Source organism: Streptomyces sp. NPDC001020 (genome assembly GCF_053599115.1).
Genome location: NZ_JBSFLQ010000001.1, coordinates 225,895 through 283,565, shown reverse-complemented (window position 1 = coordinate 283,565; position 57,671 = coordinate 225,895). Strand labels below are relative to the sequence as shown.

General features: G+C 69.7%; 45 protein-coding genes and 2 tRNA genes (2 of these 47 only partly in view). 28 read left to right on the top strand and 19 right to left on the bottom strand.

Annotated elements, in window-relative coordinates:
- From ACWDEX_RS01255 to ACWDEX_RS01240, 4 genes are all read right to left on the bottom strand, one after another.
- Positions 1-348 carry the 5' portion of a 6-phospho-beta-glucosidase gene (locus ACWDEX_RS01255; RefSeq protein WP_450461025.1) on the bottom strand. It extends 918 nt beyond the left edge of the window, so the window shows 348 of its 1,266 coding nt (coding positions 1-348); the start codon lies at positions 346-348; the stop codon falls past the left edge of the window.
- A 91-nt stretch (positions 349-439) separates the two neighbouring features.
- The gene (locus tag ACWDEX_RS01250; RefSeq protein ID WP_450461024.1) at positions 440-1,660 is read right to left on the bottom strand and encodes an ROK family transcriptional regulator; all 1,221 of its coding nucleotides are present in this window, start codon (positions 1,658-1,660) and stop codon (positions 440-442) included.
- Between the two features lie 104 nt (positions 1,661-1,764).
- Positions 1,765-2,385: a Uma2 family endonuclease gene (locus ACWDEX_RS01245; protein WP_450461023.1), complete on the bottom strand. Its 621-nt coding sequence runs from the start codon at positions 2,383-2,385 to the stop codon at positions 1,765-1,767.
- Positions 2,386-2,588: 203 nt separating this feature from the next.
- Positions 2,589-3,704, bottom strand: a complete 1,116-nt coding sequence (locus tag ACWDEX_RS01240; RefSeq protein ID WP_450461022.1) for a mechanosensitive ion channel family protein — start codon at positions 3,702-3,704, stop codon at positions 2,589-2,591.
- Between the two features lie 282 nt (positions 3,705-3,986).
- On the opposite strand from ACWDEX_RS01240, the gene ACWDEX_RS01235 reads away from it, so the two are divergent.
- On the top strand, positions 3,987-4,523 hold the full coding sequence (locus ACWDEX_RS01235) for an HNH endonuclease (RefSeq protein ID WP_450461021.1): 537 nt from the start codon (positions 3,987-3,989) through the stop codon (positions 4,521-4,523).
- Positions 4,524-4,610: 87 nt separating this feature from the next.
- Here ACWDEX_RS01235 and ACWDEX_RS01230 read toward each other — a convergent pair whose 3' ends face one another.
- The 3 genes from ACWDEX_RS01230 to ACWDEX_RS01220 are packed head-to-tail and all read right to left on the bottom strand — an operon-like array spanning position 4,611 to position 7,173.
- Entirely contained in the window at positions 4,611-5,960 is a 1,350-nt protein-coding gene (locus ACWDEX_RS01230) for an ABC transporter permease (protein ID WP_450461020.1), read from the bottom strand.
- Entirely contained in the window at positions 5,957-6,643 is a 687-nt protein-coding gene (locus tag ACWDEX_RS01225) for an ABC transporter ATP-binding protein (protein WP_450461019.1), read from the bottom strand. The genes ACWDEX_RS01230 and ACWDEX_RS01225 overlap by 4 nt, the downstream gene beginning before the upstream one ends.
- On the bottom strand, positions 6,640-7,173 hold the full coding sequence (locus tag ACWDEX_RS01220; protein ID WP_450461018.1) for a PadR family transcriptional regulator: 534 nt from the start codon (positions 7,171-7,173) through the stop codon (positions 6,640-6,642). The genes ACWDEX_RS01225 and ACWDEX_RS01220 overlap by 4 nt, the downstream gene beginning before the upstream one ends.
- Positions 7,174-7,382: 209 nt before the next feature.
- Here ACWDEX_RS01220 and ACWDEX_RS01215 point away from each other — a divergent pair, with 209 nt between their 5' ends.
- From ACWDEX_RS01215 to ACWDEX_RS01205, 3 genes are all read left to right on the top strand, one after another.
- Entirely contained in the window at positions 7,383-7,574 is a 192-nt protein-coding gene (locus ACWDEX_RS01215; RefSeq protein WP_450461017.1) for a hypothetical protein, read from the top strand.
- On the top strand, positions 7,575-9,734 hold the full coding sequence (gene malQ, locus ACWDEX_RS01210) for a 4-alpha-glucanotransferase (RefSeq protein ID WP_450461016.1): 2,160 nt from the start codon (positions 7,575-7,577) through the stop codon (positions 9,732-9,734). It abuts the gene before it with no gap.
- 81 nt (positions 9,735-9,815) lie between these two features.
- Positions 9,816-10,055 carry a hypothetical protein gene (locus ACWDEX_RS01205; protein WP_450461015.1) on the top strand — a complete coding sequence of 80 codons (240 nt, stop codon included), beginning with the start codon at positions 9,816-9,818 and terminating at the stop codon, positions 10,053-10,055.
- Positions 10,056-10,235: 180 nt separating this feature from the next.
- Here ACWDEX_RS01205 and ACWDEX_RS01200 read toward each other — a convergent pair whose 3' ends face one another.
- Positions 10,236-10,805, bottom strand: coding sequence for a TetR/AcrR family transcriptional regulator (locus ACWDEX_RS01200; RefSeq protein ID WP_450461014.1), 570 nt, complete (start codon positions 10,803-10,805; stop codon positions 10,236-10,238).
- Positions 10,806-10,933: 128 nt separating this feature from the next.
- On the opposite strand from ACWDEX_RS01200, the gene ACWDEX_RS01195 reads away from it, so the two are divergent.
- The gene (locus tag ACWDEX_RS01195; RefSeq protein WP_450461013.1) at positions 10,934-12,409 is read left to right on the top strand and encodes an FAD-dependent monooxygenase; all 1,476 of its coding nucleotides are present in this window, start codon (positions 10,934-10,936) and stop codon (positions 12,407-12,409) included.
- A 107-nt stretch (positions 12,410-12,516) separates the two neighbouring features.
- Here ACWDEX_RS01195 and pepN (ACWDEX_RS01190) read toward each other — a convergent pair whose 3' ends face one another.
- Complete coding sequence (gene pepN, locus ACWDEX_RS01190) at positions 12,517-15,093, bottom strand: aminopeptidase N (protein ID WP_450461012.1); 2,577 nt, start codon at positions 15,091-15,093, stop codon at positions 12,517-12,519.
- A gap of 191 nt (positions 15,094-15,284) precedes the next feature.
- Between pepN (ACWDEX_RS01190) and ACWDEX_RS01185 the strand changes: the two genes are divergently transcribed.
- Positions 15,285-15,767, top strand: coding sequence for a DUF1203 domain-containing protein (locus tag ACWDEX_RS01185; RefSeq protein ID WP_450461011.1), 483 nt, complete (start codon positions 15,285-15,287; stop codon positions 15,765-15,767).
- Between the two features lie 67 nt (positions 15,768-15,834).
- Here ACWDEX_RS01185 and ACWDEX_RS01180 read toward each other — a convergent pair whose 3' ends face one another.
- The 4 genes from ACWDEX_RS01180 to pepN (ACWDEX_RS01165) form a co-directional block, all read right to left on the bottom strand.
- Positions 15,835-16,851 (bottom strand): aspartate-semialdehyde dehydrogenase, encoded by a 1,017-nt coding sequence (locus tag ACWDEX_RS01180; protein ID WP_450461009.1) that lies wholly within the window; start codon positions 16,849-16,851, stop codon positions 15,835-15,837.
- Between the two features lie 412 nt (positions 16,852-17,263).
- Complete coding sequence (locus ACWDEX_RS01175) at positions 17,264-20,584, bottom strand: S8 family serine peptidase (RefSeq protein WP_450461008.1); 3,321 nt, start codon at positions 20,582-20,584, stop codon at positions 17,264-17,266.
- Between the two features lie 337 nt (positions 20,585-20,921).
- Positions 20,922-21,986 carry a hypothetical protein gene (locus ACWDEX_RS01170; protein ID WP_450461007.1) on the bottom strand — a complete coding sequence of 355 codons (1,065 nt, stop codon included), beginning with the start codon at positions 21,984-21,986 and terminating at the stop codon, positions 20,922-20,924.
- Between the two features lie 212 nt (positions 21,987-22,198).
- Positions 22,199-24,775, bottom strand: coding sequence for an aminopeptidase N (gene pepN, locus ACWDEX_RS01165; protein WP_450461006.1), 2,577 nt, complete (start codon positions 24,773-24,775; stop codon positions 22,199-22,201).
- Positions 24,776-24,934: 159 nt separating this feature from the next.
- Here pepN (ACWDEX_RS01165) and ACWDEX_RS01160 point away from each other — a divergent pair, with 159 nt between their 5' ends.
- Positions 24,935-25,594 carry a mycothiol-dependent nitroreductase Rv2466c family protein gene (locus tag ACWDEX_RS01160; protein ID WP_450461005.1) on the top strand — a complete coding sequence of 220 codons (660 nt, stop codon included), beginning with the start codon at positions 24,935-24,937 and terminating at the stop codon, positions 25,592-25,594.
- A 52-nt stretch (positions 25,595-25,646) separates the two neighbouring features.
- On the opposite strand, the gene ACWDEX_RS01155 is transcribed toward ACWDEX_RS01160, so the two are convergent.
- A complete protein-coding gene (locus ACWDEX_RS01155; RefSeq protein WP_450461004.1) occupies positions 25,647-27,026 on the bottom strand; it encodes an amino acid permease in 1,380 nt (459 codons plus the stop codon).
- Positions 27,027-27,408: 382 nt separating this feature from the next.
- Between ACWDEX_RS01155 and ACWDEX_RS01150 the strand changes: the two genes are divergently transcribed.
- Positions 27,409-27,987 carry a biotin transporter BioY gene (locus ACWDEX_RS01150; protein ID WP_450461003.1) on the top strand — a complete coding sequence of 193 codons (579 nt, stop codon included), beginning with the start codon at positions 27,409-27,411 and terminating at the stop codon, positions 27,985-27,987.
- Positions 27,988-28,059: 72 nt separating this feature from the next.
- Here ACWDEX_RS01150 and ACWDEX_RS01145 read toward each other — a convergent pair whose 3' ends face one another.
- Complete coding sequence (locus tag ACWDEX_RS01145; protein WP_450461001.1) at positions 28,060-29,550, bottom strand: amino acid permease; 1,491 nt, start codon at positions 29,548-29,550, stop codon at positions 28,060-28,062.
- Between the two features lie 308 nt (positions 29,551-29,858).
- Between ACWDEX_RS01145 and ACWDEX_RS01140 the strand changes: the two genes are divergently transcribed.
- Together ACWDEX_RS01140 and ACWDEX_RS01135 are read left to right on the top strand one after the other, a co-directional pair.
- Entirely contained in the window at positions 29,859-30,344 is a 486-nt protein-coding gene (locus ACWDEX_RS01140) for a ribose-5-phosphate isomerase (RefSeq protein ID WP_450461000.1), read from the top strand.
- A 73-nt stretch (positions 30,345-30,417) separates the two neighbouring features.
- Positions 30,418-31,227, top strand: a complete 810-nt coding sequence (locus ACWDEX_RS01135; RefSeq protein WP_450460999.1) for an Fpg/Nei family DNA glycosylase — start codon at positions 30,418-30,420, stop codon at positions 31,225-31,227.
- Between the two features lie 41 nt (positions 31,228-31,268).
- On the opposite strand, the gene ACWDEX_RS01130 is transcribed toward ACWDEX_RS01135, so the two are convergent.
- Positions 31,269-32,504 (bottom strand): GNAT family N-acetyltransferase, encoded by a 1,236-nt coding sequence (locus tag ACWDEX_RS01130; RefSeq protein ID WP_450460998.1) that lies wholly within the window; start codon positions 32,502-32,504, stop codon positions 31,269-31,271.
- A gap of 149 nt (positions 32,505-32,653) precedes the next feature.
- Here ACWDEX_RS01130 and ACWDEX_RS01125 point away from each other — a divergent pair, with 149 nt between their 5' ends.
- Positions 32,654-33,832 carry a PP2C family protein-serine/threonine phosphatase gene (locus ACWDEX_RS01125; RefSeq protein WP_450460997.1) on the top strand — a complete coding sequence of 393 codons (1,179 nt, stop codon included), beginning with the start codon at positions 32,654-32,656 and terminating at the stop codon, positions 33,830-33,832.
- Between the two features lie 140 nt (positions 33,833-33,972).
- On the opposite strand, the gene ACWDEX_RS01120 is transcribed toward ACWDEX_RS01125, so the two are convergent.
- On the bottom strand, positions 33,973-35,142 hold the full coding sequence (locus ACWDEX_RS01120) for an acyltransferase family protein (RefSeq protein WP_450460996.1): 1,170 nt from the start codon (positions 35,140-35,142) through the stop codon (positions 33,973-33,975).
- A 509-nt stretch (positions 35,143-35,651) separates the two neighbouring features.
- Here ACWDEX_RS01120 and ACWDEX_RS01115 point away from each other — a divergent pair.
- Complete coding sequence (locus ACWDEX_RS01115) at positions 35,652-35,846, top strand: hypothetical protein (RefSeq protein WP_450460995.1); 195 nt, start codon at positions 35,652-35,654, stop codon at positions 35,844-35,846.
- Positions 35,847-36,174: 328 nt separating this feature from the next.
- On the opposite strand, the gene ACWDEX_RS01110 is transcribed toward ACWDEX_RS01115, so the two are convergent.
- Positions 36,175-36,248: transfer RNA gene (locus ACWDEX_RS01110), tRNA-Gly, on the bottom strand.
- Between the two features lie 153 nt (positions 36,249-36,401).
- Between ACWDEX_RS01110 and ACWDEX_RS01105 the strand changes: the two genes are divergently transcribed.
- From ACWDEX_RS01105 to clpX, 5 genes are all read left to right on the top strand, one after another.
- Positions 36,402-36,478, top strand: a tRNA-Pro gene (locus ACWDEX_RS01105).
- Between the two features lie 201 nt (positions 36,479-36,679).
- A complete protein-coding gene (tig, locus tag ACWDEX_RS01100) occupies positions 36,680-38,059 on the top strand; it encodes a trigger factor (RefSeq protein WP_450460994.1) in 1,380 nt (459 codons plus the stop codon).
- 438 nt (positions 38,060-38,497) lie between these two features.
- Entirely contained in the window at positions 38,498-39,109 is a 612-nt protein-coding gene (locus ACWDEX_RS01095; RefSeq protein ID WP_450461113.1) for an ATP-dependent Clp protease proteolytic subunit, read from the top strand.
- Between the two features lie 110 nt (positions 39,110-39,219).
- Positions 39,220-39,900: an ATP-dependent Clp protease proteolytic subunit gene (locus ACWDEX_RS01090; RefSeq protein WP_450460993.1), complete on the top strand. Its 681-nt coding sequence runs from the start codon at positions 39,220-39,222 to the stop codon at positions 39,898-39,900.
- Positions 39,901-40,094: 194 nt separating this feature from the next.
- Positions 40,095-41,381 carry an ATP-dependent Clp protease ATP-binding subunit ClpX gene (gene clpX, locus ACWDEX_RS01085; protein WP_450460992.1) on the top strand — a complete coding sequence of 429 codons (1,287 nt, stop codon included), beginning with the start codon at positions 40,095-40,097 and terminating at the stop codon, positions 41,379-41,381.
- Between the two features lie 69 nt (positions 41,382-41,450).
- Here clpX and ACWDEX_RS01080 read toward each other — a convergent pair whose 3' ends face one another.
- Entirely contained in the window at positions 41,451-42,434 is a 984-nt protein-coding gene (locus tag ACWDEX_RS01080; RefSeq protein WP_450460991.1) for a hypothetical protein, read from the bottom strand.
- Between the two features lie 136 nt (positions 42,435-42,570).
- On the opposite strand from ACWDEX_RS01080, the gene ACWDEX_RS01075 reads away from it, so the two are divergent.
- From ACWDEX_RS01075 to ACWDEX_RS01025, 11 genes are all read left to right on the top strand, one after another.
- Positions 42,571-45,195: a valine--tRNA ligase gene (locus ACWDEX_RS01075; protein WP_450460990.1), complete on the top strand. Its 2,625-nt coding sequence runs from the start codon at positions 42,571-42,573 to the stop codon at positions 45,193-45,195.
- A gap of 73 nt (positions 45,196-45,268) precedes the next feature.
- Entirely contained in the window at positions 45,269-46,816 is a 1,548-nt protein-coding gene (gene folC / locus ACWDEX_RS01070) for a bifunctional tetrahydrofolate synthase/dihydrofolate synthase (RefSeq protein ID WP_450460989.1), read from the top strand.
- Positions 46,817-46,822: 6 nt separating this feature from the next.
- The gene (locus ACWDEX_RS01065; protein WP_450460988.1) at positions 46,823-47,173 is read left to right on the top strand and encodes a DUF4233 domain-containing protein; all 351 of its coding nucleotides are present in this window, start codon (positions 46,823-46,825) and stop codon (positions 47,171-47,173) included.
- A gap of 90 nt (positions 47,174-47,263) precedes the next feature.
- A complete protein-coding gene (gene ndk / locus ACWDEX_RS01060; RefSeq protein ID WP_450460987.1) occupies positions 47,264-47,677 on the top strand; it encodes a nucleoside-diphosphate kinase in 414 nt (137 codons plus the stop codon).
- Between the two features lie 341 nt (positions 47,678-48,018).
- A complete protein-coding gene (locus ACWDEX_RS01055) occupies positions 48,019-49,038 on the top strand; it encodes a rod shape-determining protein (protein ID WP_265568118.1) in 1,020 nt (339 codons plus the stop codon).
- 204 nt (positions 49,039-49,242) lie between these two features.
- The gene (gene mreC / locus ACWDEX_RS01050; protein ID WP_450460986.1) at positions 49,243-50,181 is read left to right on the top strand and encodes a rod shape-determining protein MreC; all 939 of its coding nucleotides are present in this window, start codon (positions 49,243-49,245) and stop codon (positions 50,179-50,181) included.
- Between the two features lie 11 nt (positions 50,182-50,192).
- Positions 50,193-50,861: a rod shape-determining protein MreD gene (gene mreD, locus ACWDEX_RS01045; RefSeq protein WP_450460985.1), complete on the top strand. Its 669-nt coding sequence runs from the start codon at positions 50,193-50,195 to the stop codon at positions 50,859-50,861.
- A 79-nt stretch (positions 50,862-50,940) separates the two neighbouring features.
- Entirely contained in the window at positions 50,941-53,190 is a 2,250-nt protein-coding gene (gene mrdA / locus ACWDEX_RS01040; protein WP_450460984.1) for a penicillin-binding protein 2, read from the top strand.
- Complete coding sequence (gene rodA / locus ACWDEX_RS01035; RefSeq protein WP_450460983.1) at positions 53,187-54,386, top strand: rod shape-determining protein RodA; 1,200 nt, start codon at positions 53,187-53,189, stop codon at positions 54,384-54,386. The genes mrdA and rodA overlap by 4 nt, the downstream gene beginning before the upstream one ends.
- Positions 54,387-54,543: 157 nt before the next feature.
- The gene (locus ACWDEX_RS01030; protein WP_450460982.1) at positions 54,544-56,064 is read left to right on the top strand and encodes a CYTH and CHAD domain-containing protein; all 1,521 of its coding nucleotides are present in this window, start codon (positions 54,544-54,546) and stop codon (positions 56,062-56,064) included.
- A 130-nt stretch (positions 56,065-56,194) separates the two neighbouring features.
- On the top strand, positions 56,195-57,671 hold the 5' portion of the coding sequence (locus ACWDEX_RS01025) for a TIGR03960 family B12-binding radical SAM protein (RefSeq protein ID WP_450460981.1). Its footprint extends 449 nt past the window's final position; the window shows 1,477 of its 1,926 coding nt (coding positions 1-1,477); the start codon lies at positions 56,195-56,197; its stop codon lies beyond the right edge, outside the window.

Sequence of the window (57,671 nt, the reverse complement as noted above, 5' to 3'; positions counted from 1 at the left end):
CGCCTTGGCGAGGCCGCCCGCACCGGTCGTCTCCTGGCCGACACAGCCGCACTCCAGCGGCCAGGTCTCGTCCTGCTCGCGCGCGGCCTGGCCGCCGACGCGAAGCTGGAGCAGTACGGCGTCGGCGCCCTCCACGCCCGCGTCCAGATCGGAGGTGGTGACGATCCGGCCGCCGTGCCCCTGCTTGGCGAAGATGCGCCGGGCCAGCCCGCCCACCAGTTCCAGGCGTTCGGCGGCCGGGTCGACGAGGACGAGTTCCTCGACGGGCAGGGTGTCCCTCAGCCGCGCGAATCCGTCGACGAGCTCGGGTGTGTAGGTCGACCCTCCGCCGACTACGGTGAGTTTCATCTGGTCTCCTTCGAGGAAACCCCGTCCTTCAGGGCGGGGTGGGGGTCGACCGGGGCGGATGTCGGGGACGGCATGGAGCCGGGGTGGGGCCTCACGGGACTCGACGTGAGGTGTCGAAGACCTCGTCGCGAGTGGTCGCGAGCGCGCTCTCCAACGCGCCGCGCACTACGGGGCGTTCGCGTACCTCGCCGACGACGAGGCGCGGCCGGGGCGCGGCCAACTCCTCCAGTTCGGCCTGGAGCAGGGCCCGCAGCGGCTCGCCCCCGGCTGTGAGGCAGGCGCCGCTGAGGACGACGAGTTCGGGGTCGAGCACGGAGACGAGTGCGGCGAGACCGGTGGCGAGCCGTGTCGCGTACGTCTGAAGGAGGCGCCGGTGGGGGCCCGTTGCGCTGTCGGCGCCCTGGGCGACGAGGGCGGCGGCGACCTCTGTGTAGGGGCCGCAGGGCACGTCCTCGATGCCGAGTTCGCGGGCCAGGAGGGGGATGGCCTGGGAGCCGGCCAGTTCCTGGTAGCCGCCGCTGCCCGCCCGGGCCACCTGGCGTACCAGGGGGGCGCCGGGCACCGGTAGGAAGCCGACTTCGCCGGCGCCGCCGGTCCAGCCGCGGTGCAGCCGGCCGCCGAGGACGAGGGCGGCGCCCAGGCCTGCCTCGTTCCACATCAGGACGAAGTCCCGATGGCCCTTGGCCGCGCCGAGCCGCTGCTCGGCCAGGGCGACGAGGTTGACGTCGTTCTCGTACTCCACGGGCATCGGGAGGGCGGCGGCGAGTTCGTCCAGGAGCGCGGGGGAGTGCCAGCCGGACAGGTGGGGGGCGTAGCGCAGACGGCCGGTGTGGGGGTCGAAGGCGCCCGGGGTGCCGATGACGACGCGGTGCACGTCGGAGAGGTCGAGGCCGGCGGCTTTCACGGCGCCGGTCAGGGCGTCGGTGACCTGGCGTACGACGGGCTGCGCCGACCGGCGGCCCGGGGAGGGCAGCTCGTACTCACCCACCGTCCTGCCGGTGATGTCGGCGACGGCGGCGAGGATGCGTCCGGGGGCGACATCGAGGCCGGCGACGTGCGCGACGGCCGGGTCGATCGCGTACAACTGGGCGCCCGGGCCGGGACGGCCCTCGCTCGTGCCCGTCACCAGGACGAGGCCCGCGGCTTCGAGCCGGGTGAGGAGCTGGGAGGCGGTGGGCTTCGACAGGCCGGTGAGCTTGCCGATGCGGGTGCGGCTGAGCGGGCCGTGTGCCAGGAGCAGATCGAGGGCGGCGCGGTCGTTCATGGCGCGCAGCACGCTTGGGGTGCCGGGGGTACCGGCGGATCCTGCCATGGGTGAAGCTCGCCCCCGCTGTTAGGAAAGTTTCCTATTGCTGAGGGGAACGTAGCGAGGGTGACGAGAGGCGTCAATACCGTCCGTCGAAAGGGGAGATGGACTCACCCGGCCATGAACGGGGCCGTGTCCAGGGTGGGGTAGGGGGCGGGGAGGGAGAGAGGCTCGCCCAGGTGGACCTTGGACTCGTTGCCGTAGTACGCCTTGGTGGGGTCGTCGCCGGGGAGGGCCGGGTCGGTGTGGCAGTGGGCCGTGCCGGTGTTGCGGTTGATCAGGACGTAGGCCGGGATGCCCGCGGCGGCGTATGTGGCCAGTTTGGCGCCGGTGTCGATGGAGTGGTTGGTGGATGTGACCTCACCGACCAGCGCGATCATGTTGATGGGGTACCAGCCTTTGTGCGTCCTGAGGTAGGAGGCGTCAAGGTCGGTCGGCTCGCGGCGCAGGACGTAGAAATCGGGAACGACCAGGGCCATGGTGCTGCCGTCCTGGTGGGCGGCACGGAACCCCATGCCCATACCCGCCAATTCGAACCCGGCGATGTGCAACTGGACGGTGAGCTTGTGGGCGCCCTTGCTGTGGTTGTAGTCCGGTTGCGGCGGCACGATGACCGTCCCCTCGAGGTACTCCGACCGAATCGGCATCGGAGACGCCTCTTCGAACGCGATCAACAGGTCGATGGGGTCCACCTGTGGCATGGCCGGCTCCAAGATAGGTTCGGCGCTCATCGCTCGTTCTCCTCGTCGCACTGGTGCCAGGCTACGCCCGTGCTGGGCGCCCCGGTGGGAGCATGTGCGCTGCCGTTGGGGCACTGAGCTGCAAAAACGTTCTACTTCACCCGAACGAGTGTGCTGAACCGTTCCGCCCCTCCGACACACGAAGAGGCGGCACCCGGAACACCCGGATGCCGCATCTGGCCAGGTACGGTCCGCTACTTCCTCGCCGGCCGCGCCGGCGGTATCGGGGAGGCGGCCTTCGTCTGCGGGGATTCCACGTTCGAGTACACCGACGGCGCCGCGACCGCTGCCGTCGGGTCGTCCTCGGGCTCCTCCTCCGGTTCGGCCGCCGGGCCGCCCATGAAGTGGATGTCCGCCTCGTCGAAGGCCCGCTTGATCCGCCAGCGCAGTTCCCGCTCCACCGACGTCGCCTTGCCCGGCATCGTCCTCGCCGAGACGTGGACCACCATCGAGTCCAGCACCACGCTGTCCAGGCCGAGCACCTCGATCGGGCCCCACAGGAGCTCGTTCCAGGGCTCTTCCTTGCTCATCTGCTCCGCCACCGCGTCGAGTGTCTCCCTCACCCGGTCCAGGTTCTCGGTCAACGGGACGGTCACGTCCACCCCGGCCGTCGCCCAGCCCTGCGACAGGTTGCCGATGCGCTTGACCTCGCCGTTGCGGACGTACCAGATCTCGCCGCCGTCGCCGCGGAGCTTCGTCACACGCAGGCCGACCTCTATCACCTCGCCGGAAGCCACCCCCGCGTCGATCTTGTCGCCGACGCCGTACTGGTCCTCGAGGATCATGAACACGCCGGAGAGGAAGTCCGTCACCAGGTTGCGCGCACCGAAACCGATCGCCACACCCGCGACACCGGCGGACGCGAGCAGCGGCGCCAGATTGATCTGGAAGGCCCCCAGCACCATCAGTGCGGCCGTACCGAGGATCACGAAGGACGCCACCGAGCGCAGCACCGACCCGATCGCCTGCGAGCGCTGCCGACGGCGCTCCGCGTTCACCAGCAGGCCGCCGAGCGTCGTGCCGTCCACGGCCTCGGCCGTACGGCTCATGCGGTCGACGAGCTTGGTGAGGGCCCGCAGCACTATCACTCTCAGCACTGTCGCGATCACCAGGATCAGTACGACTCTGAGGCCGATCGCCAGCCACGTCGACCAGTTCTCCTGGATCCAGCTCGCGGCGTTCGTCGCGCTGTCCTGGGCGTCCTGGAGCGTGGGAACCACCGGGGTGGGCGTCTGCGACGGTGAGGGGGACGGTGGGGTGCCGGCGGCCGAGAACGCGGGCAGTGACACGGAAGGTACCTCCAGGTGCATGTCTGCATCCGGTGCGGGCGGTACTGGTCACGGAAAGGTCACCGGACGGGCAGGGTTACCACACTAACGGTGCATCGCGGTGGGGGTGTCGCGATGCCCGAAGGTGAAGCCCTGCTCACCCGGGGAAGCAAGGCGGGTGTGACGGGAGATGCGGTCGGTGTGATCCAAAACACTCCCGGCCCGTTACCGGCACATGGTGGCGCTTCCACCAGGCATGAGGGGAAACTGGCTGCAGATCGTCCCGGCGCGAGCCACGCGCCGCCGGCGTACAAGGAGGCATCCGTGCCGCACGTCCTGGTCCTCAACGCGTCGTACGAGCCACTCGGCGTCGTACCGCTCCGCCGCGCGCTCGTCCTCGTCCTCGAGAACAAGGCCGTATGCCTCGAGGAGTCCGGCGCCTACATGCACAGCGCAACCGTCTCTGTCCCCGCACCCAGCGTGGTCCGGCTCAAGCGATTCGTACGAGTTCCCTACCGGGGGCCCGTTCCACTCACCCGGCGCGCGCTCTTCGCCCGCGACGGAGGCCGGTGCATGTACTGCGGTGGCGTCGCAACCAGCGTCGACCACGTCATTCCGCGCAGCCGCGGTGGTCAGCACGTCTGGGACAACGTGGTGGCGTCCTGCCGCCGCTGCAACCACGTCAAGGCCGACCGGCATCTCGTCGAGATCGGCTGGCGACTCCGTCACGCACCCGCCCCGCCCACCGGTCTGGCCTGGCGCATCATCGGCACCGGGCACAGGGATCCACGCTGGTTGCCATACCTGCGGCCGTACGGCGCGGATGACGCCTTGGCCCGGATCGACGGCATATCCGCCTGACGATCCGGGCTTTTGCGTTCCTGGGGGCGTCGGCCGCCCGATGACGGGGTCCGGCCCCGGGAGTCCCCGTGCTCCCGGGGCCGGCCGTCACGCGTAGCGCAGTTCGGCGGGGCGGACCGATCGGCGCAGGAGGGGCAGCGAGGTCGCGGCGGCCAGGACGCAGGCCGCGTAGACAGCCACCGGCACCAGGAGCGGGACCAGCGGCAGCGTGGACGTCCCTTCGGTGTCGGCAAGCTGCGCGTACCAGGTGCTGATGCCCATGCCCCCGAGACCCGCCAGCGCCACCGCGGGCGCCAGCGGCAGCGCGGTCTCCAGGAGCAGCGCGCGGGCCAGTACGGCGATCGGCACCCCGGCGGCGGCCTGCGCGGCCAGCCCCCGGCGGCGGGTGGCCAGCGACTCGGCGGTGCCCACGGCGAGGCCGAAGAGCGTGATCGCGAGGGCGAGCAGCAGAGCGATCCCGGTCAGGTCGATGCCAGTGGTGTAGAAGGAGATGTCCGCGGCGAGCGTGTCCGGATCGCGCAGGTCCAGGGTGTCCAGCAGCACCTGCCGCACGCCCATGAACCCGGTCCCGACGACGGTCACCAGCAGCACGGCCGCGTGGGTGCGGGCGGCGGCCCACGGGTCGTCGCGCAGCCGTTCCGCCGCGATCAGCACCGCCGGGTCGTCGGTCCGCTCCGCGAGGCGCCGGCCGATGCTCCGGGAGGTGATGCCGGTCAGCCGGACGGCGCTCGCCCCGGTGACGATCACCACCGCGAGCACCAGTGCCGGGGTCGAGTCGAACCCGCCGAACGAGCGCGGCGCCACGAACATCCCGATCACCAGGGCCCCGGATGCCACCAGCGGGAACAGCAGGCCGCGGCCCCGTCCGCCGTGCGGGCGCACCCGGCGTACCCACCCAAGCGGCTCGGCGACCACCCGCCGCAGCGCCAGCAGGCTCACCAGCGCGCCCACTACCGGCACGGCCAGGGTGACCAGCGCGCCTGCCACCCACACCATGGCCGGCGGCGCCTGCCACAGATGTAGCAGCAGCGGTACGAAGCAGACCGACGCGGCCACCGAGCCCGCCAGGCAGGCGAGCCCCGCCTCCAGCGTGGCGATCCGCCGCACCTGGCCCGGCGTGGCCCCGGCCAGCCGCAGCCCGGCCAGCCGCCGGTCGCGGTGGACGGCGCCGATGCGGGCGCACTGACCGAGGAAGCCCAGGACGGGGATGAGCAGGAGCAGCAGCGCGAGCACGATGCCCGAGCGCTCGCCCGGGTCGTTCAGCAGTCCGTTCGCGAGCGCGATGTTGTAGTGGCCTCGGAGGGCGGCGACGGCGACCGCGCCCAGCACGAATCCGGTGGCCAGCCCGGCGCCCAGCGCGGTGAGCAGCACCCGCCACCACTCCCGGCGGTCGGAGCCACGGGTCAGCAGCCAGGCCAGACGGAGTTCCGCGTTCATCGCGCCACCTCGGCGGTCTGCGCCGCCAGGACTCCGTCCCGCAGCGTCACCTCCCGGTCCGCATACGCCGCCACCTGCGCATCATGCGTGATCAGGAGCACGGCCGTACCGGTCTCGCGGGCCGTGTGCGTGAGCGCGGTCATCACCTGCTCCCCGGACAGGGAGTCCAGCGCGCCGGTCGGTTCGTCCGCGAAGACCACCTTCGGTCCGGTCACGAGCGCCCGCGCCAGCGACACCCGCTGAGCCTGACCGCCGCTCATCTCGCCGGGCCGCAGTGCCTCCTGCCCGCGTACTCCGAACCGCTCCAGCCACGCGACGGCCCGCTCCCGCGCAGCCGGGCGCGGGGTGCCCGCGAGCAGCAGCGGCAGAGCCACGTTGTCGACGGCGGTCAGCTCGGGGATGAGCTGCCCGAACTGGAACACCACCCCGAACTCCGTTCGCCGCAGTTCACCCAGGCGCGCCTGAGACGCCTCGTCGAGGCGCTCGCCGGCGTACTCCACCGTGCCCTCGTCGGGCCGGACGATCCCCGCCAGGCAGTGCAGCAGCGTGGACTTGCCGCTGCCGCTGGCCCCGGTGACGGCGAGGATCTCGCCCGGGTGCAGCTCTACGGAGGCGCCGCGCAGCGCCGGCGTGGAGCCGTGCGCCTTGACCAGGCGCTGTGCCGTCAGAAGGGGGGTGCTCATGCTGAGTCGACCTCCGCGGTCAAAGTCGTGAGCCGGGCCGCCGTGGTAGTCATCCAACGGAGGTCGGCGTCCAGGTGGTTGAGGGCGTAGTCGGCCGAGAGCATCGTCGCGAGATCAGTGCCGGGCGCGGCCTTCACCGCTGTCAGCTCCCGCATCCGCGCCATGTGCGCGGCACGCTGGGCCGTGAGGTAGGCGGCCGGGTCCCCGGACGAGAGGATCGACACGACGACCTTGGCGAAGATCTCGTTCGTCACGAACGGCGCGGGCGGCGCGACCTCCCCCGCCCAGCGCGACAGTTCGTGCGCGCCGGCCTCCGTCGAGTGGTACAGCGTGCGCTCCGGGCCGCCGTCGGAATCCGTCCCGTCGACCTCGGCGAGACCATCGCGGACCAGGCGCTGCAACGTCGTGTAGACCTGCCCGTACGCCAGGGGGCGAGCCTGTGGGAATCGCTCGTCGTGCCGCCGCTTGAGGTCGTAGCCATGGCTCGGCCCAGCGGCGAGCAGCCCGAGGAGGATGTGACGGGTGCTCATAAAGCTCATTATGCACTCGATATATGTATCGAGTGAATAGTCCCCTGGTTCTTCTCCGGAGTCTTCTCCCGAGTCGAGCGTCCCCCGGTCGCGGGGCGCACTCGGGTACGGTGCGAACGCACGTTGTCCGTCCTCGTGCGTCTGCGGTCCCGCACGCTGGGTAGGCCTGCTCTTACCCGCATCCGTCGTACGACGACAAGGAGGCCCCCGTGGCCGCACTGGCACACCTCCCGCTTCCGGCGCAGTCCCAAAGCGGTGCGGAGCCGACCGCCGCCCCGCACATCCTCAGCGCGGAGAGCGCCCGCACCGAGGCGCCGCTGACCAGCGAGCCGCCGCTGCCCGACGCCGAGCCCCTGACCAGCGAACCCTCCGTCGTCCGCCCGGACCCCACGGGGCACTAGATGACGCCGGCCGACCCCGCGCGCGACGGGACGCCACTGGCCCGGCTCGCCGCGCTGCACGGCGTCGCCACCTCCTACCGCCCCGCCCCGGACCGTACGGTCACGGCGTCGGACACCGCGGTCACCGCCGCCCTGGCCGCGCTCGACGTCGACGCGAGCACCCCGGACGCCGTTGGCCACGCCCTCGCCGCACGCGAGCGGGAACTGCGCGACCGTCTGCTGCCACCGACCGTGGTGAGCTGGGGCGGACGGCCGCCCGCCGCACTCGCCTCACTCCCCGACGGCATCCGTCTGCGAATCGAGACCGAACAGGGTGAGGTGCACACCGCTGTCGGCCAACTCCCGCCCGGTGTCCACACGTTGCAGGCCAGCGCCCCCGACGGTCGCACCGCCGACGCCCATCTCGTCGCAGCGCCCGCCCGGCTGCCCGCGCCGCCCGGACGCTCGTACGGACTTCTCGTCCAGCTCTACTCCCTGCTCTCCCGCCGCTCCTGGGGCATGGGCGACCTCGGCGACCTCGGCGAGCTGACCGCGTGGGCCGGGCGTGCGCTCGGCGCCGGGTTCGTACAGGTCAACCCGTTGCACACGGCCGTACCCGGCACCCCCACCGACCCTTCCCCCTACCGTCCCTCCTCCCGTCGCTACCCGGACCCCGTGCACCTGCGCGTCGAGGACGTCCCCGAGTTCGCGTACGTCGAGGACCAGGGCCGCGTCCGTACGCTGCTGGAGCGCGCCGCACGACTGCGGGACTCCGTGCTCGACAAGGGGGAGCTGATCGACCGCGACGCCGTGTGGAACCTCAAGCGCGAGGCACTCGAACTCGTCCACGCCGTGCCCCTCGGGCCCGGGCGGCGCGCCGTGTACGCCGACTTCCTCGCCGAGGAGGGCGAGGCGCTGGAGGACCACGCGACCTGGTGCGCGCTGGCGGAGGTGTACGGCTCCGACTGGCAGGGCTGGCCCGCCCGGCTGCGCGATCCGCGCTCGGTCGGAACCGCCCGCGCTCGTGCCGAGTTGATGGACCGCGTCGACTTCCACACCCGGCTCGCCTGGCTGACCGGCGCCCAACTCGCCGCCGCCCAGCGCACCGCGCGCGACGCCGGGATGGCGGTCGGACTGATCCACGACCTCGCGGTCGGTGTGCATCCCGACGGTGCCGACGCCTGGGCGCAGCAGGAGTACCTGGCGGCCGGCATGTCGGTGGGCGCGCCGCCGGACGCGTTCAACGCTCACGGCCAGGACTGGGGCCTGCCCCCCTGGCGCCCTGACCGGCTCGCCGCCGCCGGCTACGCCCCCTACCGCAACCTCCTGCGCGCCCTGGTCCGGCACGCGGGCGCCCTGCGTATCGACCACGTCATGGGCCTGTTCCGGCTGTGGTGGGTGCCGCGGGGACAGCCGCCCACGGAGGGCACCTACGTCCGGTACGACGCCGAGGCCATGCTCGCCGTCCTGGTTCTGGAGGCCTCGCGCGCCGGGGCACTGGTCATCGGTGAGGACCTCGGGACGGTGGAGCCCGGGGTGCGCGAGGCGTTGCACGAGCGCGGGGTGCTCGGCACGTCCGTGCTGTGGTTCGAACGCGACTGGGAGGGAACGGGGCGGCCGCTGCCGCCCGAGCGCTGGCGGGCGGACTGCCTGGCCACGGCCACCACCCACGACCTGCCGCCGACCGCTGCCCGGCTCACCGGCACACACGTCGAACTCCGCGAGCAGCTGGGCCTGTTGAGCCGCCCCCTGGACCGGGAACGGGCCGCGGCCGCCGCTGACACCCGCGAGTGGCTCGCCCTCCTGTCCCGGCTCGGACTGCTGAAGGGGACGAGCGGCGGAGGCCCCACGGCCATGGAGGAGATCGAGATCCAGGCGGTACACCGTTTCCTGCTGTGCACCCCCGCCCGGCTGATCGGGGTCTGGCTCCCCGACGCGGTGGGCGACCGCCGCCCGCAGAACCTGCCGGGCACCTGGGACCAGTATCCGAACTGGCGCCTGCCGGTCGCGGACGCGGAGGGGCATCCGGTGACCCTGGAGGAACTGGCGGCGTCACCGCGACTGCATGCGCTGGTGGACGTGCTGCGTACAAGGGCCGGGACGACGGCCGGCGACGGCGGTCCACGGGAGCGCGACCGGGCATCGGGGGGTGCCGGGCCGGCGGCCGGGGCCGAAGGGTGAACGGCGGGGTGTGCGGGGCGGAGGCCTCGTATTCGGGACCCCGGGCGCGCGGCTCGTTCGGACGTTCGCTACTTTTGCACCGTGGACAAGAAGAACGCCCTGCGCGCCGGCGCCCTGGCCGCCGGTACGACGCTGATGATGCTGCTCATGTCGTCCCCCGCGCTCGCGCTGACCCGCGACGACGGCGACGACCCCGGTGCCGGCTTTAGCGTGGCCGAGACGCTGGGGTGGTTCGTGGCGGCTCCGATCGTGCTGTTCCTGGTCATCGCGGGCCTCGTCATGGTCCTCGACAAGTCGCGCAAGCAGACCAAGCAGGGCTGACGCCGCTCCCGGCCACCGGGTCGCCGCCCCGGGCCTCCTGGGCGGCCTCGGCCTCGGGTCGACCATCACTTCCGTCGAGGGAGTCCACGCATCCGTACGGTGCGTGGGCTCCCTCGACGTCGTTCACGGGGCCCGGTTCACCCGGGTGGCCCAGCGACACGAGCCGCGACGGCGCACGCGTTACGGGTGCGGAGCCGTGAGGTAGCGCCGCACCGTCGGAGCCAGCCAGGCCACGACCTCCTCGCGGGCCAGGTCGACGGCCGGCGGGAACTTCAGCACATACCGTGTGAGCGCCATCCCCAGTACCTGCGACGCGATGAGCCCGGCCCGGGCGGGTGCCTGTTCGGGGTCCGGGCAGACATGCCGTGCGACCGGCAGCAACTGGTCCCGGAAGATCCCCTGGAGGCGCTCGGCCCCCACCGGGTTGGTGACGCCCACGCGCAGCATTGCCGTGAGCGCGTCGTTGTTCTCCTCCCAGAGGGTGAGGAAGTGGCCCACCAGCGCCTCGCCCACATCGTGCTGCCCCAGTTCCCGAGGGTTCGGGAGATGGAGATCGACGTCCAGGACGGCGTCGAACAGGCCTTCCTTGGAGCCGTAGTAGCGCATCACCATGGACGGATCGATCCGGGCGTCCTTGGCGATCGCGCGGATGGTGGCGCGCTCGTATCCGTCGGAGGCGAAGCGCTCGCGCGCGGCGGCGAGGATCGCCATTCGGGTGGCGTCGGAGCGGCGAGGTGGTCTGTCGGGCATGTCAACGAGCGTAGGCCAACACGCGTTGACAGTCCAGGCCGGCCGTCCTATGGTGACAACAAGCGTTGGACAACGGTTGTTGGCCAACAAGTGTGGTCAACGATTATTGTTGGCATGGGGAGGCCGCCATGAAGGGCACGACTCGCACCACCACTTCCGGCACCGACACCACCCCCGACGTGATCGTCGTCGGCTCCGGCCCCACCGGACTCCTGCTCGCCGGTGATCTCGCGACCGCAGGCCTCCCCGTCACGCTCGTCGACAAGCGCCCCCACGGGATCAGTAACCTCTCGCGCGCCTTCGTCCTGCACGCCCGCACCCTGGAACAGCTCGACGCCCGCGGCCTTGCGGACGAACTGGAGGCCAAGGGGCGGCCCCTCAGCGACTTCCGGCTCTTCGGGGGCCTCCGCCTGCGGCTCGACACCCTCCCCTCCCGCTTCAACCACCTCCTCGTTCTCCCGCAGTACGAGGTGGAGAGGGCGCTGGAGCGGCGCGCCGTCGAGGCCGGTGTGCGGTTCGTCCACCGGACCGAGGTCACCGGGCTGAGCCAGGACGCCGACGGTGTGACGCTCCAGGTGTGCCGCCCGGACGGGGAGTCCGCGGACCTGCGCGCCGCCTACGTCGTCGGCGCCGACGGAATGCGCAGCGCCGTGCGTCAGTCGATCGGTCTGACCTTCCCGGGCAAGTCCGTCATCCGTTCCGTCGTCCTCGCCGACGTCCTGCTCGACGAGGAGCCCGAGCAGGTGCTGGTCGCCAACGCGGTCGGCGACGCGTTCGCCTTCCTCGCGCCCTTCGGTGACGGCTACTACCGGGTCATCGGCTGGCGCCGCGACCGGAACGTCCCCGACAGTGCGCCGCTCGACCTCGACGAGGTCCGGGAGATCACCCGCCGCGCGCTCGGCCGCGACTACGGCATGCGTGACGCCCGCTGGATGTCCCGCTTCCACAGCGACGAGCGCCAGGCGCCCGCGTACCGCGTCGGCCGTGTCTTCCTCGCCGGGGATGCCGCCCATGTGCACACCCCGGCCGGGGGACAGGGCATGAACACCGGTCTGCAGGATGCCGCGAACCTCTCGTGGAAGCTTGCCGCGGTCCTCCGCGACCACGCCGACCCCGCGCTCCTGGACACCTACCAGTCCGAGCGCCACCCCGTCGGCAGGTCCGTACTGCGCAGCAGCGGCGGGATCGTCCGGCTCGCGATGGCCAAGCGCCCCTGGACCTTGGCGCTGCGCACCGCGCTGACCACCTTCCTCGGCCTTGCCGGGCCGGTCCGGCAGCGGGTGATCGGTCAGGTCACCGGCATCGGGTACGCGTACCCCGCTGCCCGCGGCGCTCACCCGTTGACCGGCAAGCGCATCCCCGACGTCGCCCTCGCCGGCGGCGGACGGCTCTACGAGGCCCTGCGCGGCGGCCGGTTCGTACTCATCGCCCCGCAGGAGTACGAGGCAGCCGACCGCAAGGAGCGGCTGACGGTGGAGCGTTGGGCGAGCGGGCGTCGTACGACGGTGCTGGTGCGGCCCGACGGATACGTCGCCTGGGCGGCCGACGCGCCCGATCCGGCGCGGCTCGAGGCGGCGCTGGCCGAATGGACGGGCCGGAGCTGACCGTACCGACGGTCAACCGACATGGCGGGCCGGTCTGTTGACCGGCCCGCCTTGCGTTCAGACGGGGCGCCCGGCACACCGCCGGGCGCCCGCCGCCTGTCGGGGCACTAGGCCGAGGCCGCGTCCGCCGCCTGTGCCTTCAGTGCCCGCTCGATGCCCGCGCGCGACTCCGAGACCAGTCGTCGCAGCGCCGGGGGAGGCTCGGCGGCGGCCAGCCACGTGTCGGTCTTCGTCAGGGTCTCCTCGGAGACCTGAAGGGACGGATACAGGCCGGTCACGATCTGCTGGGCGATCTCGTGGGAGCGGGAGTCCCAGATGCCCTTGACCACCTCGAAGTACTTGGCCGCGTACGAGGCGAGCAACTCGCGCTGGTCGGTCTGGACGAAGCCGGAGATCACCGCTTCCTGCACGGCGTTCGGCAGCTTGTCGGACTCGATGACCGACGCCCACGCCTCGGCCTTGGCCTCCGCGGTCGGGCGGGCGGCGCGGGCGGTGGCCGCATGCCGCTCACCGGCCGCCGTCTTGTCCCGCTCCAGCTCGCCCGCGATCTCCGTCTCGTCGAAACGGCCCACCGCCGCGAGCCGCTCCACGAACGCCCAGCGCAGCTCGGTGTCGACGACCAGCCCCTCGACGGTCCCCGTACCGTCCAGCAGCCCCTCCAGGAGGTCGAGCTGCTCCGGGGTACGAGCGGTCGCGGCGAAGGCACGCGCCCACGCCAGCTGGTGGTCGCTGCCCGCCTCGGCGGCGCGCAGATGGGCGAGGGTCGCGTCGGTCCACCGGGTCAGCAGCGCCTCGCGCGTGGACGGGTCGGCGTACTGGTCGACCGCCAGCTTCACCTGACGGTGCAGCGACTGCACGACACCGATGTCCGACTCCTTGCCGATGCCGGACAGGACGAGGGAGAGGTAGTCACGGGTCGCCAGCTCAGCGTCACGGGTCATGTCCCAGGCCGAGGCCCAGCACAGGGCACGCGGCAGCGACGACTCGAAGTCGCCCAGGTGCTCGGTGACGAAGGCGAGGGACTGCTCGTCCAGGCGGACCTTCGCGTAGGACAGGTCGTCGTCGTTGAGCAGGACCACGTCCGGGCGGCTCCGGCCGACCAGCTGCGGTACGGCGGTCAGCTCACCGTCGACGTCCAGCTCGATCCGGCCGTCCTCGCCACGGACCAGCTTGCCGCCGTCCAGGCTGTACAGGCCGACGGCGATGCGGTGGGGACGCAGGGTCGGCTCACCCTTCGCGCCGGCCGGAAGCGCCGGGGCCTCCTGGCGGATGGCGAAGGAGGTGATGACGCCGTTCTCGTCCGTCTCGATCTCGGGGCGGAGGACGTTGATGCCCGCCGTCTCCAGCCATTTCTTCGACCACGTCTTCAGATCGCGGCCGGAGGTCTTCTCCAGGGCGCCCAGCAGGTCGGACAGACGGGTGTTGGCGTAGGCGTGCTGCTTGAAGTACGCCTGGACGCCCGCGAAGAACTCGTCCATGCCTACGTAGGCGACGAGCTGCTTGAGGACCGAGGCCCCCTTCGCGTACGTGATGCCGTCGAAGTTGACGAGGACGTCGTCGAGGTCATTGATCTCGGCCATGATCGGGTGCGTCGACGGCAGCTGGTCCTGCCGGTACGCCCACGTCTTCATGGAGTTGGCGAAAGTGGTCCAGGAGTGCGGCCACCGGCTCTCGGGGTGGTACGCCTGGCAGGCGATGGAGGTGTAGGTGGCGAACGACTCGTTCAGCCACAGGTCGTTCCACCACTCCATGGTCACCAGGTCGCCGAACCACATGTGGGCCAGCTCGTGCAGGATCGTCTCGGCACGCAGCTCGTACGCGGCGTCCGTCACCTTGGACCGGAAGACGTACTGGTCGCGGATGGTGACGGCGCCCGCGTTCTCCATCGCGCCGGCGTTGAACTCCGGTACGAAGAGCTGGTCGTACTTCTTGAACGGGTACGTGTAGTCGAACTTCTCCTGGAACCAGTCGAAGCCCTGCCGTGTCACCTCGAAGATGGCGTCGGCGTCGAGGAACTCGGCGAGGGAGGGCCGGCAGTAGATACCGAGCGGGACGCTCTGCCCGTCCTTCTCGTACACGCTGTGCACGGACTGGTACGGGCCCACGATCAGAGCCGTGATGTACGTCGAGATCCGCGGGGTGGGCTCGAAGACCCAGACGTCGTCCTTGGGCTCGGGGGTGGGCGAGTTGGAGACGACGGTCCAGCCGGTGGGCGCCTTCACGGTGAACTGGAAGGTGGCCTTGAGGTCCGGCTGCTCGAACGACGCGAACACCCGTCGCGCGTCCGGCACCTCGAACTGGGTGTAGAGGTACGCCTGCTGGTCGACCGGGTCGACGAAGCGGTGCAGGCCCTCACCGGTGTTGGTGTACGCGCAGTCGGCGACCACGCGGAGCACGTTGCGCCCCTCGAGGAGGCCGGGCAGCGCGATCCGCGAGTCCTTGAAGACCTCCGCGGGGTCCAGCGGGTCGCCGTTGAGCGTGACCTCGTGGACGGTCGGGGCCACCAGGTCGATGAAGGACTCCGTACCTTCCCCGGCGGCCACGTCGAAGCGCACCGTGGTCACGGACCGGTAGGTACCACCGTCCTGCGCGCCGGAGAGGTCGAGATCGATCTCGTACGAGTCAACGGTGAGCAGCTTCGCCCGCTGCTGAGCCTCTTCGCGGGTCAGGTTTGTGCCAGGCACGCGGTCATCTCCTCGGTATGTGTGGGTTGCGCCATCCTTGCACGTCGTCACCACATTGGGCGATGAACGGGGCCTGCGGCACCAGTCGCCGGCACGGCACCGCGCGGGTGAGGCGACGCAGCGGGCCGCTCCCGTAACGCGACGTCCGGATTCCGCCGGAGGCCAGCCCTGGCGGGCGAGAGGCTGGGGTCATGACGACGTACTCTGCACGACCCATCGAACCGGCGGTCCTGAAGGAACTGCGCACCACCGACGACGCGGGCCGCCCCATGACACCCTTCACGGACGACGAGGGCGGTGCGCCCCTGCGCTGCTGCCTGCGCCGGAGTGCGCCCGGCGAGCGGATCGCCCTGGTCTCCTACGCGCCCCTGCGGCGCTGGGCGGCACAGAGCGGCGCCGCTCCGGGCGCGTACGACGAACAGGGGCCGGTCTTCCTGCACGCCGACGAGTGCGAGGGCCCCGACCTGCTCGGTTACCCGTTCCCGGGCGCCCACCGCACGGTCCGCCGCTACTCCCGGGACGGTCACATCCTCGGCGGCCGTCTGGTCGAGGAGGGCATCGACGAGGCCTTCGAGGAAGCCTTCACGGAGGCGTTCGCCGATCCGGCCGTGGCGCTCGTTCACGTCCGGGCCGTGGAGTACGGGTGCTTCCTGTACGAGGTCCGCAGGGACTGAGGAGGGGCCGAAAACGCCGAAGGGCGCGCACCGTTACGGGTGCGCGCCCTTCCGGATGAGGAGGTGCCTACTCGCTCAGCTCCGCCGCCACCAGCTCCGCGATCTGCACCGCGTTCAGGGCCGCGCCCTTGCGCAGGTTGTCGTTGGAGACGAACAGCGCGAGGCCGTTCTCCACCGTCTCGTCCGTGCGGATGCGGCCCACGAAGGACGCGTCCTGGCCGGCCGCCTGGAGCGGGGTCGGGATCTCGGAGAGAGTCACGCCCGGGGCGCCGGCCAGCAGCTCCGTGGCGCGCTCCACCGAAAGCGGACGCGCGAAACGGGCGTTGACCTGGAGGGAGTGGCCGGAGAAGACCGGGACGCGGACACAGGTGCCGGACACCTTCAGTCCGGGGATCTCCAGGATCTTGCGGGACTCGTTGCGGAGCTTCTGCTCCTCGTCGGTCTCGTGCAGGCCGTCGTCGACGAGGTTGCCCGCGAGGGGGACGACGTTGAAGGCGATCGGCCGCTGGTAGACCGCCGGATCCGGGAAGTCGACCGCCTCGCCGTCGTGGGTCAGCTTGTCGGCGTCGGCGATCACCTTCTGGGCCTGGCCGTGCAGTTCCGCCACGCCCGCGAGGCCCGAGCCGGACACCGCCTGGTAGGTGGCGACCACCAGCGCCTGAAGGCCCGCCTCCTCGTGCAACGGCTTCAGCACCGGCATCGCGGCCATCGTCGTGCAGTTCGGGTTGGCGATGATGCCCTTCGGCCGGTTCACGATCGCGTGCGGGTTCACCTCGGAGACGACCAGCGGTACGTCCGGGTCCCGGCGCCAGGCGGAGGAGTTGTCGATCACCACGGCGCCCTGCGAGGCGACCTTCTCGGCCAGCGCCTTCGAGGTCGCGCCGCCCGCCGAGAACAGCACGATGTCCAGGCCCGTGTAGTCGGCCGTCGCCGCGTCCTCCACCGTCACGCCGTCGAGGACCGTCCCCGCCGAACGGGCGGACGCGAACAGGCGCAGCTCAGTGACCGGGAAGTTCCGCTCCGTGAGGATCCTGCGCATGACCGTGCCGACCTGACCGGTGGCTCCGACGATTCCGACCCTCACGGCGACTCCCTCTACGTGTACTGCCCGTACCTGTTTTTCGGCCGAGGCTTCTCCATCATGCGGCCGACCCCGGCCCACCTGTCCAATTTTGTGCACGCTGTGCCCAAGGGATGGGACGTTCCCCATCCGGCCGCCGGTTGCGGAGGCCCGGTTTCCACCCCTGTGAGCTGCGCAGATTCGGCCGCCGGACATCCTGTGCCGCAGGCTGCGCCGCCGCGTACCTGCCCGGCGCCTCCCGGCGCACACGGCGGTGTGACGGATGTCTCCGTCGAGTGTCGAGAGGAGGCCTTCGCGGGCGGACGCGCCCGGACTCTCCAGGGCCGGCTGCGGTCGGCCACGGCCAGGTGCGAGCCCATGCGAAAGGGCGGGCGCCCGCCGTACGGACGCCCGCCCCACCGTTGTGCCGGCTCCGCTACGGGATGACCTGGCCGATCTTCACACTGCCGAGGCCCGCGACGGTGCCCTGGGTGTTCAGCACCTGGACCTCACCGAAGAACTCGCGGCCCGCGGGGGCCGGTTCGTTCGCGACGACATCGGCGGAGATCTGCGCCGTGCCGTTCGGGGTGAGCGGGTACACCTTCGCCTCGTCGACCTTGACCGAACCGAGCGTCGCCGAGTAGTACACGTCCCGGTAGTCGTAGTCCGTGGTGCCGGCCGGCACCGAGTAGGCGTCGATCTCGATGGTGTACGTGCCCGCGGCGGGCTTGGCGATGGAGACGGACTCCTCCGAGCCGCCCTTGGCCGAGTAGGCGACCCGCTGACCGGCGGCGTTGTACACGTACAGGTCCAGGTCGGCTCCCGCGTCCGAGACATTGCCGATGGCGACGTCCAGGCGCTCGGCCCCGGCGGGCACGACGACCGTCTTGGTCTGGGTGTCACCGTCGGCGATGGTCGGGCGCTCCGACTTCGAGGAGCCCAGCGAGCCGCCCTTCAGCTTGGCGTCCAGGCCGGCGAACTTGTTCGTCAGCGTCCAGGACACGGGGGCCGGCGTACCGGCCTTCACCTCCGGGACCGTCTGCACCGCGGGGCTGAAGTCCAGCCCGTACACCGCCGCCTTCAGCGTGAACGGGTTGTCGAGCAGCGGCGAGGTACGACGCGCCTCGACCTCGATCTCCCAGACTCCCGGCATCGGGCTGGCGTACGAACGCACGTCCGGACGGCAGGTGTTGGCCGGGTTCTCGTAGTTCGGGTAGCACAGCGGGGTCGACGTCGGGTCCGACGGGACGCCGTAGGGGTGGATCGAAATGAAGCGGGTCTGGCTCTTGTCCTTGAGCCCGCTCATCGAGACCTCGAGGGTCTTCGCACCCTCCGGGACCGTCACGAAGTACGACTGGGGGCTGTTGCGCTGCGCGACACCCGAAACCGAGTAGGTCGACGACGGCTTCGCGATGTCCGTGGAGACCACGACGGTCAGCATGATCTGCCGGTCCACGCCCTCGGTGCCTCGGTCGTCGACCTCGAGGATCGCGCTGTGCACACCGATGGCGCCGGGACGCGCTTCGATCTTGACCGTCACCGGCTTGTTCAGCGGCATCGAGACATCGGGCGAGCCGAGGATCTTGAAGGTGCCGTCGTCGTTCTTCAGGCTCAGGTGGTGCTGGACCGGACCCGCCGGACCTGTGGTGCGGGTGACCTGGACGTCGTAGGTCTTCGTCTGGCCCTTCTTCAGACCGCCCTCACGGTCGTACAGACCGGTGCCGAAGCCGGGCGTCTTCAGCGCCCAGGACAGCGAGGTGGTGACCGGGGCCTTGACCGCGTACTGGTGCGCCGAGGCACCCTTCTCGATCGACTTCCAGGCCTTCACGATGTCGATCAGGCCCGCGCCCTCACTGCTCGGCTGCTCGCCCTTGATGTGGCGCGCGGTCGAGGTCAGGGCGGTGCGCAGGTTCGCCGGGGTGAGGTCGATGTGCCGCTGCTTCGCCGCCGACAGCAGCAGCGCGGACGCGCCGGCCGCCTGCGGGGACGCCATCGAGGTGCCCTGGAGCATCGAGTAGCCGGCCGGGAGCTGGTAACCGGCCTCGGCGACCGGGCCGCCGGGCAGCCAGGTCTGCGTGGTGTTGATGGCCGCGCCGGGCGCCGAGATGATCGGCGCGAAGCCGCCGTCCTCACGCGGGCCGCGCGAGGAGAACGGCATCATGGCGTACGACTTCGTCACGGCGGAGCCGTAGTTGGCCGCCCAGGTCTCCTTGGAGATGGCCGCGCCGACCGAGATGACCTTGTCGGCGAGGCCGGGGTCACCGATGGTGTTGAGGCCGGGGCCGCTGTTGCCCGCCGAGATGACGAGCTGCACGCCGTAAGTGTCGATGAGGCGCGTGTACAGCTCCGCGCGGGCGTTGTTGCCGTCGTTGAGCGCCGGCAGGCCTCCGATGGACATGTTGACGATGTCGACGCCGCGGTTGACGACGAGGTCGATCATGCCCTCGGTGAGCGCGATGTTGGTGCAGCCGCCGTTCCAGTTGCAGGCCCGGGAGGAGACGAGCTTCGCGCCCGGGGCGGCGCCGTTCATCTTCCCGCCGAACAGGCTGTTCGCCGCGGTGATACCCGCGACGTGGGTGCCGTGCTCGGACTCGATGACGCCGATGTTGACGAAGTCGGCCTTCTTGCCGACCCAGGACCCGCCCTTGGGGTCCATCGGCACGTTCTTGCGGATCTCCACGACGAACGGCACGCGCAGGGCGGCGCCCGTCTTAGGGTCGGTCTTGTCCTCGCCGAAGTAGCCGACCTGGTGGCCGTCCTTGTACGGCTTCATCGGGACGTCGTCCGTGAAGTCGCCGTTGTTGTTCAGGTCGACGCGGACGGTGCCGTCCGCCGGGTCGTAGAGGACACCCCACACGCTGGTGGTCCTGCCGTCGCGGTCCAGGTCGCCGTTGGCGTCGCCGCCCTTGGTCGCGGACTCGCTGAAGGTGTTGAACAGGAAGTCGCCCGCCGGCGCTTTCCAGGTCGTGCCGCCCGCGGTGAACTCGGGGCCTGTGACGCCGGTGGTCATCTGCCGCCAGGTGCCGTCGCCGTCCACGATCGGGTCGGTCGCGGTCACCCAGTCGACGATCTTCCGCTCGCCGGTGCTGGTCTTCTGCAGGGCCGGGTGGCCGAGGTCCACACCGGAGTCGAGGATGCCGATGGTGACGCCACGGCCGTCCGCCTTCGGGTTCTTCGCGACGAAGTCGACGGCGCCCGTCTCGAACGACGGGTTGTACGGGTTCTCGGCCGGGGTGTCCTTGCCCGGGGCGGGGTAGGTGGCCGTGCCCTTGGCAGAGGCGCCCTTCGCGGTGTCCGCGTCAGGTGACGGGTCGTCGAGCGGGATGTCCTGCCGCAGGTCGATGGCGTGCACGGAGGACAGCTTCGAGGCGGCGTCGATGACCGAGTCGGCCTTGCCGGTCGGCACGGTGGCGCGGACGTAGCCGAGCTTGTCGTAGGTGCGGCCGACGGAGCCGCCCTTGACGGCGTCCAGCTCCTGGACGACCTGCCCGGTCTGGCCGGGCGCGGTCGCGATCATCATCGTGACGTTCTTGTCGCCGTGGGCCTTGGCCTTGGCCAGCAGCTCGGAGTCGTGCGCACCGAGCTTGCCGTGCGCGGACTTGACGGCCGGGCCGGAGTCGGCGGAGTGCTGGCTCGCGGCGTAGGCCAGCGGTATCGGCCCGGCCGCGGAGAGCGCGGCCACGAGGCCGGCGGCCGCGGCTGTGCGGGCCACGCGTCTCGCGCCCGATATCGGGGCGCGGTGGGAGTCGGTCGTCATCAGCATCCCTTGGAGGTAAAGGAACGAAGGTGATACGACCGGAGCCCGGAGACGAATCGCTCCTGGCCACGGTCGTCCGGATCACGGGTCCGGGTGATCGCTCAGCTTTACCCGACCGACCGATATTTGTGGAGAGTTGACCGAGGCGGGATGGATGCATGGCGTAATCCCGCCATGCGTCATCGCAGACGTACTGGGGCGGCCTGGGGCAATCCTGTGAGCGCCTGGTTCCGCGCGCGGTCGGTGGCCGCCTGGCGTCCCTCCGTCCGTGCGCAGTCGAGGGCAGCCGCCTACGAGGGGCCGCCGTCGGTCCGGCGGCCCCTCGTTTTCCTTTTCGTCAACGCGGCAGCACCACTACACGCGCGGCCGGCTCCCGGCCCGTCGATGCGATCAACGCCGTACGCACCACCGACGCCTGCTGTTCCATCGCGTCGCGGAGTTTCTCCGGCATGAGGTGCACGACCGTGATGCCGAGCCGTTCCAGGTGTTCGCGCTTGCGGGCGTACTCCGACCACAGCGCGTGGTCGCCCTCGCCCAGGACGTGGTGCCGGGCACGGGTGTCGAGTTCCAGTGCCACCGCCTGCTCGGGCCAGTAGGCGTCCAGGCCGCCGAGGTGAGGGCCGCCGGGAAGGCTCAGGCCCACGTTCCAGATCGGCTCGGGGAGGCCGTACTCGCGCACCAGCCGGTACAGACGGTTCTCCGCGATCGCCCGGCTCTCGGCGACGAGCGGGTCCACCGCGTCCAGCATGTGCGGGCGGCTCAGTAGTCCAGCCTTGTCCAACTCCCTTACCACCGCGGTCAGATCGCAGTGGTCACCGCGTACCGCCTCGGCCAGCAAACGGTGAACCGCGTCCACGTCCGTCAGTTCGGCCACCACGTCGGCCAGGGCACGCGGAACAGGGGCGACCGGAAGGCCGGTCACCTGCCTCGGGGCGGGCAGTGACGGCGTACGGATCACCCGCGCGCAGCCGGTGCTGCGTAGCCGACGGGTTTGCGGGACCAGGACGTCGAGCCTGTCCAGCGATGTCAGCGGGGGCGTCGAGGCGAAGCCGTGCAGCGTCAGCGCGGCCAACCCCGTGATCACCGCGTCCGGGTAGCGCAGCGGGGCGTGCGGTCCGCCCGCGCCCGGTTGCGGGGGGACCGCGGGTGCCGGGTCGTCGCGCGACGCGCGTGCCGCGTACAGCAGTACCGCGTGCAGACGCTCCTCGGAGGTCGGCGGCCCCAAGTGGAGCAGGTACACGTCCGGCAGAAACTGCTGCCAGGAGCCGCCGGGGCGGCACCGCTCGTTCGTCTCGGCGGCCGAGACGCCGTGCGCGCGAAGCTGAGCGGCGGTCAGCACCCGGCGCTGCACTGCGGCCAGATGGTGGAGGGGGCGGGGGGAGAGCGGGGTGTTGTGGTTCATGCCCCCGAGGTTCCCGCCTCCGGCCCGACCTCTAACCACTGTTACACGTCTGTCGACAAATACGGACAAGACGGCGCTAAAGTACGCGCGTTCGACTGCCGAAAGAGGCTGGTCCGGACGGACGGAGAAACGGGTTACGGGTTCGGATACTCGTATTTCGTAACCGTCATTCCGCAGATCCCTCAACCACCGTCCGCCCGCCCGGCCTCAGCTCAGGAAGTCGCCTGCGCGTCGCACCTCTGCCCGCGGAGGGTGCGTGCCAGGTCGTCGCGTGCCTCCAGTACCAGCCTGCGCAGCGCCGGCGGCGCATCCTCGTGGGCGGTGAGCCACGCGTCCGTCGCGTCCAGCGTCTCGCCCGAGTCCCGCAACGACGGGAACAGGCCCTTCACCACGTCCATCCCGATCTGGATGGACTGCTGCGCCCACACCCGCTCGATCGCCGCGAAGTACTTCTCCGTGTACGGCGCGAGCAGCTCCCGCTGCGACGGCTGTACGAAGCCCGCGATGGTCGCCTCGACGAGTGCGTTCGACAGGGTGTCCGACTCGACGACCTCCGCCCACGCCTGGGCCTTGACCGCTGCCGAAGGGCGCGCGGCCAGGCAGCGGACCTGGTGACGCTTGCCGGAGGCGGTGTCGTCGCGGGCCAGTTCCGCCGCGAGCACCGACTCGTCCGCCGCGCCGTGCGCGGCCAGCGGCGCCAGGAACGCCCAGCGCATCTCCTGGTCCACGTCCAGGCCGTCGATCTTCGCCGTGCCCTCCAGCAGGCCCCGCAGCAACTGCAGATCCGCCTCGGACGACGCCACCGCCGCGAAGAACCGCGCCCACGTCAGCTGGTGCTGGCTGCCCGGCTCCGCCTGCCGCAACTCGCGCAGCGCGCCCTGAGTGAGCAACTGTCCGCCGGTCTCGCGCCACGCGGGCGCCGCGTAGTACGTCAGCGCCGAGTCCGCCCAGGTGTGCAGCTGCTGGAGCACGCCGATGTCGGTCTCGCGGCCGGAGAACCGCAGCACCAGATCGATGAAGTCCCGGGCCGGCAGCAGCGCGTCCCGGGTCAGGTTCCACAGCGCCGACCAGCACAGCGCCCGCGCGAGGGGGTCGGTGAGGTCGCCGAGGTGGCCCTTCAGGGTCGCGAGCGAGGCGTCGTCGAAACGGATCTTGCAGTACGTGAGGTCGTCGTCGTTGACCAGGACCAGCTCCGGGGCCTCGGCACCCGCGAGTTCACCGATCACCGTGCGCGGACCGTCGACGTCCACCTCGGCCCGCGCGTACCGGACGAGCGTGCCCGCCTCGCTGCGGTACAGGCCCACCGCGACGCGGTGCGGACGCAGTTCGGGGTGCGACTCGGCCGCCTCCTGAAGCACCGACAGCTCCGCGATCCGGCCGTCCTCGCCCAGCAGCACCTGCGGGGTGAGCGAGTTGACGCCCGCCGTCTGCAGCCAGGACCGTGCCCAGGCGGCCATGTCCCGGCCGCTCGTCTCCTCGAGGACCGACAGCAGGTCGCCGAGGCGCGTGTTGCCGTACGCGTTCCGCTTGAAGTAGCGACGTGCGCCCTCCAGGAAGGCCTCCCGGCCCACGTACGCCACCAACTGCTTGAGTACGGAAGCGCCCTTGGCGTAGGTGATGCCGTCGAAGTTGAGCTTCGCGTCCTCCAGGTCGCGGATGTCCGCCGTGACGGGGTGCGTGGAGGGGAGCTGGTCGGCCCGGTACGCCCACGCCTTGCGGTTGTTGGCGAAGGTGATCCAGCCGTCGGTGAAGCGGGTCGCCTCCACCATCGAGAAGGAGCCCATGAAGTCCGCGAAGGACTCCTTCAGCCACAGGTCGTCCCACCACACCATGGTCACCAGGTCACCGAACCACATGTGCGCCATCTCGTGCAGGATCACGTTGGCCCGGCGCTCGTACGACGCCTGCGTGACCTTGCCGCGGAAGATGAACTCCTCGCGGAAGGTGACCAGACCCGGGTTCTCCATCGCGCCGAGGTTGTATTCCGGCACGAACGCCTGGTCGTACTTCCCGAAGGGGTACGGGTAGTCGAAGTGGTCGTGGAAGAAGTCCAGGCCCTGCTTGGTGACCAGGAAGACGTCGTCCGCGTCGAAGTGCTTCGCCAGGCCCTTGCGGCACATCGCGCCGAGCGGGATCTGAAGCGTCGTACCGTCGTCGAAGGTACGGGAGTAGGTGTCGGTCACGTAGTGGTACGGACCGGCGACGACGGCGGTGATGTACGTGGAGATCGGCTTGGTCTCCGCGAACCGCCACACGGCGTCGTGCTGTTCGCCGACACCGTTGCTCCACACCGTCCAGCCCTCGGGGGCGCGGACCTCGAAGCGGAAGGGGGCCTTGAGGTCCGGCTGCTCGAAGTTCGCGAAGACACGACGAGAGTCGGCGGGCTCGTACTGCGTGTACAGGTACACCTCGCCGTCCTCGGGGTCGACGAAGCGGTGCATGCCCTCACCCGTGCGGGAGTATGCGCACTGGGCGTCGACGACCAGCTCGTTCTCGGCGGCCAGATCCTCCAGCCGGACGCGCGTGCCGTCGAAGACCTCACCGGGGTCGAGATCCTTGCCGTTGAGCGAGACCGCGGTGACGCTCGGGGCGATCAGGTCGGCGAAGCTCGTGGCGCCCGGCTCGGCGCAGCGGAAGCGGATCGTGGTGACCGAGCGGAACGTGTGCGGCTCGTCGGCGGGGGCGTCGCCCACCGCCGAACGCAGGTCGAGCGACACGTCGTACCCGTCGACGGACAGCAGGGCGGCCCGCTCCTGGGCCTCGTCACGGGACAGGTTCTCACCAGGCACAGGCGGCACTCCCTCTGGTCGGCTGGGTGGGGCGAACAGGACCGATCCTGCCATGTGCCCCTGACGCCCGGCACCGGGGCGGACTCATGAGGATCTCCGGGGAATGGCGGGGACGACCTTGGACGTTGCCCGGAGGACAGCCGTATTCCTAGGAGAACCATGTCCGAGACCGCTTCCGGCAGAACCCCCGTCGACTTCTGGTTCGACCCGCTGTGCCCCTGGGCCTGGATGACCTCCCGTTGGATCCTCGAAGTGGAGAAGGTCCGGGACATCGAGGTCCGCTGGCACATCATGAGCCTCGCGGTGCTCAACGAGGACAAGCTGGACGAGCTGCCCGAGGATTACCGGGAGATGCTCGCCACCAAGGCGTGGAAGCCGGTCCGCGTGGTCACCGCGGCGTGGCAGAAGCACGGCGCGGACGTCCTCGGCCCGCTGTACACCGCGCTCGGCACCCGCTTCCACAACCAGGGCGAGGAGCCGACCGTCGAGGTCATCGCGGCGGCGCTGAAGGACGTCGACCTTCCGGCCGAACTGATCGACTACGCGGACCAGGAGGAGAACTTCGAGTTCGACGCCGAGCTGCGCGCCTCCCACCAGGAGGGCATCGACAAGGTCGGCCAGGAGGTGGGCACGCCGGTGATCGCGGTCCCGGGTGCCGACGGCGAGGAGATCGCGTTCTTCGGCCCGGTGGTGACTCCGGCCCCCAAGGGCGAGGAGGCCGCGAGGCTGTGGGACGGCACCCTGGCTGTCGCCTCGGTCCCGGGCTTCTTCGAGCTCAAGCGCACGCGCACGACGGGGCCGGACTTCAGCAATCTGTAGGGCGCATGGGCTGCCGGTCCGTTTGCGGGGCCGGCAGCCCGGTGTGCGCGTGTCAGCTCCGGGCGCGTGCCCGCTGCCAGGCGTAGCCGACGGCGGCCAGGAACAGCGTCATGCCGCCGGTCGAGTAAAGCTGCACACGGGTGTCCGGCTGCCGCCACATCAGCACGGTGATCGCCGCCATGGCCGCGAGCGCGACCCAGGTCAGCACCGGGAACGCCCACATACGGACGACCAGCTTCTCAGGTGCCTCCTGCTCCAGCCGACCGCGCAGGCGTAGCTGGGAGACCGCGATGAAGAACCAGACGACCAGGATCACCGCGCCGATCATGTTCAGCAGCCACTGGAAGACGTCGTGCGGCCGCCAGTAGCTCAGGACGACGCACACGAATCCGAAGACGGACGACGCGAGGACGGCGGTCCGCGGGACGCCGCCGGAGACCTTGCCCAGTGCCTTGGGGCCCTGGCCGCGCTCCACCAGCGAGTACGCGATGCGTGAGGCGCCGTAGATGTTGGCGTTCATCGCGGACAGCAGCGCGACCAGCACCACCACGTTCATCAGCTGGCCGGAGCCCGGGATGCCCAGGTGGTCGAGGGTGGCCACGTACGGGCCCTTCTCGACGACCTCCGCGTTGTTCCAGGGGACGAGCGTGACGATGACCGCCATCGAGCCGATGTAGAAGATCGCGATGCGCCACATCGCGGTACGGACCGCGCTCGCCACGCCCTTCACCGGGTTCTCGGACTCGGCCGCGGCGATGGTGACCGTCTCCAGGCCGCCGTACGCGAAGAGCGACGCGAGCAGGCCGATCACCAGGCCCTGGCCGCCATGGGGCATGAAGTCACCGAGGTTGGAGGTGCCCGGGGCGTCCGTGCCGGGCAGCACGCCGGCGATCGCCAGCACACCGAGGATCAGGAAGAGCGCGATCGCGCCGACCTTCAGCGTCGCGAACCAGAACTCGAACTCGCCGAAGTTCTTCACGGCGGCGAGGTTCGCGCCGCAGAAGACCACCATGAACAGCGCCACCCACGCCCACTCGGGCGTGCCCGGCACCCAGCCGGTGACGATCTTCGCGGCGCCTATGCCCTCCAGGCCCACGGCCGTGCAGAGCACGACCCAGAACGACCAGCCCGCGGTGAAGCCCGCCCACGGGCCGAACGCCCGCTCGGCGTGCGCCGAGAAGGAGCCCGACGACGGGTAGGCGGCCGACATCTCGCCGAGCATCCGCATCACCAGCATGACGAGCAGGCCGGAGACGGTGTACGCGATCACGATCGACGGACCGGCGGCCGCGATACCGGCGCCCGAGCCGACGAACAGGCCGGCACCGATCACCCCGCCGAGGGCGATCATCGACAGATGGCGCTGTTTGAGTCCGTGCGAGAGGGAGGCATCCGCTGTGGGCGGCGTCTGGACGGTGGTGCTGCTTGGCATGGCTGCGACCCGTTCCGTTCGTGATATGGACCCGCACAGTCTCGGGGCCCTGTTCGTTACGGGGGAGAGGCTGCCCACTATGCGGACACGCGCGGAGGGACAGCGAGAGCGCTCTCACGCGCGGGCTGAGGGTGGTGCGACGCCGATGACGGGGCAGTTCAATTGTGCAAATCCTACAGTCCCCTCCTGTCGTGTCGGCGTCTGCGCAGGGCCTCACCTCAGTGACCAGCATCACGTCACCTCAGGTGTAGCTCCTGTCTTTTGTGTGGAGTCCACCAAGCCGTCGTTCCACCCTTTGTCGAGCGCTGATGGTGATCGGCTCGTGTGGCCTGGGATAGCGTCACCGTGTCCTGAGCCGTCCCCACCGCCGGAGTGAGTCCTTATGAGCACCGCTACCGCCACCGCCCGCCCCGGCGAGGTCCTCGCCGATCTGCTGCCCGCATCCCGCGTCCTCGACGCCGTCCTCGTCTCCGGCGGCGCCGTGCTGACCGGACTCGCCGCGCAGATCTCGCTGCCCGTCCCCGGCTCCCCGGTGCCGGTGACCGGGCAGACCTTCGCGGCGCTGCTCGTGGGCACGGCCCTCGGCGCCCGCCGAGGCGTCCTGGCGCTCGCCCTGTACGCGCTCGCCGGTATGGCGGGCGTGCCGTGGTTCGCCGGTGGCGCGTCCGGCGTCGGCGGTGCCTCCTTCGGTTACGTCCTCGGCATGCTGCTCGCCTCGGCCGCCGTGGGCGCCCTGGCCCGCCGCGGCGCCGACCGCTCGATGCTGCGCACGGCCGGTGCCATGCTGCTCGGTGAGGCGATCATCTACGCGGTCGGCGTCCCGTACCTGGCCGTCGTCACCGGCATGTCCCTCACGGCGGCGATCGCGGCCGGCCTCACCCCGTTCCTGATCGGCGACGCTCTGAAGGCCGCCCTGGCGATGGGCCTGCTGCCCACCGCATGGAGGCTCGTCAGGAAGTGACGAAAAGGGGGAGGGCCCCGCGGCGTACGACGACGCCGCGGGGCCCTTCCGCATGTTGGGTTCGTGTGCCGGTCAGGCGCCCGCCTTCACCGGCTCCTTGTCCACGTCCCCGTCCGCTTCCCCGTCCGTGACCGCCCCTGCGGTCCGGTCGCGGCCCAGCTTCTGCTTCACCAGGGCGATTGCCACCACCACCGCGGCGACGAGCAGCGACAGCGACACGGTCGTGCGTCCGTTGTGTTCCGTGTCGGTCAGCATGTAGCCGAGGACGGACAGGATCAGCCCGGCCGTGGCCCACGTCAGGTAGGGGTACAGCCACATCCTCACGCCCAGCTTCTCGGGCGCCTCGCGCTGGATGATCTTCCGCATCCGAAGCTGCGAGAAGCAGATCACCAGCCAGACGAAGAGGGCGACCGCACCGCTGGAGTTGACCAGGAAGAGGAAGACCGAGTCCGGGAACTTGTAGTTGAAGAAGACGGCCAGGAAGCCGAAGAGGACGGAGACGATGATGGCCGCCATCGGCACACCACGACGGGTCGTCCGCGCGAAGGACTTCGGCGCATCGCCCCGCTGACCGAGGGAGAAGGCCATGCGGGAGGCCGTGTAGAGCCCGGAGTTGAGGCAGGACAGCACCGACGCCAGCACGATGAAGTTCATGATCTGACCGGCGTGCGCGATGCCGAGGGAGTCCAGGGCGGCGACGTACGAGCCCTTCTTCTCGATCGAGGGGTCGTTCCACGGGATCAGGCAGACGACCACGAAGATCGAGCCCAGATAGAAGACGGCGACACGCCAGATGATGCTGTTGGTGGCCTTGGTGACGGCCCGCTGAGGGTCCTCTGCCTCGCCCGCCGCCAACGTGGGGATCTCACTGCCCATGAAGGAGAAGACCACCAGCAGCACGCCGGTGAGGATGGCACCGGCCCCGTGGGGCAGGAAGCCGCCGTGGGCGGTGAGGTTGCTCAGGCCCGCCTTGTCGCTGTGGACGCCGGGCAGCACCCCGAAGACGGCGAGGGCGCCGACGACGACGAAGGCGCCGATCGCCACGACCTTGATCCCGGCGAACCAGAACTCGAACTCGCCGTAGGAGCCGACCGAGAACAGGTTGGTCGCGGTCAGTACGACCATGACGATGAGAGCCCAGCCCCACTGGGGTACCGCCGGTATCCACCCTTCGAGGATCTTGGCGCCCGCGGTGGCCTCCACGGCGAGCACGACCACCCAGAAGAACCAGTAGAGCCAGCCGATCGAGAAACCGGCCCAGCGCCCGAGCGCACGGTCCGCGTGCGCGGAGAAGGAGCCGGAGGTGGGGTTCGCCACCGACATCTCGCCCAGCATGCGCATCACCAGCACCACGAGCGTGCCGACCAGGGCATAGGAGAGAAGGATGCCGGGACCGGCGGTGGCGATGCCGGTGCTGGAACCGACGAACAGACCGGCACCGATGACACCACCGATGGCGATCATCGAAAGGTGACGGTTCTTCAGTCCGGCCTGGAGGCCGCCACCGGGTTCTCCGGGGCGGCCGGGGTCGTTTCCGGCCTTGGGGGTCGGCAGCGAGGTCATAAGCGGTATTTCCTTTGCGCCGGGCGTGGGGGATACGGGGATGTGGGGGACACCCCGTGCACAGAGGCACTACTCGGTCTCTACGAGCTCCACGAGCGGAATACAGGGCCCGTACGAGCGGAGTGCGAAGCGCCGAGCCCGGACGAGCGGTGTGCAGTTGGTCCAGTGAATCCGAGGTCGGTGAATTCGGGAACCTTTGATTCCTGATAGTTACTTCACATTTCCTGGAGAATCTGTAGTGCTCGTCACATTTATCCTGTGCGACACCCGGCGAGGCCGCCCCGCACGTGGCGTGTCACACTCGGATCATGCGCGTGTACCTCGGCTCAGACCATGCCGGTTTCGAACTGAAGAACCACCTCGTGGAGTGGCTCAAGGCAGCCGGCCACGAGCCCGTCGACTGCGGGCCCCACATCTACGACGCCCAGGACGACTACCCGCCGTTCTGCCTTCGCGCCGCGGAGCGCACGGCGGCGGACCCCGACTCCCTCGGCATCGTGATCGGCGGCTCCGGCAACGGGGAGCAGATCGCCGCGAACAAGGTCAAGGGCGTACGTGCGGCCCTCGCCTGGAGCGAGCAGACCGCGTCGCTGGGCCGCGAACACAACAACGCGAACGTCGTCGCCGTGGGTGCGCGGATGCACACGCAGGACGAGGCGACGAAGTTCGTCGAGACGTTCCTGAACACACCGTTCTCGGGTGACGAGCGACACGCGCGGCGCATTGACATGCTGGCGTCGTACGAGACGACGGGCGAGCTCCCCCCGATCCCTCCCCACCACCCGCAGGGCTGAGGACACCTTTCGGACGGCCGGGGTTCCAGACGGAGCTCCGGCCCCGTGACGTTCACCCGGAGGTAGGGCAACCGTGCCAGAGGGGCACACCATTCATCGGCTGGCCGAGGACTACTCCGCACGGTTCGCCGGCGCCGCCGTCGCCGTCCGCAGCCCCCAGGGCAAGTTCGCCGACGCCGCCGCCCTCCTCGACGGAGCCGAACTGCACACCGCCGACGCCCACGGCAAGCACCTCTTCCTCGGCTTCCGCGGCGGTGAGTGGGTGCACATCCATCTCGGTCTCTTCGGCAAGGTCACCTTCGGCGACGCCCCGGCACCCCCGCCCACCGACACGGTCCGGCTCCGGCTCGCGAACCCCACCTCGTACGTCGACCTCCGGGGCCCCACCACCTGCGCCCTGATCACCGACGACGAGAAGTCCGCCGTCCACGGCCGCCTCGGCCCTGACCCGCTCCGCGCCGACGCCGACCCGACCGCCGCGTACCGCCGGGTCCGCCGCAGCCGCACCACCATCGCCGCCCTGCTCATGGACCAGAAGGTCATCGCCGGCGTCGGCAACGTCTACCGCGCGGAGGTCCTCTTCCGGCACGGCATCGACCCCTACCGCCCCGGCCGGGACATCACCCCGACCGAATGGGACGCGATCTGGGCCGACCTCGTCGACCTCATGCGCGAGGGCGTCCGGAACAACCGCATCGACACGGTCCGCCCCGAGCACACCCCCGAAGCCATGGGCCGCCCGCCGCGCGTCGACGACCACGGCGGCGAGGTGTACGTGTACCGGAGGGCGACCCTGCCCTGCCACATCTGTGGCGGCGAGATCCGCACCGCCGATCTCGCCGCCCGCAATCTGTTCTGGTGCCCGGACTGTCAGCGGACCTAGGGACAGGCCCTATGGTCCGCCCGGAGCCGGTCTGGAACGGTCTAGAACCCGTGCGGCGTCCACGGCGCCACCGCCGAGCCGAACGCCAGGGATGCCTCCGCCAGCGCCCCCTGCCGCAGCTCCCGCACCTGTCCGGCCGCCGCCAGCGCCGTGAGCGGGATCCCGCCCAGATACGCCGAACCCAACTCCCGTACGTTCAAAGCGAGATCCGCCGCATCCGTGGTACGGGTGCAGGAGGCGCCCTTCGCGTCCCCCGTCAGCCGCCAACGCCCCTCGTTCCAGGGGCAGAACGCGTCCTCGACCTCGAACACCACGTCCACCGGCGTCTGGTACGTCCGCGCCTGAAGCGCCGCGCCCACGTCCACCAGCCGTACGAAGAGATCGTCCTTCGTCCGAAGGCCGCAGCGGCGGATGTCCGACACCTGGTACTGCCACGCGTCGTCCAGCGGCCGATGACGCGCGACGACCTGCGAGGTCAGGTCGATGTCGAAGAGGAACCGCCACAGCGCCGCGCGTGCCGCCGGGTCGAGGCCCTCCACCTGCTGCACGATCACTGTGCCCTTGGGGCTGCTGGACTGGGGGTCCCACTCCGGCTTGACACGGAAGCGCGTGTAGCCCACGGTCTCGCCGTCCCGCTCGGCGAGAACGCACTGCAGTGGCGACGCCCCGCCCCGCGCGCGCTCCGGGTCGAGCAGTTCCATCCGCTCCCAGCCCGGTTGCCGCGCCAACATGCCAGGCCGCCCCGGCACCAGCCGCGCGTACACCTCTTCGCACGCGTCGAGGGCGTCGGCCGGAGCGGCGTACCGCAGGCGCACCTCGTCCGTGCCGGGCGGCACCGACAGCCGGACCCGGCGGCTTTCGATCTCGGCGTGCAGACGGAGCGTGCCGATGCCGTACCCGAACCGGCCGTAGATCTCGGGCTCGGACGCGCCCAGTATCGCGAGCGGCTCCCCCCAGGAACGGACGTCGTCGAGCAGCCGGCGCATCATCGACGTCAGCACTCCGCGCCGACGATGCGTGGCCGCGACGCTCACCGCGGTGACGCCCGCCGCGGGGACCGAGGCGCCGCCGGGAACGGTGAGACGCAAACTGAACGCACCCGCTGTGCCGATACACTCCTCTTCATCCCATGCGCCCAGGAAACGACCGAACTCTGTGAAATCTCTCCAGAATTGACGTTCTTCGGGTGATTCATCCCAATCGCCGAAGGCCCGGACGAAGTTCTCGTACCAGGAGTTCCACTCGTCCTGTCGTAGCAGTCGTACTTCAGTCGTCATGGCCCATGCCTATCAGGGCAATGCGGGGCGAGCGAGGGGTTTTCTCCCCTGCCGCGGGGGGCGGATTCGTGTGAAGTTCAGCGCTCGGAGGAGGGACAAGTGGGACCTCCCGTGCCAAGCGGCAGGACGGATGGATAGGGTCCCGAACGATGGCAGCAGGACGAGCGCGGCGCGCGGAAGCCGAGACGTTCCCGGCCCGGTTGAAGAAGCAGTGGCACCGGGCCCGCATCGGCGTGCGCAGATCCGCCGTGGACTACTTCCGCGGGGACGGCTCGGACTGGATCGCGCTGGCCGGTCTGCTGCTGGCGGTTCCGCTGATCGCGGCGACGACCCTGGCCGATCCCGTGTGGTGCTCACCGGCCGTGCTGGTCCTGCCGATCGTGGCGGGCGGCCTGCTGCTGCGGCCCTCCAGCCTGCTCGGTCTGTACGCCGCCGCCGCCACCGCGCTGATCGTCGAGTCGGTGCGGCTCGGGCCGTACACCGAGGGGCCCTCGCGGGTCACCCCCGGCATCGTGCTCGTGGTCGCGGCCTGCGGGCTCTTCGGGCTGCTGATCGCGCAGTTCCGCAGCCGGGTCGGGGTGCCGTGGCGGCGCGGCGGCACCATGCTCTTCGACCTGCGCGAACGTATCCGCGTCCAGAGCAAGTTGCCGAGGCTGCCGCTGGGCTGGCACCGGGAGATGGCGCTCAGGCCGGCCGGAGGGCAGTCGTTCTCGGGTGACTTCGTGGTGGCGGCCCGGACGAACGGGGGCCGCACCCTGGAGGTCGTCCTGACGGACGTCTCGGGCAAGGGCATGGACGCGGGCTCGCGTGCCCTCCTGCTGTCCGGGGCGTTCGGCGGCCTGCTGGGATCGCTCCCACCGCACGCGTTCCTTCCCGCGGCGAACGGCTATCTGCTCCGCCAGGACTGGGACGAGGGTTTCGCGACCTCCATCCACCTGGTCCTGGACCTGGACTCGGGCGACTACGAACTCTATTCGGCCGGACACCCGCCGGGCCTCCAGCTCTGCGCGGGCAGCGGCCGCTGGGAGGAGAAGGCGGCGGAGGGGCCGCTCCTTGGTGTCTACGACGGCGCCCAGTTCGACCCCGTGAAGGGCTCGCTGCGCCCCGGAGACGTCCTGATGCTGTTCACGGACGGCCTCGTGGAGACCGCCGAACGCGACATCGTCGAGGGCATCGACCGCCTCACGGGCGAGGCCGACCGTTATGTGACCGGCGGCTTCCACGGCGCGGCCTGGCACCTCATCGAGGCGGTGGCGAAGGACGTGAACGACGACAGGGCGCTCCTGCTGATCTGCCGGGAGAACGCGACGGCCCAGGCCGCGCGCTGAGCCTGCCCCAAGGGCCGCGCCGGCGTGTACTCGGCGGCGTTTCGTACCGTCCGCCTCGGGCCAGGGGGCACTCTCATCGCGCGGCGACCACGATGAAAGCGCCCCCTTCCGTTCCTCACGGATGGTCCCGACCTCTCGGCTCAGGCCGTCGCACGCTCACGAGCGACCTGGGCCGCGTCCTTCTTGAACGCCCACTCCATCCTGGGCTCCACCACACAGCGGAAAACGCGCCGCACCGGTGCCGTACACAGAGCCGTCACGAGGGCGCCCGCGAGGAGGGTGACGAACACCGCGCCGAGCGGCCGGTGGAGCCACTCCGCGTCGAGCCAGCCCTGGTACGCCGCTCCCTTGGTGAAGAAACCATGGAGCAGATAGCCGTACAGCGTGCCCGTGCCCAGCGTGGTGAACCACATCGTCCGGCGGGGCACCCAGGCGAAGAAACAGGCCGTGAGCAGCAGCGAGCAGCTCATCAGCGCGAGGACCATCACCGGACCGCTCCACCAGGGCGCCGACAACTCCTGGGCGCTGTCACGGTGGTAGAACCAGGTCGGGTTCATCCGCGGCACCGCCCACCACGCCACGGCCAGCGCGCCGGCGAACACGGGCACCGACAGGATCCGGACCCCCCGGCGGCGCACCGCCTGGAAGTGTTCCGGCTTCATCGACAGGCCCATGACGAAGAAGGGCAGGAACTGCAGCACCCGCTGGAGGTCGAGGTCGTCGCCGATCTCGGGCGACATGGACGCCAGCATGGCGATCACGATCGACAGCGGGATCGGATGGCGCACCAGCTTCCACAGCGGGGTCGTCAGTCGCCAGACGAACAGCGCGACCAGGAACCACGTCAGGTACCAGGGGTCGAGCAGGCTGATCGGCATATCGTGCTGGCCACCGACCACGCGCCCGAAGAGGGTGTACGCGGTCTCGAACGCGATGTACGGCACGACGACGCCGGTGAGCAGGCGCTTCAGCTTCTGGGGACGCATGTCGAAACTGCGCGAGAAATAGCCGGAGATGAGGATGAAGGCCGGCATGTGGAAGGCGTAGACGAACATGTACGCCGCTTGGAGGGTGCGGCTGCCGTCCGTCAGCGGTTCCCAGGAGTGGCCCATGGCCACCAGGACGATCGCCAGGTACTTGGCGTTGTCGAAGAAGGCGTCACGCTGCTTGACGGGAGGCTCGACGGCCTGTGGATCGCGCGGACTCGGCTCCGCGTCCGCTGGTGGCCGCGCCGGTGGCTTCGGCGCGTGCGACGGGGGCGCCGACGAAGGGCCCGTTGCTCTTGGGGAGGACGAGGCGGCGTGGAACATCTGAGAAACCCTAACGCTCTCCGTGGGGCCGCGTAAAACGCTTGATGCGCCCTCTGCTTATCACCTGCGCATACCTCGGATTCACCAGGTTCCACATTGCCGGAACGTGTTCTTGAGCACACGAAGAGCGGTCGACTGCCCGACGATGCAGGGGTGTTGTGTCCCTTTTCATCGTGACGAATGGGCTCATAACGCCCACGATCTCCGGGCGACTCTGATGAAATGCCCGGCGGGTGACGGAATTTGAATTCCCTGTGAATGCGATGTGTGGGCATGGAAACCATCCGCGTTCATTCGAGATTGGCGGGTACTCCGAAATACCGGTGACAAGAGCGGGTTCACCGCAGCGCAGTCGCGCGCCGGAGGGCAACCGCGCCACATGGTCGACCGACGATGTGTCACTGGCCGCATACAGACGGCCCGTTGGTGGCACGATGGTTCTGGCGGGGGTGCGCGGGGGACGGCGCACCCGGGCCGGGAGAGCGGACCGACCGAGGGTGTGATCAGTTGTGGCCATTTCGCTGTCAGTGGTGCTGCTGTTGGCGATCATCCTGGTGGTGATGATCCGAGGGGGATCGATCAAGGCCGGACCGGCGATCGTGGCGATCCTCTTCGGCTTCTTCCTCGCCTCGACCGGCATGGCTCCGTCCATCAACCGCTTCCTGAATTCGATAGCGGATACGGTCAACTCGATCAGATTCTGAATCGGCATGACCGTGCCCGTAGGTCGATGCGCGGGCAGTCCGTGTGGTCGAGGTCATCTTGTCGTGGACCCGTCGTTGTCGGGCCGGGTCGTCGAGAGGGCCCGGACGGGCGTCGGAGGCCACGGACGTGTCCGTCCCCGCGTCCGCGCGCCCGCCGTCCGTCGTTCGCCACCCGGACCCGGACCCGGACGACCGGCACGTCGACGACAGGTTCACCCCCGCCTCACCGACGAGGGGTTCGGTGCGTGTCCGGTCGGGCGCGGTCCGTCAGTACGGAAACGCCGGAGGCTCGGCGAGGGAAGTGGTCCCTCGCCGAGCCTCCGGCGGATGGAGCGGGCGACGGGAATCGAACCCGCGTAGCTAGTTTGGAAGACTAGGGCTCTACCATTGAGCTACGCCCGCAACAGGTTGCGCCGCAGGTCAGTGACCGCGGCACTGGAGGCATCGTAGCGGGTCGCCCGCCTCGTAGGCCAACGTGTTGATCCGCACGCCGGCCGGGGAAGGAAAGCGGCCGACGTGGCCTGCCCGGCGATGTACCCTACGTGTCGCACCAGACGGGGTGTGGCGCAGCTTGGTAGCGCGTCCGCTTTGGGAGCGGAAGGCCGTGGGTTCAAATCCCGCCACCCCGACCACCCGCCGGCGCCTCTCGGCACCGGCTCGCAAGATCACCTTTTGGGGCGTGTACCGCCTCCGGTTACTATGCAAACGCGCGCCCGTGTGTGTGTCTGCACTTACGTCTCTCAGGCAGGGGCCGCGAATCCGCCGAATGCCCGCCCGTCCCGGGTGGTCAGGTCGGCAGCACCCCAAGAAGTCAGCCACAAGGAGACCGAACCGTGAAGAGCGCCGTGGAGACCCTGAACCCGACCCGGGTTCGGCTCACTGTTGAGGTGCCCTTCGAGGAGCTCAAGGACAGCCTCGACGCGGCGTACAAGAAGATCAACCAGCAGGTCACGGTCAAGGGCTTCCGCAAGGGCAAGATCCCGGCCCGGGTCATCGACCAGCGGTTCGGCCGAGGTGCCGTACTGGAGGAGGCCGTCAACGACGCGCTCCCGAAGTTCTACACCGAGGCGGTCAACGAGGCCGAGCTGAACCCGCTCGGCCAGCCCGAGGTCGACATCAAGGAGCTGAAGGACAACGAGCTGCTGTCCTTCACCGCCGAGGTCGACATCCGCCCGGCCATCGAGATCCCGGACTACTCCGGCATCGAGGTCGAGGTCGACGCCGTCGAGGTGACGGACGAGGACATCGAGAAGTCGGTGGAGCAGCTCCGGGAGCGCTTCGCCTCGTCGACCCCGGTCGAGCGTGCCGCCGAGGACGGCGACGTGATCACCGTCGACCTGGAGGCCAAGGTCGACGGCGAGGTCCTGGAGGACGGCGTCGCGAGCGACGTCTCCTACACCATCGGCTCCGGTGAGCTGCTGGACGGTATCGACGACGCCGTGAAGGGCCTGTCCGCCAATGAGGAGGCCACCTTCACCTCCGAGCTCAAGGGCGGCTCGGCAGCGGGCAAGGAGGCCGAGGTGACCGTCAAGGTCACGCAGGTCGCCTCCCGTGAACTGCCGGAGCTGGATGACGAGTTCGCGCAGCTCGCCTCGGAGTTCGACACGCTGGAGGAGCTGAAGGCGGACAGCCGCAAGCGCCTCATGAACATGAAGCAGTTCGACCAGGCGACGCAGGCCCAGGAGCGTGTCCTGGACAAGCTGCTCGAGCTGGTCGAGGTCCCCGTTCCCGAGAAGCTCCTCGAGGACGAGGTCAACACCCGCAAGCACAACCTCGAGCACCACCAGCTCGCCCAGATGGGCCTCGACCTCGCCAAGTACCTGGAGATCCAGGGCAAGACCGAGGAAGAGTTCGACGCGGAGACCAAGGAAGCCGCGGTCAAGGGCATCAAGACCCAGTTCGTGCTCGACGAGCTGGTCAACAAGGAGAAGCTGAACGTCAGCCAGGAGGAGCTCACCGAGCACCTCATGCGCCGCGCCGCCTCCTCCGGCATGTCCCCCGACCAGTTCGCCCAGGCGGTCGTCGAGGGCGGCCAGGTCCCGATGCTGGTCGGCGAGGTCGCCCGCGGCAAGGCGCTGGCAGTCGTCGTCGAGGCCGCCACGGTGAAGGACACCAACGGCGAGATCGTCGACCTGGACGACGAGGACGAGACCGAGGCCGAGACGGCCGAGGGCTCCGCCGAGGCCGCCGCCGAGGAGAAGCCGGAGGCGTAAGCAGCCTCCACGGCACCACAGCCGTAGGACGGGCCCCAGGACGCACAGCGCCCTGGGGCCCGTCGCCGTCTGTGCCCGCCCGATGACGAACGCGTCCGACGGCTGTGACGTCCCAGGGCGCGAGCGAGTGCCGATCACTCCGCCGACGCGCCTGCCGTGGCACCTGCGGCGACAATGGACCCGGGGTCCGGGCGCGGCCCCGCGACGGCATCCCGGGCTCCGGACCCCGCACGGCCGAGGGCCCATGCGCTGACAGCGAACACCCGCGGAAGCGGGATGGCACCCGACTGCCTGCGCGTTAGGGTCCATGAATACGAGGGCAGGGGAGTCCCCGAAGCCGCCCCGGCAAGGGGCTGTGTGGAGTCCCACGCCCCGGCAGAACACGTGAGACGGCCCCGCGCCGTCGTAAGACGAGCAGGTGGATACGTGACGAATCTGATGCCCTCCGCGGCCGGCGAGCCCTCCATCGGTGGCGGCCTCGGTGACCAGGTCTACAGCCGGCTGCTCAACGAGCGGATCATCTTCCTCGGCCAGCCGGTGGACGACGACATCGCCAACCGGATCACCGCACAGCTGCTGCTCCTTGCCGCCGACCCGGACAAGGACATTTTCCTGTACATCAACAGCCCTGGTGGGTCCATCACGGCCGGCATGGCGATCTACGACACCATGCAGTACATCAAGAACGACGTGGTGACGATCGCCATGGGCATGGCGGCCTCGATGGGACAGTTCCTGCTCAGCGCGGGCACCCCGGGCAAGCGCTTCGCCCTGCCCAACGCCGAGATCCTGATCCACCAGCCCTCGGCCGGCCTCGCCGGCTCCGCGTCCGACATCAAGATCCACGCCGAACGGCTGCTGCACACCAAGAAGCGGATGGCCGAGCTCACCTCCTTCCACACCGGTCAGACGGTCGAGCAGATCACCCGCGACTCCGACCGCGACCGCTGGTTCGACGCCGACGAGGCCAAGCAGTACGGCCTGATCGACGAGGTCATCACCACCGCTGTCGGCATGCCGGGCGGCGGAGGCACCGGGGCGGGCTCGTAAGGGCTCACCGGGCCCGTACGGCTCCCGCGAGGGCCGCGAGGGCCCCACACAAAGGCCCCCAGCGCCCCTCCAGCCCCACGCCACCGCCTCAGCCCTTTTCAGGAGACATCGTGAACGACTTCCCCGGCAGCGGCCTCTATGACCGTGTGCGCGCCGAATACACGGCCCCTGTGGCCGAGTCCCGCTACGTCATCCCGCGCTTCGTGGAGCGCACCTCGCAGGGCGTCCGCGAGTACGACCCGTACGCGAAGCTCTTCGAGGAGCGCGTGATCTTCCTCGGGGTCCAGATCGACGACGCTTCGGCCAACGACGTCATGGCGCAGTTGCTGTGCCTGGAGTCGATGGACCCGGACCGCGACATCTCGGTCTACATCAACAGCCCCGGCGGCTCCTTCACGGCGCTCACGGCCATCTACGACACGATGCAGTTCGTGAAGCCGGACATCCAGACGGTCTGCATGGGCCAGGCGGCCTCCGCCGCCGCGGTCCTGCTGGCCGCGGGCACCCCGGGCAAGCGCATGGCGCTCCCGAACGCCCGTGTGCTGATCCACCAGCCGTACAGCGAGACGGGCCGCGGTCAGGTCTCCGACCTGGAGATCGCCGCCAACGAGATCCTCCGGATGCGCTCGCAGCTGGAGGAGATGCTGGCCAAGCACTCGAACACGCCGATCGAGAAGATCCGCGAGGACATCGAGCGCGACAAGATCCTCACGGCCGAGGACGCCCTGTCGTACGGCCTGATCGACCAGATCATCTCGACCCGCAAGATGAACAACACCTCGGTCAGCTGACGCGAATCCGCTCGATTCGTCATGCGGGCCTGTATCGTCTGCCGCTCCTCCGGCACGGTTCGACACGGCGCACCTCGCGGTGAACCGTGCCGAGGGGGGCCCGAACGGGGGGCTCGGCAAGGTACCGTCGGACATAAGGCAGCACCAGGAGCCGCTGGATCCAAGGCGTCTCCCAGGCGAAGGGGAAGCACACCGTGGCACGCATCGGTGACGGCGGCGATCTGCTCAAGTGCTCGTTCTGCGGCAAGAGCCAGAAGCAGGTCAAGAAGCTCATCGCAGGCCCCGGTGTGTACATCTGCGACGAGTGCATCGATCTCTGCAACGAGATCATCGAGGAAGAACTCGCGGAGACCAGCGAGGTGCGCTGGGAGGAACTCCCCAAGCCCCGCGAGATCTACGAGTTTCTCGAGGGGTACGTCGTAGGTCAGGAGGCCGCGAAGAAGGCCCTGTCCGTCGCGGTGTACAACCACTACAAGCGGGTCCAGGCCGGTGAGAACGGCGGGGCCCAAGGCCGCGAGGACGCCATCGAGTTGGCGAAGTCGAACATCCTGCTGCTTGGCCCCACGGGCTCCGGCAAGACGCTCCTCGCGCAGACCCTGGCCCGCATGCTCAACGTGCCCTTCGCCATCGCCGACGCCACGGCGCTGACGGAGGCGGGCTATGTGGGCGAGGACGTCGAGAACATCCTCCTGAAGCTGATCCAGGCCGCTGACTACGACGTCAAGAAGGCCGAGACGGGCATCATCTACATCGACGAGATCGACAAGGTGGCCCGCAAGAGCGAGAACCCGTCGATCACCCGGGACGTCTCGGGCGAAGGCGTCCAGCAGGCGCTCCTGAAGATCCTCGAGGGGACCACCGCCTCGGTCCCGCCCCAGGGCGGCCGCAAGCACCCGCACCAGGAGTTCATCCAGATCGACACGACGAACGTGCTGTTCATCGTGGGCGGCGCTTTCTCGGGCCTGGAGAAGATCATCGAGTCGCGGGCCGGAGCCAAGGGCATCGGTTTCGGCGCGACCATCCACTCCAAGCGCGAACTGGCGTCCAAGGACCAGTTCCAGGACGTGATGCCCGAGGACCTGGTGAAGTTCGGGATGATCCCGGAGTTCATCGGCCGCCTCCCGGTCATCACCTCGGTCCACAACCTCGACCGCAAGGCCCTGCTCCAGATCCTCGTGGAGCCGCGTAACGCGCTGGTGAAGCAGTACCAGCGCCTCTTCGAACTCGACGGCGTGGAACTGGACTTCGAACGCGAGGCGCTGGAGGCGATCGCGGACCAGGCGATCCTCCGCCAGACCGGCGCCCGGGGTCTGCGCGCCATCATGGAGGAGGTCCTCCAGGCGGTGATGTACGAGGTCCCCTCTCGCAAGGACGTGGCCCGCGTCGTCATCACGGCGGACGTGGTCCTGTCGAACGTGAACCCGACGCTGATCCCGCGGGATGCGCGGGGGCACGGGGCGGGGGAGCAGAAGACGGCGTAAGCGCTGGTCCAGGCATGGGAAAGGGGCCCCGGTCGATCGGGGCCCCTTTCCCATGTCACGTGCCTGGCGTCAGGCCTTGACGCGGACTTCCTTGCGGAAGTTGGCGGTCAGCTCGGCCGCGCTCTGCAGGTCGGGGCTCTTGCCGGACGCGGCGTCGGCCAAGTCCACGTGGATGAAGACGCCGATCGTGCTGTGATCGCCCCAGATGCACACCGGCATGTGGACATCCGTCTTGCCCTGCTTGACCTTCATCTCCTGGCACTTGAGGACCGCACCGTCGAGACCGCTCGGCTTGTAGGCCTGCGGACTGCCGATGACCTCGCCGTCGCCTTCCTTCGAGGCGTTCTTCTTGGCCTCGACGAACATGGCGTCGACGACCTTCTCCGGATCGCTGATGTCGCCGTAGACGCCCTCGAAATTGATCGCCCGCGAGGCCAGCGGGTTGTCCGTGTTCTTGGCCGAGTAACCGGCGTTGACTTGCTTCGCGTTCTTCACACCGCGTTCCTCGGCTTTCTTGAGGTCGCTCTGGCTGAAGCCGCCGCCGCTGTCGTTGCCTTCCTTCTTGTACTCACCGCCGAGAACCGCCGCCGGCGTCGTCAGCTTGTGCGGGCCGTCATCCGCGATGTTCGAACCCCCGCCCCCGCCGATCACGAAGTACGCGCCCACCGCGATCGCCGCCACGACGGCGACCGCGCCGACGATCAGGGCCGTCTTCTTCCCGCCGCCACCGGAGGCCGGAGGCTGCGGTACCTCGCCGTAGGGCGGCTGCTGGCCGTACTGGGGCTGCTGGCCGTACGGCTGCTGCTGCCCGTACGGGTTCTGCTGGGGCGGGACGCCCTGCGGGGGCTGCTGCGGGTAGCCGTAGCCGGGCGGCTGGGCCGGCGGGGCCTGCTGGGGGTAGCCGTAGCCAGGCTGGGGGGCCTGCGGCGGCTGGCCGTAGCCGGGCTGCGGGGCCTGCGGCGGCTGGCCGTAGGGCCCAGGCTGCCCCGGTTGGCCGTACGGTCCGGGCTGCTGTGGCTGCCCGCCGTACGGGCCCGGCTGGTTGTTGCTCATTGCGGGGTTCCCCTCCAGGTGCTTATACGTTCGAGACATCCTGGCGCAGATATGGCGCGCGCACGTCACCGGGCCGCACACCGTTACGAAACAAACGCGTTTCGGGGCTGGCCGGTACCACCTCTAAACTGGCCCCGTGACCGATAACGCTCAGCAGCAGCCAACAGCGCCCTCCACCGAACTGCCGACCCAGTACGCGCCGGCCGACGTAGAGGGGCCGCTGTACGAGCGCTGGGTAGAGCGGGGCTACTTCGAGGCCGACGAGAAGAGCGACAAGCCGCCCTTCACCGTCGTCATCCCGCCGCCGAACGTCACCGGCAGCCTGCACCTCGGGCACGCCTTCGAGCACACCCTCATCGACGCTCTCACCCGCCGCAAGCGCATGCAGGGCTACGAGACGCTGTGGCAGCCCGGCATGGACCACGCCGGCATCGCCACGCAGAACGTCGTCGAGCGGGAGCTCGCCAAGGAAAGCAAGTCGCGGCACGACCTGGGCCGCGAGGCCTTCGTCGAGCGCGTCTGGCAGTGGAAGTCCGAGTCCGGCGGGCAGATCTCCGGCCAGATGCGGCGCCTGGGAGACGGCGTCGCCTGGTCCCGTGAGCGCTTCACCATGGACGAGGGGCTGTCGCAGGCCGTCCAGACCATCTTCAAGCGGCTCTACGACGACGAACTCATCTACCGCGCCGAGCGCATCATCAACTGGTGCCCGCGCTGTCTGACCGCCATCTCCGACATCGAGGTGGAGTACCAGGACGACGACGGCGAGCTGGTCTCCATCCGCTACGGCGAGGGCGACTCCTCGATCGTCGTCGCGACGACCCGCGCGGAGACGATGCTCGGCGACACCGCCGTCGCGGTGCACCCGGACGACGACCGCTACCGGCACATGGTCGGCACCGAGATCGAGCTGCCGCTGACCGGCCGCCGCATTCCCGTGGTCGCCGACGCGCACGTGGACCCCGAGTTCGGCACCGGCGCGGTCAAGGTCACGCCGGCCCACGACCCGAACGACTTCGAGATCGGGCAGCGACACAACCTGCCGTCCGTCGCCGTCATGGACGAGCACGCGGTGATCACCACCCACGGCCCCTTCCAGGGCCTGGACCGTCTGGAGGCCCGCTCGGCCATCGTCGCCGCCCTGCGCGCCGAGGGCCGGATCGTGGCCGAGAAGCGCCCCTACACCCACTCGGTCGGCCATTGCTCCCGCTGCAAGACCACCATCGAGCCACGGCTGTCCATGCAGTGGTGGGTCAAGGTCGGACCGCTCGCGAAGGCCGCCGGTGACGCGGTCCGCGAGGGCAAGGTCAAGATCCACCCGCAGGAGATGGAGAAGCGGTACTTCGACTGGGTCGACAACCTCCACGACTGGTGCATCTCGCGGCAGTTGTGGTGGGGCCACCGCATCCCCGTCTGGTACGGACCGAACGGCGAGGTCGTCTGCGTCGGACCGAACGAGGAACCGCCGAGCGGCGAGGGCTGGCACCAGGACACCGACGTCCTCGACACCTGGTTCTCCTCCGGCCTGTGGCCGTTCTCCACCCTCGGCTGGCCCGAACAGACCGAGAGCCTCGCGAAGTTCTACCCGAACTCCGTCCTGGTCACCGGCTACGACATCCTCTTCTTCTGGGTCGCCCGGATGATGATGTTCGGCCTGTACGCGATGGACGGCACCCCGCCGTTCCACACCATCGCCCTGCACGGCATGGTCCGCGACCAGTTCGGCAAGAAGATGTCGAAGTCCTTCGGCAACGCGGTCAACCCGCTCGACTGGATGGACAAGTACGGCTCGGACGCGCTGCGCTTCACGCTGGCGCGCGGCGCCAACCCGGGCGTCGACGTCCCGATCGGCGAGGACTGGGTCCAGGGCTCCCGCAACTTCGCCAACAAGATCTGGAACGCCACCCGCTTCGCGCTGATGAACGGCGCGACGGTCGAGGGCCCGCTGCCGGACGCGTCGAAGATGTCGGCGACCGACCGGTGGATCCTGTCCCGGCTGAACTCCGTCGTCGCCGAAGTCGACGCGTACTACGACGACTTCCAGTTCGCCAAGCTGTCCGACGCCCTCTTCCACTTCGCGTGGGACGAGGTGTTCGACTGGTACGTCGAGCTGTCCAAGACCACCTTCCAAGCGGGCGGCGAGGCGGCCGAGGTCAGCAAGCGCGTCCTCGGTGAGGTCCTGGACGTCACCCTGAAGCTGCTGCACCCGGTTGTGCCGTTCGTCACCGAGACTCTGTGGACCACCCTGACCGGTGGTGAGTCCCTCGTCGTCGCGGAATGGCCGAAGGACAGTGGCTTCCGCGACGAGACGGCCGAGCAGGAGATCGAGACCCTCCAGTCGGTCATCACCGAGGTCCGCCGCTTCCGCGCAGACCAGGGCCTGCAGCCCGGCCAGCGGGTCCCGGCCCGGCTCACCCTCGACGGCACGGCCCTCGCCCCGCACGAGGCGGCGATCCGCCAACTGCTGCGCCTGCAGCCGGAGGGCGAGAACTTCACGGCGACGGCGACCCTGCCGGTCGCGGGCGCCACGGTCGCCCTCGACCTGTCGGGCACGATCGACGTGGCTGCGGAGCGCAAGCGACTGACCAAGGACCTGGCGGCGGCGCAGAAGGAGCGGCAGCAGGCGGAGGCCAAGCTCGGCAACGAGGCCTTCCTCGCGAAGGCCCCGGACAACGTCGTGGAGAAGATCCGCACGCGGCTGGCCAAGGCCGGGGAGGACATCGCGCGGATCGAGAACCAGCTGTCCAAGCTGCCGGCGAGCTGACCGTCAGCACTCCCGCGGGCCCGACGCCGTACAGGCGCCGGGCCCGCGGTCGTGTGTACGTAGACTGGCACCCGTGAGTGACCTGCCCCCGCGCGACCCCAACGAGAGCGACCCCTTCGAGCAGATCGTCGCGGACGAGACCAACCTTCCCCAAGTTCTCGACTCCGCTCGAACAGGGGAGACCCCAACCCCCGACCTCGCCGTGATCGAGGCCGGCAGCCGCACCCTGCGCACGCAGGGCGGGCCGCCCCAGGCCGACGTGCCCGCGCGGCCCACCGACCCCGAGGTCGACAAGGCGCTGCGGGAGGTCGAGACCGAGCTGGCCACCCGCTGGGGCGAGACCAAGCTGGAGCCCTCCGTCAGCCGTATCTCCGCGCTGATGGACCTCTTGGGGGAGCCGCAGCGGTCGTACCCCTCCATCCACATCACGGGCACCAACGGCAAGACGTCCACCGCCCGCATGATCGAGGCCCTCCTCGGCGCCTTCGAACTGCGCACCGGCCGCTACACCAGCCCGCACGTGCAGTCGATCACCGAGCGCATCAGCCTCGACGGCGCCCCCATCTCTGCCGAACGCTTCATCGAGACGTACCACGACATCAAGCCGTACATCGAGATGATCGACGCCCAGCAGGAGTACCGGCTCTCCTTCTTCGAGGTGCTCACCGCCATGGCGTACGCGGCCTTCGCGGACGCGCCCGTCGACGTCGCCGTCGTCGAGGTGGGCATGGGCGGCAGCTGGGACGCCACGAACGTCATCGACGCCGATGTCGCCGTCATCACCCCCATCGACCTCGACCACACCGACAGGCTCGGCACCACGCCCGGCGAGATCGCCCGGGAGAAGGCCGGCATCGTCAAGCAGGACGCCACCGTGATCCTGGCCCAGCAGCCGGTCGACGCGGCCCAGGTGCTGCTGAAGAAGGCCGTCGAGGTGGACGCGACCGTGGCCCGCGAGGGCCTGGAGTTCGGGGTCGTCGCCCGGCAGGTGGCCGTCGGCGGCCAGCTCCTGACCCTGCGCGGCCTCGGCGGCGAGTACCCCGAGGTGTACCTGCCGCTGCACGGCGCCTACCAGGCCCACAACGCGGCCGTGGCCCTCGCCGCCGTCGAGGCGTTCTTCGGCGTCGGCTCCCAGCGGCCCGAGCCGCTGGACGCCGAGACGGTCCGCAAGGCCTTCGCGTCGGTGGCGTCCCCCGGCCGCCTGGAGGTCGTCCGGCGCTCCCCGACCGTCGTCCTGGACGCCGCGCACAACCCCGCGGGCGCCCGCGCCACCGCCGATGCCGTGAGCGAGGCGTTCGACTTCAGCCGGCTGATCGGCGTCGTGGGCGCGAGCGGCGACAAGAACGTACGGGGTCTCCTCGAGGCCTTCGAGCCGGTCTTCGCCGAGGTCGTCGTCACCCAGAACTCCAGCCACCGTGCGATGGACGCCGACGAACTGGCGGCGATCGCCGTCGAGGTCTTCGGCGAGGAGCGCGTCCAGGTCGAGCCGCGGTTGCCCGACGCGCTGGAGGCCGCGATCACTCTCGCCGAGGAGGAGGGGGAGTACGCAGGCGCAGGTGTGCTCATCACCGGTTCCGTCGTCACCGTCGGCGAGGCCCGACTGCTCCTTGGGAGGGGCTGACTTTCCGTGCGTACGCTCTGCGCTTCGACCCTCATCGGCGAGTTCTTCGTCATCGGCTTCGCCGGTCTGGTCGCGATGAAGGACCCGGACCTCTCCATGGGCACCGTCTGGACGGTCAGCGGCATCGCCATGGTGCTCAGCATCCTGCTGTGCGGCATGATCACCCGCCGCGGCGGCGTCCAGCTCGGCTGGGCCCTGCAGATCGCGCTGATCGCCTCCGGGTACTTCGTGACGACGATGTTCTTCCTGGGTGTGGTCTTCGCGGCGCTGTGGTGGGCGTCCGTGCACTACGGCAGAAAGATCGACGAGGCGAAGGCGCGGTTCGCCGCGCGCGGCGATGAGGGCAGTCCCGCTTAGGGCGTGAACCTGACGCTGCGTGACTGCCACCACAGCCAGCCCTGTAGCCTCTACGCACCGCACAACCGCGACCTGTAAGGAGCCGTCCCCGTGACCCAGCGCACCCTCGTCCTCCTCAAGCCCGACGCCGTCCGTCGTGGGCTGATCGGCGAGATCATCAGCCGTATCGAGCGCAAGGCCGGCTGGACCATCAGCGCGCTGGAGCTGCGCACCCTGGACCAGGACACGCTGGAGCAGCACTACGGCGAGCACAAGGGCAAGCCGTTCTACGAGCCGCTGATGGAGTTCATGGCCTCCGGTCCGGTCGTCGCGTTCGTCGTCGAGGGCGAGCGGGTCATCGAGGGCCTGCGTGCGCTCGCCGGCCCGACCGACCCGATCGCCGCCGCTCCCGGCTCGATCCGCGGTGACTACGGCGTGATCGTCCGCGAGAACCTGATCCACGCGTCCGACTCCGAGGAGTCCGCCGCGCGTGAGCTGAAGATCTTCTTCCCCGGCCGTTTCTGAACATACGGACCATGAACGTCCGAACTACCCCCTGAGTGGTTCTTGAGGGCTCGTCACGTCACCCGGACGTGTGAACGGGGCGACCGTGGAACACGGCCCGGGAAACCCGGCCGTCCCCTTGGTACATCGGTGCCGTTCGAGGGAACGGCTACACCCGAACGATCGTCTCCTGAAGCGAGGAGGCACGTCATCTGCTGACAATGGCAGAGACCCTCGCGCAGTGTTCGTGCAGGCGAGACTACGATGGAAGCCTTCACGTCACTGCACCCACTTCGCCACCCCAACCAAAGCCATCAAAAGCTCTACTTGGGAAGGCCAGACGAATCCTGATGGGGAACTCAATGTCGTTCATCGGCCGTGACATGGCTGTCGACCTCGGGACCGCCAACACGCTGGTGTACGTCAGGGGTCGCGGGATCGTACTCAACGAGCCGTCCGTCGTCGCGATCAACACCAACACCGGTGGCATCCTGGCGGTCGGCGCGGAAGCCAAGAAGATGATCGGCCGGACGCCGGGCAACATCGTGGCTGTGCGCCCGTTGAAGGACGGCGTGATCGCCGACTTCGAGATCACCGAGAGGATGCTCCGCTACTTCATCCTGAAGATCCACAAGCGGCGGTATCTGGCTCGTCCGCGGGTCGTCGTCTGTGTGCCGTCGGGCATCACAGGCGTCGAGCGCCGCGCCGTGATCGAGGCGTCGTCCCAGGCCGGTGCCCGCCAGGTGCACATCATCGAGGAGCCGATGGCCGCGGCCATCGGTTCCGGCCTGCCGGTCCACGAGGCCACGGGCAACATGGTGGTGGACATCGGCGGCGGCACCACGGAGGTCGCGGTCATCTCGCTCGGCGGCATCGTCACCGCCCAGTCCATCCGCGTCGCGGGTGATGAGCTGGACAACGCCATCATCCAGCACGTCAAGAAGGAGTACTCCCTCCTCCTTGGCGAACGGACGGCCGAACAGATCAAGATCACGATCGGTTCGGCGTACGACCTCGACGCTGACGAGCACACCGAAATCCGCGGCCGGGACCTGGTCTCCGGGCTGCCCAAGACCGTCGTCATCTCGGCGGCCGAGGTCCGCAAGGCCATCGAGGAGCCGGTCAACGCGATCGTGGACGCGGTCAAGACGACCCTCGACAAGTGCCCGCCGGAGCTGTCCGGTGACGTCATGGACCGTGGCATCGTCCTCACCGGCGGCGGCGCCCTGCTACGCGGCCTCGACGAGCGGCTGCGCCGGGAGACCGGCATGCCGATCCACATCGCCGAGGACCCGCTGGACAGCGTGGCGCTGGGCTCGGGCAAGTGCGTCGAGGAGTTCGAGGCACTCCAGCAGGTGCTGGACGCCCAGCCCCGCAGATGACGTGACACTTCGATCCCGCCGTACGAGTTGAACTTCCCTCGTGCGGCGGATCGTTGATATAGAGGCATAAACACCCCCATAACACCCCCCGGAATCCGCCCACCGGGTTGTGCCTGCCAGGTATGGTCCGCCGGGTACGTGCCCACCGGGCACCCCCGGGGGCCCGCCCTACACATTCCGACGAGGAAGGCACGGCCGCCGCACGTGAGGGACACACGAGAGAGCCGGCTGCTCCTGGTGCTGCTGATCGCCATCGCGTTCGCTCTGATCACGGTGGACATCCGTGGAGGCCAGGACTCACCGGTCGAAGGTGCCCGCCAGGCCGCTGCCACGGTCTTCGGCCCGATCGAGAACGGGATGTCGTCCGCCGTCGACCCCGTGGGCAACGCGATCGCGGCCGTACGCGACTCCGGCAGCAGGCACGACCGCATCGCCCAACTCGAGCGCGACAACGCCGCGCTGAAGGCGAAGCTGGGCAGCGACGACCGCAACCGCAGCCGCGTCAAACAACTCGACAAGATGATCCGGGTGGCGGGCGAGGGCCAGTACGGAATCAAGGGCGCCGAGGTCATCGCCATAGGAGCGGCCCAGGGCTTCTCCTGGACCGTCACCATCGACATGGGCGCGAACGACGGCATCAAGCGCGACATGACCGTCCTCAACGGCGACGGACTGGTCGGCCGCGTCACCACCGTCGGCCCCAGCACCTCGACCGTGCTGCTGGCCAGCGACCCGGACTTCACCGTCGGCACCCGCATGGAGAGCAGTGACGAACTCGGCTTCGCCTCCGGGCAGGGCGACCGCCCGTTGCGCGTGCAACTCCTCAACGCCAAGGCCGGCGTGAAGAAGGGCGACCGCCTCGTCACCTTCGGCTCGGAGGCCGACAAGCCGTTCGTGCCCGGCGTCCCGGTCGGTGTGGTCTCCCGGGTCGACCCCTCCGGCGGCGACCTGACCCGCACGATCTATGTGAAGCCGTTCGTGTCCTTCAGCAAGCTCGACGTCGTCGGCGTCGTCGTCAAGGCACCGAAGAAGGACCCGCGTGACACGGTCCTGCCCCCGAAGCCCCAGCCGACGCCCACGCCGACCGTGACGGTCACCGTCACCCCCTCGGCCTCCGCCGGCGACGAGCAGACGGACTACTAGGAGCTGAACAGATGCGCCTCAACCGGATGCTGCTCGCCACCCCCCTGGTGATCGTCGCCCTCATGATCCAGGTGAGCGTGCTCGCCCGCCTCCACCTGCCCGGCGCCGTCCCCGACCTGGTGCTGCTGACCGTCGTCGCCCTCGCCCTGGTCTACGGTCACGTCGGCGGCTGCCTCATCGGCTTCGGCGCGGGCCTGCTCTCCGACCTCGCCCCGCCCGCCGACCACGCCGCCGGCCGCTACGCGCTCGTGCTCTGCGTCATCGGCTACCTCGTCGGCCTGGCCCGGCCCGAGAACGGCCGCGTCAAATCCGCCACCGGCCCGATGGCCGTCGTGGTCGCCGCCGCGATCGGCTCCACCCTGCTGTACGCGCTCGTGGGCGCCCTCGTCGGCGACACCGCCGCCCGCCATGTGGGCCTGGGCGGCCTGCTGTTCACGGCCGCGGTGTACGACCTGCTGCTCGCGCCCTTCGTGGTCCCCGGGCTGATGGCCCTGGCCCGCCGCGCCGAGAACGACCCGCTCGCCGAGGCCGGCTCCGCCAAGGCGGCCGACGTCTCCTCCGGCTGGCTCTCCTCCGGCACCGGACTGCGCATCCGCGGCCGGCGCGGGGGACTGCGCGTCAAGGCGGCCAAGGCCCGCATGGCCCGCGCGGGCCGCATCAAGGGGGTCAAGCGACTGTGACGCCCCGACAGCCGACCACCCGGCCGCACAGGTTGGCCATGTATGCGTATGACGTGAACGCGTACCGCGAGGGAGCGGCATGACCAATATTCCCGAGACCGGACGGACGCCCCGGGTCCAGATCCGCCTTGTCGTCGTCCAGATCCTCGTCCTCTCTCTCCTGGGCACCCTCGGCGGCCGCCTCTGGTACCTCCAGATCCGCAACGGCGCGCAGTACGCCAAGGAGGCCTCCGGCAACCACGTCCAGCAGGTCGTCCAGCCGGCCGTGCGCGGCGAGATCCTGGACGCGCGCGGCGTCGCGATCGCCGACAATGAGACCCGCCTCGTGGTCTCCGCCTCCCGCACCGACCTGCTGAAGATGAAGGACCACGGCAAGGCGGTGCTCACCAAGTTGGCAGGCGTCCTGGACATGAAGCCCCAGGACGTCATGGACAAGGTCCGCCTCTGCGACGCCAAGACGCCACAGCCCTGCTGGAACGGATCCCCGTACCAGCCCATCCCGATCACTGACGATGCCACCCCACGGCAGGCCCTGCAGCTCCGCGAGCGCTCCGAGGACTTCCCCGGCATCACCGCCGAGCCCGAGGCCGTCCGCCGCTACCCGAGCCCCGGCAACGCCAACACCGCCCAGGTCCTCGGGTATCTCTCGCCCGTCACCGACGACGAGATCCAGCAGGCCAAGGACACCGACTCCCCCTACCTGCGCTCCGACCAGGTCGGCCGTTCCGGCCTCGAGCGCCAGTACGACCGGATACTGCGCGGCAAGGCCGGCATCACCCGCTACGAGGTCGACAACCTCGGCCGTGTCATCGGCAAGGCCAACAGCGACATCGCCGAACCCGGATCCAAGCTGATCACCAGCATCGACGCCCGCGTCCAGGCGGTCGCCGAGTACGAGCTGAACGAGGCGATGAAGGCCGCCCGGGGCCAGTTCGACAAGATCACCGGTGAGAACTACAAGGCCGACTCCGGTGCCGTCGTGGTGATGGAGGCCAAGACCGGCCGTATCGTCGCCATGGCGTCCAACCCGACCTACGACCCGAACGTCTGGGTCGGCGGCATCTCCGCCAAGGACTACAAGAAGCTCACCGGCAAGGACTCCGACTACCCGCTGCTCAACCGGGCCATTCAGGGCCAGTCGGCCCCCGGCTCCACCTTCAAGGTGGTCTCCACCGCCGCCGCCGTCGAGGCCGGCTACGACTTCGACGGCCACTACCCCTGCACCAGCTCGTACACGGTCGGCAACCAGGTCTTCAAGAACTTCGAAGGGGAGAACTTCGGCCCGATCTCGCTCGGCCGGGCGCTGGAGGTCTCCTGCGACACCGTCTTCTACGGCCTCGCCGACAACGAGTGGAAGAAGGACGGCGGCATCAACCCCAAGAAGGGGCAGCCCAAGGACTACTTCTACAAGGCCGCTCACCAGTTCGGACTTGGCAAGACCACCGGCATCGACCTGCCCAACGAGGTCACCGGCCGCGTCCCCGACCGCCAGTGGAAGCAGAGGTACTGGGAGGCGAACAAGGACGCCTGGTGCAAGAGCGGCAAGAAGGACGGCGACTACGTGGAGAAGATCGCCTACGAGAACTGCCTCGAGGGCAACAAGATGCGCGAGGGTGACGCGATCAACTACTCCATCGGCCAGGGCGACACCCTCGTGACCCCGATCCAGCAGGCCGTCATCTACTCGGCCATCTCCAACGGCGGCACCCTGTGGAACCCGAGCATCGGCAAGGCCGTCGTCAGCCCCGACGGTAAGAAGGTCACCGAGATCAAGCCCAAGTCGCACGGCAGGGCGCCGATCGACAAGAAGACGCGGGACGTCATGGAGGAGGCCCTCGCGGGCGTCGTCACCCGCGGTACCGCCGCCTGGAAGTTCGGCGGCTGGCCGCAGGACAAGATCCCGCTGCACGCCAAGACCGGTACCGCCGAGGTCTACGGCAAGCAGACGACGTCATGGCTGTCCACGTACTCCAAGGACTACGCGGTCGTGATGACCATCTCCCAGGCCGGTACCGGCTCGGGCGCCTCCGGTCAGGCCATCCACAACATCTACGACGCCCTGTACGGCGTTCAGAAGGACGGCTCGATCGACAAGAAGAAGGCGCTCCTGTACACCCCGCAGAAGGGTCTTCCCAAGATCCAGCCCGACGGCTCGATCCCGGCCCCGAAGATCGACAAGTACCAGCCGAAAGCCGACGACGCCGCCGGGCAGGACCGGCAGGGCACGCCCACGGACAACCCGTCGGCCACCGCGCCCTCGCCGGCCGAGAGCAACCGCACCCGGAGGCGTACGGACCGCCCGAGGAAGAGGCGAAGGATCCTGACGTGACCGGAGCGAACAACTTCTCCGTCTCCGGGTACGGCCCCGAGCGGCCCGGCTGGACTCGGGTCTTCGCCCGTGACAGCCTGGCCCGCCGCCTCGACTGGCCGATACTGCTGTCTGCCACGGCCCTGTCCCTGATCGGCTCCGCCCTCGTCTACTCGGCCACCCGGGGCCGCACCGAGCTCAACCACGGGGACCCGTACTACTTCCTGGTCCGGCACCTGATGAACGTCGGCATCGGGGTCGCCCTGATGGTCGGCACGGTCTGGCTCGGCCACCGCACCCTGCGCACCGCCGTGCCGATCCTGTACGGCATGTCGATCCTGGGGGTGCTGCTGGTGCTCACCCCGCTCGGCGCCACCATCAACGGCAACCGCAACTGGATCGTCCTGGGCGGCGGCTTCTCCCTCCAACCGTCCGAGTTCACGAAGATCACCATCATTCTGGGCATGGCGATGCTGCTCGGCGCCCGGGTCGACGCGGGGGACAAGGAGTACCCCGACCACCGGACCGTGGCCCAGTCGCTGGGGCTGGCCGCGATCCCGATAGCGATCGTCCTGCTGATGCCCGACCTCGGCTCGGTCATGGTCATGGTGATCACGGTGCTGGGCGTGCTGCTCGCCTCCGGCGCCTCCAACCGCTGGATCTTCGGCCTGCTCGGTGCGGGCGCCGCGGGTGCGGTCGCCGTCTGGCAACTGCACATTCTGGACGAGTACCAGATCAACCGCTTCGCGGCCTTCGCCAATCCGAGCCTCGACCCCTCCGGCGTCGGCTACAACACCAACCAGGCGCGCATCGCGATCGGTTCCGGCGGACTGACCGGCTCGGGCCTCTTCCACGGCTCGCAGACCACCGGCCAGTTCGTGCCCGAGCAGCAGACCGACTTCGTCTTCACGGTCGCGGGCGAGGAACTGGGCTTCGTCGGTGCCGGCCTGATCATCGTCCTCCTCGGCGTCCTCCTGTGGCGCGCCTGCCGGATCGCCCGTGAGACCACTGAGCTCTACGGCACGATCGTGGCCGCCGGCGTCATCGCCTGGTTCGCCTTCCAGGCCTTCGAGAACATCGGCATGACCCTCGGCATCATGCCGGTCGCCGGGCTGCCGCTGCCGTTCGTGTCGTACGGCGGCTCGTCGATGTTCGCCGTCTGGATCGCGGTGGGACTGCTGCAGTCGATCCAGGTGCAGCGGCCGATGTCGGCGTAGGGGAGCGGACCGGTCCGTGGCACGGGTGGCGGCTCCGTCCGAACCAGGACGGCCGCCGTTGCCCGCGCACCGGTCAGCTCCGGGGCTCCCCGAGCCTTCGCGGTGCATGGCCGGGGAGGCCCTGCCTTCCCGGCCCGAATGCAACTAGATTCGGTACATGGCGGACACGAAACGCGAAATCGAGCGGAAGTACGAGGTCGCCACCGGGGACGGGCTGCCCGATCTGACCGGCGTCGCCGGGGTCTTCGCCGTCATCGACAAGGGCGTCGCCGAACTCGACGCCACCTACTACGACACCCCCGACGAACGGCTCGCCCGCGCTTCCCTGACCCTGCGCCGCCGAACCGGAGGCGGCGACGCCGGCTGGCACCTCAAGCTGCCGGTCTCCGACGGTGTACGCGACGAGATCCGTGCTCCGCTCTCCGACAAGGTGCCCGCGGACCTGTCCGGCCTCGTCCGCTCCCGCGTCCGCGACGCCGAACTCGTTCCCGTCGTGCGACTGCGCTCCGACCGCGACATCCGCCACCTCGTCGACGCCGACGGCGCCCTGCTCGCCGAGGTCAGCCTCGACCGGGTCCGCGCCGAACGGCTCAGCGGCGGCACCGGCACCGCCGAATGGACCGAGCTCGAGGTCGAACTGGCGGACGACGGCGACCCCGCCTTCCTCGACAAGGTCGACGAGAAACTCCGCGAAGCCGGGCTGAGCCGCTCGTCGGCCGGGTCCAAGCTGGCCAGGGCCCTCGAGGAGACGGGCCGACGCGCGGGGCCCGCCGCGACCGGCCCACGAAGGAGGCCGGTCACCGCGGGCGACCACGTCCTCACCTATGTCCGCGCCCAGCGGGACGCGATCGTCGAACTGGACCCCGCGGTGCGCCGGGACGTCTTTGACTCCGTGCACTCCATGCGCGTGGCCACCCGCCGACTGCGCAGCACCCTCCGCTCTTACGCCCGGGTTCTGGACCGCGGCGCCACCGACCCGATCGCCGACGAGCTGAAGTGGCTGGCCGGCGAGCTGGGCGTGGACCGCGACCAGGAGGTGCTGACGGAACGCCTGACGACCGCCGTCCGGGCACTGCCCCGGCCGCTGGTCGCCGGTCCTGTCCGCAAGCGCCTGCGCACCTGGTCGAACGCCCGGCGCGGCGGCTCCCGGCGTCGACTCACCGCGGTCCTGGACAGCAGGCGCTACCTGGCGCTGCTGGGCGCGCTGGACGACCTGATCGCCGAGCCGCCGTTGCTGAAGGCGGCCGCCGGAAGCCCGCCGAAGGTGATCGCCCATGCCGTACGACAGGACCTCCGCAAGGTCGGCGAGCTGGTGAGCCAGGCCCTCGACCTGCCACCGGGCCACGACCGCGACGTCGCGATGCACGAGGCCCGCAAGAAGGCCAAGCGCACCCGGTACGCGGCCGAGGCCGCCGTGCCCGCGCTGGGCACGCAGGCCGAGGCGCTGGTCGAGTCGATGAAATCCCTGCAGACCCTGCTCGGCGAACACCAGGACAGTGTGATGGCCCGCAGCGCGCTGACGGAGCTGTCGGCCCAGGCTCACACGGCGGGGGAGAACACTTTCACCTACGGCGTCCTGTACGGGCGCGAGGAGCAGCGCGCGGCCGAGTGCGAGGCGGCGCTGCCGACCGCGTGGAGGGCGGCCACGAGCGAGGACGCGACCGGTCACCCGATCTGAAGCACGGCTTGGCCGGCGACGCGGGGACGACCGTCGCGCGGCGTGCTCCCGCCGTGATCTCGTCGTGTCGGGGGCGACTCCACAACCGTTACGCTTGAGAGTCCCCTGTCAGCTCACGAAGGTCCGCAAGATGCCTGCCGAGTCCGTCTTCCCTCAGCTTGAGGCACTGCTGCCGCACGTGCAGAAGCCGATCCAGTACGTCGGCGGCGAGCTGAACTCGACCGTCAAAGTGTGGGAGGAGTGCGACGTCCGCTGGGCGCTCATGTACCCCGACGCGTACGAGGTCGGCCTGCCCAACCAGGGCGTCATGATCCTCTACGAGGTCCTGAACGAGCGGCAGGGCGTCCTCGCCGAGCGCACCTACAGCGTGTGGCCGGACCTCGAGGCGCTGATGCGGGAGCACGACGTCCCGCAGTTCACGGTGGACAGCCACCGCCCGGTGAAGGCCTTCGACGTCTTCGGTCTGTCCTTCTCCACCGAACTGGGCTACACGAACATGCTGACGGCCCTGGACCTGGCGGGCATCCCGCTGGAGTCCAAGGACCGAACCCTGGACGACCCGATCGTCCTGGCGGGCGGCCACGCGGCCTTCAACCCCGAGCCCATCGCGGACTTCATCGACTGCGCGGTCATCGGCGACGGTGAGCAGGCGGTCCTGGAGATCACCGAGATCATCCGGGCCTGGAAGGCGGAGGGCCGACCGGGTGGCCGCGAGGAGCTGCTGTTCCGCCTGGCCAAGACGGGCGGGGTCTACGTCCCGGGCTTCTACGACGTCGAATACCTCCCCGACGGCCGCATCGGCCGGGTCGTCCCCAACAAGTCGGGCGTCCCGTGGCGTGTGTCCAAGCACACGGTGATGGACCTCGACGAGTGGCCCTACCCCAAGCAGCCCCTCGTGCCCCTGGCGGAGACGGTCCATGAACGCATGTCCGTGGAGATCTTCCGTGGCTGCACGCGAGGCTGCCGTTTCTGCCAGGCGGGCATGATCACCCGCCCGGTGCGCGAGCGCTCCATCACGGGCATCGGCGCCATGGTCGACAAGGGTCTGAAGGCGACGGGCTTCGAGGAGGTGGGCCTCCTCTCGCTGTCCTCCGCGGACCACTCCGAGATCGGCGACATCGCCAAGGGCCTGGCGGACCGCTACGAGGACGACAAGATCGGTCTGTCGCTCCCGTCGACCCGGGTGGACGCCTTCAACATCGACCTGGCGAACGAGCTGACGCGCAACGGCCGGCGCTCCGGCCTCACCTTCGCCCCCGAGGGCGGTTCGGAGCGTATCCGCAAGGTCATCAACAAGATGGTCTCGGAAGAGGACCTGATCAGGACCGTCGCGACCGCCTACGGCAACGGCTGGCGTCAGGTGAAGCTGTACTTCATGTGCGGGCTGCCCACGGAGACGGACGACGACGTCCTGCAGATCGCCGACATGGCGACGCGCGTGATCCAGAAGGGCCGTGAGGTCTCGGGCTCGAACGACATCCGCTGCACGGTGTCCATCGGCGGCTTCGTCCCCAAACCCCACACCCCCTTCCAGTGGGCGCCCCAGCTCTCGGCCGAGGAGACGGACGCCCGCCTGGAGAAGCTCCGCGACAAGATCCGCGGCGACA

What these genes read in the sequence shown, in the direction of transcription:
- ACWDEX_RS01250 (WP_450461024.1), bottom strand. Translation starts at nt 1,660, where the DNA reads ATGGCAGGATCCGCCGGTACCCCCGGCACCCCAAGCGTGCTGCGCGCC.
- ACWDEX_RS01245 (WP_450461023.1), bottom strand. Translation starts at nt 2,385, where the DNA reads ATGAGCGCCGAACCTATCTTGGAGCCGGCCATGCCACAGGTGGACCCC.
- ACWDEX_RS01240 (WP_450461022.1), bottom strand. Translation starts at nt 3,704, where the DNA reads ATGCACCTGGAGGTACCTTCCGTGTCACTGCCCGCGTTCTCGGCCGCC.
- ACWDEX_RS01230 (WP_450461020.1), bottom strand. Translation starts at nt 5,960, where the DNA reads ATGAACGCGGAACTCCGTCTGGCCTGGCTGCTGACCCGTGGCTCCGAC.
- ACWDEX_RS01225 (WP_450461019.1), bottom strand. Translation starts at nt 6,643, where the DNA reads ATGAGCACCCCCCTTCTGACGGCACAGCGCCTGGTCAAGGCGCACGGC.
- ACWDEX_RS01220 (WP_450461018.1), bottom strand. Translation starts at nt 7,173, where the DNA reads ATGAGCACCCGTCACATCCTCCTCGGGCTGCTCGCCGCTGGGCCGAGC.
- malQ (WP_450461016.1), top strand. Translation starts at nt 7,575, where the DNA reads ATGACGCCGGCCGACCCCGCGCGCGACGGGACGCCACTGGCCCGGCTC.
- ACWDEX_RS01200 (WP_450461014.1), bottom strand. Translation starts at nt 10,805, where the DNA reads ATGCCCGACAGACCACCTCGCCGCTCCGACGCCACCCGAATGGCGATC.
- ACWDEX_RS01195 (WP_450461013.1), top strand. Translation starts at nt 10,934, where the DNA reads ATGAAGGGCACGACTCGCACCACCACTTCCGGCACCGACACCACCCCC.
- ACWDEX_RS01185 (WP_450461011.1), top strand. Translation starts at nt 15,285, where the DNA reads ATGACGACGTACTCTGCACGACCCATCGAACCGGCGGTCCTGAAGGAA.
- ACWDEX_RS01175 (WP_450461008.1), bottom strand. Translation starts at nt 20,584, where the DNA reads ATGACGACCGACTCCCACCGCGCCCCGATATCGGGCGCGAGACGCGTG.
- ACWDEX_RS01170 (WP_450461007.1), bottom strand. Translation starts at nt 21,986, where the DNA reads ATGAACCACAACACCCCGCTCTCCCCCCGCCCCCTCCACCATCTGGCC.
- ACWDEX_RS01160 (WP_450461005.1), top strand. Translation starts at nt 24,935, where the DNA reads ATGTCCGAGACCGCTTCCGGCAGAACCCCCGTCGACTTCTGGTTCGAC.
- ACWDEX_RS01155 (WP_450461004.1), bottom strand. Translation starts at nt 27,026, where the DNA reads ATGCCAAGCAGCACCACCGTCCAGACGCCGCCCACAGCGGATGCCTCC.
- ACWDEX_RS01150 (WP_450461003.1), top strand. Translation starts at nt 27,409, where the DNA reads ATGAGCACCGCTACCGCCACCGCCCGCCCCGGCGAGGTCCTCGCCGAT.
- ACWDEX_RS01145 (WP_450461001.1), bottom strand. Translation starts at nt 29,550, where the DNA reads ATGACCTCGCTGCCGACCCCCAAGGCCGGAAACGACCCCGGCCGCCCC.
- ACWDEX_RS01140 (WP_450461000.1), top strand. Translation starts at nt 29,859, where the DNA reads ATGCGCGTGTACCTCGGCTCAGACCATGCCGGTTTCGAACTGAAGAAC.
- ACWDEX_RS01130 (WP_450460998.1), bottom strand. Translation starts at nt 32,504, where the DNA reads ATGACGACTGAAGTACGACTGCTACGACAGGACGAGTGGAACTCCTGG.
- ACWDEX_RS01125 (WP_450460997.1), top strand. Translation starts at nt 32,654, where the DNA reads ATGGCAGCAGGACGAGCGCGGCGCGCGGAAGCCGAGACGTTCCCGGCC.
- ACWDEX_RS01120 (WP_450460996.1), bottom strand. Translation starts at nt 35,142, where the DNA reads ATGTTCCACGCCGCCTCGTCCTCCCCAAGAGCAACGGGCCCTTCGTCG.
- ACWDEX_RS01095 (WP_450461113.1), top strand. Translation starts at nt 38,498, where the DNA reads ATGCCCTCCGCGGCCGGCGAGCCCTCCATCGGTGGCGGCCTCGGTGAC.
- ACWDEX_RS01080 (WP_450460991.1), bottom strand. Translation starts at nt 42,434, where the DNA reads ATGAGCAACAACCAGCCGGGCCCGTACGGCGGGCAGCCACAGCAGCCC.
- ACWDEX_RS01055 (WP_265568118.1), top strand. Translation starts at nt 48,019, where the DNA reads ATGTCGTTCATCGGCCGTGACATGGCTGTCGACCTCGGGACCGCCAAC.
- mreD (WP_450460985.1), top strand. Translation starts at nt 50,193, where the DNA reads ATGCGCCTCAACCGGATGCTGCTCGCCACCCCCCTGGTGATCGTCGCC.
- mrdA (WP_450460984.1), top strand. Translation starts at nt 50,941, where the DNA reads ATGACCAATATTCCCGAGACCGGACGGACGCCCCGGGTCCAGATCCGC.
- ACWDEX_RS01030 (WP_450460982.1), top strand. Translation starts at nt 54,544, where the DNA reads ATGGCGGACACGAAACGCGAAATCGAGCGGAAGTACGAGGTCGCCACC.